The following is a 55846-nucleotide window of genomic DNA, read 5'->3' as shown; positions in this document are numbered from 1 at the left end:
CAGCCGTTGGCCGCAAACATCACGAACACGCCCGCGTGGCCGAGGAGTTGGGTGACGGCGGCGGCCAGCAGCGCGCGCGGCAGCCAGAAGCGCCGGGACAGCGCGGCGACCGCCGCGGCCGTGAGGAGGCAGGAGGCGATGAGGACGTACGTGGTCAGCCAGATCTGGACGGCCCCGTACACGCCGGCGCGTTCCTCGAAGGAGGCGGGCCGGCGGCCGTGGAGCAGGTGACCCACCGTGGCCAGGCCCGCCCAGCAGACCACCCCGCCGGCCACGCCGGCCGGCAGCGACCGGCGGAGCCGCAGCCCCGGCGCCCCGGTCCACGCCCACAGCGCCACCGGGACCAGCCACAGGGCGAGGGCGGCGCAGTCCAGCAGCAGCCCCGCCTTCAGGGCCGTCAACAGGGGCAGCAGCACGGTGATGGCGGACAGTTGCCAGGAGTAGTCCCGCCACGGGCCGGGGTAGCTCCGCACCACCAGGTCGCGGAAGGTCTCCGCCTGGCTGTACACGCCCGCCGCGTAGAACTGGCCCGTCGAGTACCACCAGTGCAGCCCCGCCCACAGCACGACGGTCGTCACCAGCAGGTTCAGCGCCCCCACCGCGAGCCGCGGGCCTCTGCGCCGCAGCGCGAGCGCCGAGTGCGCGCAGTGTGCCGACCACACCGCCGCCAGCACCGCGAAGAGGAGCAGGCTGAGCAGGAACTCCGGGTGGGGACCGAACCACTCGTTGCCGTGCGTGCCGCGCGTCAGTTCCCCGACGACGAGCCCGCCGCCGAGCCACCCGCCCGCCCGGGCGCCGGACTCCGCCGGCCGGGGGGACGGGGAAGCGGCCACCGAGCGGGCCAGCGACAGGCTCAGCCACGGCGCGATCAGCACGGCCGTGCCCCACGCGCCGCCCCGGTCCGTGGACAGCCCGGGCACCACGACGAGCTCGTTGACCAGCAGCGACCCGCCCACCCCGACCAGGAACATCGACAGGGCACCCACCCGCGACAACCGGGTGCGGTCGGCGAGTGCCCGGCGCCGCTCGGCCCAGGTCGGATGGGTCCGCAGCAGGGCGGTGACCCGGCGCACCCGGGCCGCCACCGCGCCCTGCGGATCGCGGTGGCCCCACGCGGCCGGGAGCGCACCGCAGTCGACGGCCCGGGCGTCGGCGTGCAGTTCCCGGCGGCGCAGCAGGTCGGCGCGGGCGAGGTGCACCAGGGCGACCAGGAGCAGACCGGACAGGACGTCGTACACCAGCGTGGAGGCGGCTCCCGGCCAGAACGGCGAGTCGGTCAGGCCGAACAGGCCCTCGGCGAGCAGCCGGCACTCGTGGAACAGGTAGGGCAGCAGCGCCAGCAGGACGAAGACCCGCCACAGGGCCGTACTGGCGGAGGCGAAGTCGACGTCGCGGTTGTGGAGGTGGGCGAGTTCGTGCAGGACGACCGCCCGGAAACCCTCCGGATCCGTGGCGCGCCGCACCAGGAGACCCGCGTGCAGACACACCACGTACTGCCCCGACCGCCCGTACACGACGGCGCCGGCGGTGGTCCGCGTCGGATCCACCCGGAACCGCACCCCGTGGGTGATCCCGGCGCGGGCGCGCAGCGCGGCGAGCTCCGCCGCCAGGGTGCCGTCCGGGTCCATGTCCTCGGCGGGCACCGTACGGTGCCACCGGTCGCGCAGCCGCGGCTGCCACCAGTACACGCACGCCGTGACCGCCAGCAGGACGAGGGTGGCGACCAGGCCCTTCGCGTACTCCACCCTCGGCACCCCGGACATGCACCGCACCAGCGCCGCCGAACTGCGCACGGTCATCAGCAGGTTGTCCAGGTTGCGGCCGTCCGGGTCCAGCCCGCCGGCGAGCAGGCACCCCAGCGCGTCGCCCGGGGTGTCGTTGGGGCGGGGGGCGAGCACCGTGTTGAGCATGCTCACGCTGGACGCGGTCACGACCGCCATCAGCAGCGCGAACCGCGGCCCGGTGTCGGCGAGTCCCCGCCGCCGGCTGCGCCTTCCGGCGGCGGTGACGGCGGCGATGGTGGCGGTGGCGGGCGCGGCGTCGGTGGCGGGCGCGGCGTCGGGGGGTGGGGTCGGCGTGCCCGGGTCGGCCCCGGTCGTCATGACTCGGCCCCGGTGGTTCCGGGGGTCTCGGTGGCTTCTGTGCTTCCGGTGGTCTCTGTGATCCCTGTGGTACGAGTGGCCCTGGTAGTACCGGTGGCCGCGGTGCCGTCGCTTTCCGGTGCCGCGGCGGATCCCCCGTTCGCCGTGTCTGCCGCGTCGGCTGCATCGTCGGCCGCGTCGTCGGCCGCGTCGTCCCGCGCCTCCGTCGCCGCATCGCCCACGGCCAGGTGGGCCACGACCGTGTCCGCGAGCGTCTGCGCCGTACGGTCGTCCAGGCCCTGTTCGGCCGCGCGCCGCAGGATCTGGGCGCGGACCCGGGTCAGCTGGGCCCGGTCCAGTTCCGGCAGGCTGCGCGGCGGCTCCGCCGAGCCGCCGCGCAGTACCCGGCGCAGTCCGGCCCTGGCGCGGCCGACCACGCCGTCGGCGGCCGCGTCGACCGCACGCCGGGCCACCTGGTCCAGGACGAGCCACACCACGGCGGTGACGAGGGCGCCGGCCTCGGCCAGACCGAAGCCGAGCGGTTCGCGGCGTGTGCCCGACCCGGCGAGGACCCGCACGGCCCGTGCGTCGTCCAACCGGAACAGGCCCTCGACGACGGGCAGTTCCTGTGGGGCCCGCTCGGCCACCACCGCTCGTACGACATCGCGGACCCGTTGCGCTCCGACAGCTTCGGCCACCGTGAACTCCCGTACCCCCGAGGAACGTTGAGCTCCCAGTGTGGGCACATGAGCACCGGTGGTCGACACCCGCGCCGCCGTGTCAGGGTGGCGGCGGTCGTACGGACAGTGTCAGCCGCCGTACCCGGGGCGGTCGGCGTGCGGAGCCGTCGGCCCCCGAGCGGCGTTCACCCGCACTGGCAGGGCGCCCCCGACTGGCAGCCGCAGCCGCAGCCCGAACCGCAGCCGCAGGCGGCCACGAGGGGCAGGTGCGTGGGTTCGGGGGCCTGGTCGGTGGGGTGGGCCTGAGTGGGGTCGGGCGTGGTGTCCGGGGATTCGGCCATGGGTTCCTCCTGGACGTTGGGCGTTGTGGGCATTGGACGTTGGACGATCTGGGAATCTCTGCCCGTTGCAGTGCTCGCAGTTGCTCGTCCCTTGCATGCCCGTCCCGCCCGGGCGCATGAACGGCGCATGGAGGCTCGGCCGGCCTGCGCGACCGAGGGAGCGCGCCCCTCGACGACCGGCGCCGGCACCCGGAGCCCGAGGATCGGGAGCCTGGTACTCGGTGCCCGAGGATCGAAAGCCCGGCACCCGGCACCCGGCATCCGGCACCCGGGGCCCGGGGCCCGGGAACCGAGAACCCGGCCCCGGCCCCCGGCGCTCGTTCTCGGCCGACCCCGGCCGCAGATCACCGTGGACCCCGGCCGCGGATCGCCATGAACCCCGGCCGCGGATCACCGTGGACCCCGGCGCAGGGTCCCCGAACTCCGGCCGCAGGCCCCGTCGGCTAAACCCCTTCGACCCCCGTCACCGGCTGCACGTCCGCCTGGAGTTCGTCCGCGTGTTCGCCGGTCACGAGGTATACGACGCGCTTGGCGACGGAGACGGCGTGGTCGGCGAAGCGCTCGTAGTAGCGGCCGAGCAGGGTGACGTCGACGGCGGTCTCAATGCCGTGCTTCCAGCGCTCGTCCATGAGGTGCTGGAAGAGGGTGCGGTGCAGCAGGTCCATCTCGTCGTCGTCCTGCTCCAGTTGCAGCGCCAGGTCGACGTCCTTGGTGATGATGACCTCGGCGGCCTTGGCCATGAGGCGCTGGGCGAGCTGGCCCATCTCCAGGATGGTGGCGTGCAGGTCGTGCGGGACCGCGCGCTCGGGGTAGCGCAGCCGTGCGAGCTTCGCCACGTGCTGGGCGAGGTCGCCGGAGCGCTCCAGGTCGGCCGACATCCGCAGCGACGTGACCACGATCCGCAGGTCGGTGGCGACCGGCTGCTGGCGGGCCAGCAGGGCGATGGCCCGCGCCTCCAGGTCGTGCTGGAGCTGGTCGACCTTCTTGTCGGCCTCGATGACGCTTTCGGCCAGCTTCAGGTCGGTGTCGAGGATCGCCGTGGTGGCGCGTCCGATCGCCGACCCGACCAGCCGGGCCATGTCGACCAGGCTGTCGCTGATCGAGTCCAGTTCCTCGTGGTACGCGTCCCGCATCAGGTTCCCTCTCGTACGTCCGTTCCGGGGCTCGCACCCCACCCAACCAGCCGGGCCGGCGTCCCGCCCGGCCGACCGGGGCCGGTGCCCCGGCCAGTCAGGCCGATGCCCCGCCCAGTCAACCGGGGCGCGTGCCCCGCGGGCCAGGGAGCGCAGGTCCCGTCCGTCAGGGAGCGTAGGCCCCGTGTGCCGGGGGTCTGCGCCCCGTGCGCCGGAACGACGCCCCCATGCCCGGGGCCGACACCCCGCAAACCGGGGCCGGCACCCCGCAAACCGGGGCAAGCGCCCGGAGATCCGAGGGGTCCCGCCCCACGCTTCCACGGTCCGGCCGGAACGCGTCGGTTTCCGGCACCCCGAATGAACCGTTACTGGCCCCCAGGTGAACTCTGGGCGACGAGTGTCCGAGCTCGCCCTCGGACGGCTGTGGCCAGGGGGTATCGCATGCCTAACCTGGACGCATGGACGTGAACGCGGCGGTCGCCGCAGCGGCAGCGATCGCCGGAGTGCTCACCGGCGTCATCGCCATGCTGGCGTTCCGCTGGAGCGAGCGTGAGCAGCAGCGCCCCCTGCGCACCTCCCTGCACACGGACCCGGTGCTGCCGCCGGGAGTGGACACCGTACTGTCCGTGCTGCGCTCCTCCGCAGTCGTCCTCGACGAGGCCGACACCGTCGTCAAGGCCAGCTCCGCGGCGTACGCCCTCGGGCTGGTCCGCGGCGGCCGGCTGGCGGTCGAACCGATGCTGCAGATGGCCCGGGAGACCCGGCGCGACGGAGAGATACGCCAGGTCGAGCTGGACCTGCCCCGGCGCGGCACCGGCCGGGGCGAGCCGCTGGCCGTCTCCGCGCGCGTCGCGCCGCTCGGCTCCCGGCTGGTGCTGCTGCTCGTCGAGGACCTCACCGAGGCCCGCCGTATCGAGGCGGTACGGCGCGACTTCGTCGCGAACGTCAGCCACGAGCTGAAGACCCCCGTCGGCGCGCTCTCCCTGTTGTCCGAGGCCGTGCTGGACGCCGCCGACGACCCGGAGGCGGTGCAGCGCTTCGCCGGCCGGATGCAGATCGAGGCGACCCGGCTGACCAACCTGGTGCAGGAGCTCATCGACCTGTCGCGGGTGCAGAACGACGACCCCCTGGAGGACGCCGAGCCGGTGCGGGTGGACGAGCTGGTCGCCGAGGCCATCGACCGCTGCCGGCACGCGGCGGGCACCAAGCAGATCACCATCGCCTCCGGTGGTACGGCCGACCTGCACGTGTGGGGCAACCGCGGCCAGCTCGCCGCCGCCCTGGGCAACCTCGTGGAGAACGCCGTCAACTACTCCCCGGCCCGCACCCGCGTCGGCATAGCCGCCCGCAGGGTCGCCCAGCCCGGCGGGGACATGATCGAGATAGCCGTGACCGACCAGGGCATCGGCATCTCCGACAAGGACAAGGAGCGCATCTTCGAGCGCTTCTACCGCGTCGACCCGGCGCGTTCCCGGGCCACCGGCGGCACCGGACTCGGGCTCGCCATCGTGAAGCACGTCGTCGCCTCGCACGGCGGCGAGGTCACGGTGTGGAGCGCCGAGGGACAGGGCTCGACCTTCACCCTGCGGCTGCCGGAGGCCGGCGCGGCCCGCGACCGGGCCCAGCAGCACCCGGACCTCGACGAGGACGACGAGGACCGGGACGCCGCGGGAACCCGGCGGACCGGGGAGACGGACGGCCACACGCCACGGCGCGGCGGCACCGGCACGACGTCGGCAACGGCGTCCGGTGCGACGCCCGGCACGGCGTCCGGTACGGCGTCCGGTACGGCGTCAGGCACGACGACGCCGGGTGCCGCGTCCGGTACGGCGCCGGGCACGAAGTCCGCCGCGGCGCCCGACGGCGGCACGCCCGGTGGTACCGGTGCCACCGGCGGTACCGGTGGTGCCGCTGGTACTTCCGCCCGCGGCTCGAGCCCGTACCGCACCTCCCCCCACACTTCCTTCCGCTCTTCCTCCACCCCCCTGTTCTGCTCAGCCCCGTACGAACCGCTTCCCGCCCCGGAGGTCCTTCCGTGACCCGAGTGCTCGTCGTCGAGGACGAGGAGTCCTTCTCCGACGCCCTGTCGTACATGCTCCGCAAGGAGGGCTTCGAGGTCGCCGTGGCGGCCACCGGCCCCGACGGACTCGACGAGTTCGAGCGCAACGGCGCCGACCTCGTCCTCCTCGACCTGATGCTGCCCGGACTGCCGGGCACGGAGGTGTGCCGCCAGCTGCGCAGCCGCTCCAACGTCCCGGTGATCATGGTCACCGCCAAGGACAGTGAGATCGACAAGGTCGTCGGACTCGAGATAGGGGCCGACGACTACGTGACCAAGCCGTTCTCCTCGCGCGAGCTCGTCGCCCGCATCCGCGCCGTGCTGCGCCGCCGCGGGGAGCCGGAGGAGGTCGCGCCGGCCGCCCTGGAGGCCGGCCCGGTCCGCATGGACGTCGACCGGCACGTGGTCACCGTCAACGGCACCAAGGTCGACCTGCCGCTCAAGGAGTTCGACCTGCTGGAGATGCTGCTGCGCAACGCCGGCCGCGTCCTGACCCGCATGCAGCTCATCGACCGCGTCTGGGGCGCGGACTACGTCGGCGACACCAAGACCCTCGACGTCCACGTCAAGCGCCTCCGCGCCAAGATCGAACCCGACCCGGGCGCGCCCCGGTACCTGGTCACGGTCCGCGGCCTGGGCTACAAGTTCGAGCCGTAGACCGCGGCAGGGGCGGTGCGGGAGCGGTAGGGGAGCGGTAGGGAGGGGAGCGGTAGGGGAGCAGTGCGGGAGCGCTCCCGGGCGGGCGGCGCGTCCGGACGAGCGGTCCTGCACCCCCTCGTCCGCCCCCTCGCCTTTACCGCCTCGCCTTCGCCCCCTCGCCTGTGTGCCGTCGTCTCCGCGGTGCTGTGCCGGTGATGTGCCGAAGGGCGGCACCCTGCTCGGGGTGCCGCCCTTCGGCGTGCGTGCCGCGGCCTGCCCGTCCTGTCCTTCGGGCAGGACGCCGCGTGCTGTCGCTGCGTGCTGTCTCAGTCCGTCTCAGTGCCGGGCCGGCGCCGACTGCGAAGCGCTGTCGCTCGGGGTCGCGGACGGCGAGGAGGAGGCGGGGGCCGACGGCTTGCCGGACGGGGAGGTGGACGGGGTCGCCGAGGTGGAGGGGGAGGCGGGGGCGCTCGGGGTCGTGGGGACGGCGCTCGGACCCCAGGAGCTGAAGTAGCTCTCGGCCGGGACGACGAACGCCTGCAGGGTCACCGCGCCGGCCCGGCCGAAGGTGAAGGTGACCTTCTGGGCGTTGCCGTCCTGGACGGCCTGCCGGCCGCTGGGCAGGACGGCGGTGGCGTTGCCCTTGCCGCCGAGGACGATCGAGCCGCCGGCCGGGACGGTCAGCTTGCCCTTGCCGTTCGCGGGCGTGAGCTTCGCGGACGAGCCGCTCACGGAGACGGAGTCCAGCGTCTCGTCGCTGTCGCCGTTGTTGAAGAGGGTCGCCGAGATCACGGCCGGGCCGGTCGACCGGCGGTCCGGCTGGGTGATGACCAGGGCGTTCTGGATCTTGATGTTGCCGACGGTGGTCGCGGCGTTGTCCGGCTTGATCTGGAGCGTCTGGGCGTTGTTGCCGGCGCCGCAGGCGGCGAGCGAGGCGATCGAGAACGCGATGGCGGCGGCGGCGAGGGCGCCGCGTCGAAGGCTGCTGCTCACGGCGGCGGCAACTCCTTGATCGTGGGCTCGGCAGGGCGGTCTCCCTGTTGAACCGCCCCGGGTGTCTGTCAGCGGCCTTAGGGTACCGAGCCGCCCTTCGGGCGCCGCATCCGACCCTCCCCAAGTGACCGCCTTGACCCCAGGAGGGGCATCTGTCCCGGTCACGGCCCCTGTCACCACCGCGCACGCCGCCGTACCCGTCACCACCGTGCACAGCCGCCGCATCCGCCGTCGCCGCGCCCGTCAGTCATCGCACCCGTCACCGCCCTCACTGCGGCAGCCGTCACCGCTCCCGTCGTCGCCTGTGTCTTTCCCGTCGTCGCCCGCGTCGCCGCGCCGGCCCCCGGACGCGAGTCACTGGAGTCACATCAGCAACATCGGCATCATCAGCCTCACGTCCTTCACGGAAATCCCACCAAGGCAGGGGGAGGAAGGCGGAGGGAGGTTATGGGAATGGCGCGGACGGAGGAATGCGCGCCCGCCGCCGGAATTGATCACCGGCCGCCCGGTCCGGTGCCCGCGCACGCTCCGTGATCAATTCCGGATTCGCCGCCGGCCCGCACCCCCGGCAGCCGAACGGAGTAGCGAAACTCGATCGAACTCAGCCACCTGGAACCGTGCAAATGAGGACATTCAGGCGTCTGTACGGGTCATCGGGAGTGTGTGACGTGCGTGTTTCGCCTCGCCCGCAGATGCACTCCGACCTGCGAATACCGTCCTCCGGCGACCCCGCGAAGCACGTCCCGGCCGGTGTTGTCAAGCCCCGAGATATGCCCTGACCTGCGAAAACGCCATTCAGAAGACGCCGTATCCGTGTTACCCTGGATAGCCACGGAAGGGGTACCTGTCACATGACGTTCAAGGTTGGCGACACCGTGGTCTATCCCCATCACGGGGCCGCGCTGATCGAGGCCATCGAAACTCGCCAGATCAAAGGCGTGGACAAGACCTACTTGGTGCTGAAGGTCGCCCAAGGCGACCTGACGGTGCGTGTGCCAGCGGACAATGCGGAGTTCGTCGGCGTGCGTGATGTGGTCGGTCAGGACGGGCTGGACCGGGTCTTCGAGGTGCTGCGCGCGCCGTACGCCGAGGAGCCCACGAACTGGTCGCGTCGGTACAAGGCGAATCTGGAGAAGCTCGCCTCCGGTGACGTCATCAAGGTCGCGGAAGTCGTGCGTGACCTGTGGCGTCGTGAGCGTGAGCGCGGACTCTCCGCCGGTGAGAAGCGCATGCTCGCCAAGGCCCGCCAGATCCTGGTGAGCGAGCTCGCCCTCGCGGAGAACACGAACGAGGACAAGGCCGAGGCCCTGCTCGACGAGGTCCTCGCCTCCTGACGCCGGTGCGGGCGTGACACCGGGTGCGGGCGGCGGATCCGCTCCGTCGGCCCTGCGGTCGGCGGCTCTGCGGTCGGTGGCTCTGCGCTCGGCGTCCAGCGCCCACTCAGGCGCGCAGTCACCGTAGTCACTCACCTGTAGTCACTCACCACAGTCGACACCGACATGCCGTGGTGCCCGATGACCTCCCTCTGTCGCCGGGCGCTGCGGCATGTGCGTGCCCGCACAACGGTCGTACGCTGCTGCCGTACGCTAGGGGATCCGACCCCGTGGCGCACCGCCGGCCTCCGGACGTGCCACGTGCCCGACGGCTCCCGGAAGCGGAACCGGAAACGGAAAGTGAAAAACCCCACCTGGCCGGTGGGGGAAAGACGAATCCCCCGGTACCTCGTGGACCGGGTCCGGGCGGCTGGCTCGACCATGTCACGGAAGGGGCCGGTCAAGGGCGCCGCACCCCGGCCACGCCAATGCCCTACCCACGTAGGCCGCGCACACAAACCTGACAGGAACCGATGTCTGACGTTTCGCGCCCTTCGACCACGGGCGCCCGCCCCGCGGCGCGTACCGCCGCCGTGATTCCGGCCGCCGGCCGGGGCGTACGCCTCGGCCCGGGCGCCCCCAAGGCGCTCCGCGCGCTCGGCGGGGTGCCCATGCTGATCCATGCGGTGCGCGCCATGGCCGCCTCGCGTGCCGTCTCGCTCGTGGTCGTCGTGGCCCCGCCCGACGGCGCGGCAGAGGTCAAGTCGCTGCTCGACGCGCACGCGCTGCCCGGCGCGGGCGCCGGCGGCACCGACTTCCTCGTCGTCCCCGGCGGCGAGAGCCGTCAGGAGTCGGTGCGGCTCGGCCTGGAGGCGCTGCCGCCGGACCACGACATCGTGCTCGTGCACGACGCGGCGCGGCCGCTGGTGCCCGTGGACACCGTGGACGCCGTCATCGAGGCCGTACGGGAGGGAGCCCCCGCCGTCGTGCCGGCGCTGCCGCTCGCCGACACCGTCAAGGAGGTCGAGCCCGCGACGGCCGAGGGGGAGCCGGAGCGGGTGCTCGCCACGCCGGACCGGGCGCGGCTGCGGGCGGTGCAGACACCGCAGGGCTTCGACCGGGCCACGCTGGTGCGCGCCCACGAGACGGTCACCGGCAACGTCACCGACGACGCGAGCATGGTCGAGCAGCTCGGCGTGCCCGTGGTGACGGTGCCGGGCCACCCGGAGGCGTTCAAGGTGACGCGGCCGCTGGACCTGGTGCTGGCGGAGGCGGTGCTGGCGCGGCGGAGGCTCAACGATGTCTTCTGAGGACTCCGAGGACACGGCCTTCCAGGACACCACCGGCCGGGACACCGCCGGCCAGGACACCGCCGGCCGGGACACCACCGGCGGACCCGGGGACGCCGGGGGAGCCCGGGGCGCCGAGGGGGTCGTCCTCCCGCAGGTGGGCATCGGCACCGACATCCACGCCTTCGAAGAGGGCCGGGAGCTGTGGTGCGCCGGCCTGAAGTGGGAGGGCGAGGGGCCGGGACTGGCCGGGCACTCCGACGCGGACGTGGTCGCGCACGCCGCGTGCAACGCGCTGTTCTCCGCCGCCGGGCTCGGCGACCTCGGGCAGCACTTCGGGACCGGGCGGCCGGAGTGGTCCGGCGCGTCCGGGGTGACGCTGCTGACGGAGGCGGCGCGCATCGTGCGCGCGGCCGGCTTCCGGATCGGGAACATCGCGGTGCAGGTCGTCGGACCGAGGCCGAAGATCGGCAAGCGGCGCGCGGAGGCGCAGAAGATCCTGTCCGAGGCCGCCGGGGCGCCGGTGTCGGTGTCCGGCGCGACCACCGACGGGCTCGGCTTCCCCGGGCGCGGCGAGGGGCTGATGGCGGTGGCGACGGCGCTGGTCGTGCGGGCGGAGTGAGCGGCCGGTCGTACGGCCAGGATGACGGCCGCCGGTCGCCGCGTTCGTGCTGCGGGTGAGGCGGGAGCGTGCGAGGGTATCCGCAGAGTCGACCGTGATGCGAGTTCCGGAGGGTTCCATGTCCGCTGCCCTGCCCGACAAGATCAAGGCCATCCTCGACCGCCCCGTCTTCATCGTCGTGGGCACCGTTCAGCCCGACGGGAGCCCGCAGCTCTCCCCGGTCTGGACCAAGCGCGACGGCGACCAGATCCTGTTCTCCACCACCGTCGACCGCCGCAAGTACAAGAACATCGCGCGTGACCCGCGCGTCAGCGTCATCGTCCAGGACCCCGAGAACCCCTACTCCTACGCCGAGATCCGCGGCACCGCCGAGACGACCACCGAGGGCGGCCCCGAACTCATCGACGAGCTCTCCGTCAAGTACAGCGGCAAGAAGTACGCCGAGTTCAACCCGGCGTCCGTGAACGACGCCCAGCGCGTGGTCGTGCGGATCACGGCGCGGAAGGTCGTGGGCATGGGGTACTGAGCGCGCCCCGCGCCGCGGGGTGCCGGCACTCCGCCTCCCCGCCCCGCCCCGCCGCGCCCGGTGCCGCGTGGGCGAGGTCACGAATGAGCGGACAACGAGCGGACTCGGGGCGGGGAGCGCCGGGCACGTCTTTCGGGCCACTACCCTGGAGTGGTGACGATTCGCCTGTACGACACCAGCGCCCGGAAGATCCGTGACTTCATCCCGCTCAAGCCGGGTTGCGTCTCGATCTACCTGTGTGGTGCCACCGTGCAGGCGGCACCGCACATCGGGCACATCCGCTCGGGACTCAACTTCGACGTGCTGCGCCGTTGGTTCGAGTACCGCGGCTACGAGGTGACGTTCGTCCGCAACGTCACCGACATCGACGACAAGATCATCAAGAAGGCGGCGGAGCAGAACCGCCCCTGGTGGGCGATCGGCTACGAGAACGAGCGCGCCTTCAACGACGGCTACCGCGCCCTGGGCTGCCTGCCGCCGACGTACGAGCCGCGCGCCACCGGCCACGTCACCGAGATGGTCGAGATGATGGAGCGGCTCATCGAGCGCGGGCACGCGTACGCGGCCGACGGCAACGTCTACTTCGACGTGCGCTCCCTGCCGGGCTACCTGTCGCTGTCCAAGCAGGACCTGGACGACCTGCGCCAGCCCTCCGAGGAGGGCGAGACCGGCAAGCGGGACCCGCGCGACTTCGCGCTGTGGAAGGCGGCCAAGCCGGGCGAGCCGACCTGGGCCACGCCGTGGGGCCGGGGCCGGCCGGGCTGGCACCTGGAGTGCTCGGCGATGGCGCACAAGTACCTCGGCTCCGTCTTCGACATCCACGGCGGCGGCATCGACCTGATCTTCCCGCACCACGAGAACGAGATCGCGCAGGCCAGGGGCTACGGCGACGAGTTCGCCCGGTACTGGGTGCACAACGCCTGGGTGACCATGAGCGGCGAGAAGATGTCGAAGTCGCTCGGCAACTCGGTGCTGGTGTCGGAGATGATCCGCCGCTGGCGGCCCATCGTGCTGCGCTACTACCTCGCCACCCCGCACTACCGCTCGATGATCGAGTACAGCGAGGAGTCCCTGCGCGAGGCGGAGGCCGCCTTCGCCCGTATCGAGGGCTTCGTGCAGCGGGTCACCGAGAAGTACGGCAAGGACATCGAGCCCGCCGCCGAGGTGCCGCCCGCGTTCGCCGAGGCGATGGACGACGACCTGGGCGTGCCGCAGGCCCTGGCCGTGGTGCACACCGCCGTCCGGCAGGGCAACAGCGCCCTGGCCGCCGACGACAAGGAGGCCGCCGTCGCCCGGCTCGCCGAGGTGCGGGCCATGCTCGGCGTCCTCGGCCTCGACCCGCTCGATGAGCACTGGAGCGGGGAGGGCGAGCGGGGGGAGGACCTGCACGGCGTCGTCGACACCCTGGTGCGCATGGTCCTCGACCAGCGCGAGGCCGCCCGCGCCCGCAAGGACTGGGCCACCGCCGACGCCCTGCGCGACCAGCTCAACCAGGCCGGGCTCGTCATCGAGGACAGCCCGCAGGGCCCCCGCTGGAGCCTCGGCTCCCGCTGAGCGGGCCACCAAAGCCCTGACGGGTGTGCCGCCCGGCCGTCCGGGCGGCACACTGCGACGGGCGGCACCGCACCGACGTACGTACGCGAAGAATTTCAGGAAACCTCAGGAGACGGGTAGCTCATGGCCGCACACAACCGCCGCATGTCCGGCAAGAAGGGCGCGCAGGTCGGCAGCGGCGGCAAGCGACGCCGCAGCCTGGAGGGCAAGGGCCCCACGCCGCCCGCCGAGATGCGCAAAGGACACCCCAAGCAGCGCGCCGCGCAGGCCAAGGCCCGCCGTGCCCAGGGCGGCCGGCGCCGCGGGGCCGGCAAGTCGGCCGCGGAACTCGTCGTGGGCCGCAACCCGGTCGTGGAGGCGCTGCGCGAGGGTGTGCCCGCCACCACCCTGTACGTGCAGCAGTTCATCGACAACGACGAGCGGGTGCGCGAGGCGCTCAAGCTCGCCGCCGACCGCGGCGGCGTCCACCTCATGGAGGCGCCCCGGCCCGAGCTGGACCGCATGACGGGCGGCCTCAACCACCAGGGCCTGGTCCTGCAGGTCCCGCCGTACGAGTACGCCCACCCCGAGGACCTCGTCGAGGCCGCGCACGACGCCGGCGAGGAGCCGCTTGTCGTCGCCCTGGACGGCGTCACCGACCCGCGCAACCTCGGTGCCGTGGTGCGGTCCGTCGCCGCCTTCGGCGGCCACGGCGTCGTCGTGCCCGAGCGGCGCTCGGCCGGCATGACCGCCGGCGCGTGGAAGACGTCCGCCGGCACCGCGGCCCGTACGCCCGTGGCCCGCGCGACCAACCTCACCCGCACCCTGGAGGCGTACCAGAAGGACGGCCTGATGGTCGTCGGCCTGGCCGCGGACGGCGACACCGAGCTCGGCGACCTGGACGTGCTGGAAGGTCCGGTCGTCATCGTCGTCGGCAGCGAGGGCAAGGGCCTGTCCCGGCTGGTGGCGGAGACCTGTGATTTCCGGGTGCGCATCCCGATGCCGGGCGGCGCGGAGTCGCTGAACGCGGGTGTCGCGGCGAGCATCGTGCTGTACGAGGCCGCCCGCCGCCGCGCCTGAACACAGGCGGCGAACGCACGTCCGCACCGTCGCCCGACCGGGTGAATCGGGGCGATCAGGGCAAGGTTGACGGGGCCCGGACAGATCCGGCGGGTCACGGCAGTGTCCTAACACCCCGTCACTCGGTTAGATGAGTGTGGACACCAGAACACCCCGCACACCCACGGGGGACCGCTCGTCGGGACTCGACGACGCTCCCGCGCTGAGCATGGTGAAGGTGCCGAGCGATCCGGCGCAGGTCATCGTCAGTCATGCGAGCTTCCGCGTGGAGCTGGGCAGCTCGACGCGGCGCGTCCGGTCCCCGCGCATCGCCCGGTCCGCGAGCGCCGCCGCGGACACCGCCCGCATCCCCGCCGTCGGCGCGGCGGCCCGCGCGGGCGCGCCCGCCGGGGCCCGCCGCCGCCCGGTCGTCTGGAGCGGGAGCGCCGCCCCCGACGACACCGGCGCCCACCGCCTCCTGCAGGCCGTGCGGGCCGGCAGCGTCGGCCACCGCACCCACCACGGCGCCCTGGGCACTGCCGCGGAGGAGCCCGCCGCGCCCGCCGTCGACGCCGGGGCCACCCAGGTCATCCCCCGCGGCGGGCCGGGCCACGGCGGCACGGGCTACCGCGGCGGCTACGACGACGGCGGCTACGACGGCGGCGGCTACGACGACCTGGACCGGACCGTCGAGACGCCCGTCGTCGGCGCCCAGCGCCCCCCCGGCGACGCCGCCGGCCGGACCCGGCTGCTGCCCGCCATGCGCACCGTCGAGAGCGCCTACGACGAACCCGGCCGGGCCGGCACCACCCACGCCGGACCCGGCTGGAGCGACGGCGCCCACGACGGGCCCGGCTGGGCCGACGAACCCGACTGGGCCGACGAACCCGACTGGGCCGACGAGACCTACGAGATCCACGAGACCTACGACGACGCCGAGGAGCCGCGGCCGGCCGACCGGACCGGCGCCGGCGAGCAGCCCGGCCGGCGCGCCGCCGACGAACGGCACGCCTACTACCCCGGCCGCCGCATGAACCTCGGCGTCGTGCTGCTGCCGCTGCGCGTCCTCCTCGGCTTCATCTCCGTCTACGCCGGCCTGGACAAGCTGTGCGACCCCCTCTACTTCGACGGCGGCAAGCGCGGCTCCATGGTGAAGTGGCTCGACACCCTGCACCCCTGGGAGAGCGCCGAGCCGCTGCGCCAGTTCGCCCTGCAGCACCCCGTCGGCTCCGGCCTGGCCATCGCCTTCCTGCAGGTCATCGTGGGCGTGCTGACCGTCCTCGGCTGCTGGCAGCGCGTCGCCGCCGCCATCGGCGCCCTGCTGTCGGCCGCGCTGCTGGTCACCGTGAGCTGGAAGAGCGTGCCCGCCTACCACACCCCCGACATCATCTACCTCGCCGCCTGGTCGCCGCTGGTCATCGCCGGCGCCCCCGTCTACTCCGTCGACGGCCGCCTCGCCGCCTCCGCCTGGCGCCGGCTCGGCCCCCGCTCCGACATCTGGGAGCTGCGCCGCTACGTGCTGCGCCGCGGCGCCCTGATCACCGCCGTCACGACCGGCCTGACCCTGCTCGTCGGCTCCCTGCTCGGCGGCGCCGTCCGCGACGCCGACCGCGTGGTCGTGCCCGGCCCCGGCCAGGCCCCGCGCAACGAGCTGCCCGGCTCCCCGCTCCCGCAGGACCCCGCCGAGCGGCACCGGCGCGACCCGGCCACCGCCGCCACGCCCAGCCACCGCGGCCCCGGCTCCGCGAGCCCGTCCAGCGGCCCCGCGTCCACCGCCCCCGGCGCCACCCGCGACACCGGCACCGGCGGCCCGGGCGGCGCGCCCAGCCAGACCCGGGGCAGCACCACCGGACGGACCGCGCCCGGCCAGTCCTCCCCCGTCCAGCAGGCGCCCAGCAGCACCAGCTCGGGCTCCGGCGGCGCCGCGACCGGCGGCAGCGGCGGGTCTTCCTCCGGCGGCTCCTCCTCCGGCGGGTCCTCCTCCGGTGGCGCCGACTCCGGTTCCGGCCAGTCGGGACTGGTGGGCGGCCTGCTCGGCTAGACCGCGGGCGCGCCGCCCGTGCTGCGGGCGGCACATACGGACCGCGGGCGGCGCATACGGACCGCGGGCGCGCGTACGGACTGCGGGCACGCACATGGACTGCGGACGCGCATACGGACCGCGGGCGCGCGCACGGCCGTACGACCCGTGCGCGCGCCCGCGCGACACGACCCCGTCCCCCCACCGCATGACGACGGTCCCGCACCTGGAAAGGGTGCGGGACCGTCGTCATGCGGGAAGCGGTGCCGGTCGGGCGGCGGTTCGGCGGCGGTTCGGCGGCTCCGGGCCGCGGGTTCCTCAGCTCTGGGCCGCGAGTTCCTTCGCCGCCTCCGTCAGGTCCTTGGCGGTGTCGATGGCGCGCCAGTAGGCGCCCTGCGGGAGGGAGAAGCCGGCGAGGCGGCGCTCGCGGGCCAGGCGGGGGAACGTGGTGCGCTCGTGGTCGCCGCGCTCGGGCAGCAGGGCGGTGAACTCCGGGGAGAAGACGTACACGCCCGCGTTCACCTCGAACGTCGAGAGCGGGGCCTCGATGAAGTCGGTGATGCGGCCGAAGCCGTCCGTCCGCACCGCGCCCCACGGGATGCGCGGGCGGGCCAGCGCGAGGGTGGCGACCGCGTCGCGCTCGGTGTGGAAGTCGGCCATGTCCCGCAGCGAGAAGCGGGTCCAGATGTCGCCGTTGGTGGCGTACCAGGGCTCGGTGGGGCGCGGGAGGTGGGCCGCGGCGTACTTCAGACCGCCGCCGCGGCCGAGCGGCTCGGTCTCCACCACGGTCGTCACGGACAGCGGCAGATCCGCCGACGCCAGCCACTTCTGCAGGACCTCGGCGAGGTGGCCGCAGGAGACCACCACGTCCGTCACACCCTCCTCGGCGAGCCAGGTCAGTTGGTGGCCGATGATCGGGGTGCCCGTGCCGGGGATCTCGACCATCGGCTTGGGCCGGTCGTCGGTGTAGGGACGCAGCCGGGAGCCCTGGCCGCCGGCCAGGACCACGGCCTGAGTGGGGCGCGACGAGGCGTTCGGATGGGTCATGCCCGAACTGTACGCGGCGCCCCTCTCCGATCACGGCGGCCGGTGCGCTTTCTTGATCTCCCCTTACCGGTTTGACCAGCCCTTACCGGTTTTGATCGACCCTCACCGGTCCTGACCGGCCTTCACCGGTTCGGGCGGCGTCCGCACCCATGCGGGCGGACAGTCGGCGGGCACCCGGGCCCGCGGTGCGGCGGACCGGGTGCCGGTCAGCCCTGGGCGGCCAGGACGCCGGAGGCGAAGGCGGTGTCGCAGACGGGGCGGGCGTAGGACTGGGCGCGCGTCGGGCCGTACCGGCGCACCGCGGCCTCGCCCAGGGCGCGGGCGATGGAGGCGCAGTGCCGGGCCAGCGACGGGCGGCCGTTGACCGCCCGCTGCAGGTGGGTGAGGGCCACGCCCGGGTCCTTCTCCTGCAGTTCCGTCAGCAGCCGGTCGCGCAGCACGTCCTGCGGGGGGCGCGGGCCGGAGCGGACCGCGGAGACCTCGTCGGAGGAGGCGGCGAGTACCGAGTGCGACGGGCCCCCGGTCCAGTTGACGCGAGTCACCGCGAGGGTGCCGGACAGCACCAGCACGACGGGCAGGACGAGGGCGAGGGAGCGGCCGATCCGGTGGGCGGGGCCCCGGCCGCGGCGGGTCTGTTGGGTGGTGGAGTGCTTCACGCGTGTGAGGGTAGCGCCCGGTAGTGATTTGGCGACATTAAGTCACTGATTCGGGCGATGTAAGAGTGCCTTTTCGTGGGTAAGGGGTTGACGCACACCGCTCGAAACGACCGGTGTGCCGGGGTATTTGTCGACAGCGGCCGACAGCGGCCGACAGCGGCCGACAGCGGCCGACAGCAGCCGACGGGGCGGCGGGGCGGCGGGTCCGACGGGGGCGGCGAGGCGGCGGGACGGTGGGGCGGTGGGAAGACGACGGGGAGACGGGGGGAAGACGGCAGGGAGACGGCGGGGAGCTGCGAGGGAGCGACGGGGAAGCGGCGCTCAACCGGCGGGGGCCGCCCCGCGGATCGCGGAACGGCCCCTGGACGGACGGATGTCCTGCCGCCGGGTACGGCGGGTCAGTCGGACAGGCGCTCGCCGGTGGACGTGGAGAACACGTGGGTCTCACCCGCGCGCGGCACGACGTGCAGCTTGGCGCCCTTCTCCGGCACCTGCCGGCCGGGCACGCGCACGACGAGGTCCTTCGGCTCGCCGCCGACCTCGGCGGTGCCGTAGACGTAGCCGTCGGCGCCGAGCTCCTCGACGACGTTGACGGAGACGGGCAGACCGGCCGGGGCGTCCTCGGCGTCCTTGGTCAGGGTGGCGGCGGAACCGTTGAGCTCGACCACGTCGAAGTGCTCGGGGCGCACACCCACGGTGACGGTCTTGTCGCCGCGGTCCACGGCCGCCTTGAGCGCGTCCCGGTTGACCGGCACCACGCTGTTGCCGAACTTCACGCCGCCGTCGGTGATCGGCACCTCCACCAGGTTCATCGCCGGGGAGCCGATGAAGCCGGCGACGAAGAGGTTCGCGGGCTTGTCGTACATGTTGCGCGGGGTGTCGACCTGCTGGAGCACGCCGTCCTTGAGGACCGCCACGCGGTCGCCCATCGTCATGGCCTCGACCTGGTCGTGGGTGACGTAGACGGTGGTGATGCCCAGGCGCCGCTGGAGGGAGGCGATCTGGGTGCGCGTCGACACGCGCAGCTTGGCGTCGAGGTTGGACAGCGGCTCGTCCATGAGGAACACCTGCGGCTCGCGCACGATCGCGCGGCCCATGGCGACACGCTGCCGCTGACCACCGGAGAGGGCCTTCGGCTTGCGGTCCAGGTACGGGGTCAGGTCGAGGATCTTCGCGGCCTCCTCGACCTTCTTGCGGATCTCCGCCTTCGGCACGCCGGCGATCTTCAGGGCGAAGCCCATGTTGTCGGCGACCGTCATGTGCGGGTAGAGCGCGTAGTTCTGGAACACCATGGCGATGTCCCGGTCCTTGGGCGGCAGGTGGGTGACGTCGCGGTCGCCGATGCGGATGGCGCCGGAGTTGACGTCCTCCAGGCCGGCCAGCATGCGCAGGGAGGTGGACTTTCCGCAGCCCGACGGGCCGACCAGGACGAGGAACTCGCCGTCCGCGATCTCGATGTCGAGCGCGTCGACGGCGGGCTTGTCGGAACCCGGGTAGATCCGGGTCGCCTTGTCGAACGTGACAGTGGCCATGGTGAATGGGCCCCCTTCTACCGGCAGGAACGTGCCGGACGATCCGAGTAGGAAGGTGGTCGCCACGAGGGTCGTACGACCCACTGTGGTGTAGTCCACACGAATGGACTGGGAGGACGGTACCCGGCGTTCACCCGGTCTGTCAGCACCTGTACGGCTGTGAACTTCGCGGAAACTTTCGACGGGGCGGCGAGGGGGCTTGGGTACACTGCACGGGCACGTGTGTGCCGCGCCTCCTTAGCTCAGCTGGTCAGAGCAGCTGTCTTGTAAACAGCAGGTCGTCGGTTCGAATCCGACAGGGGGCTCGAAAGCCCAGGTCAGAGTTGTCAGAGTGGTCTCCGGCCTGGGCCTTCTCATATCTGCGTCACGCCTGCGCGCCGAGCGCCGCCAGTGCCTCCCCCCGTCAGCCGGTACACCGTCCACTCGTCCTGCGGTCGGGCGCCGAGTGCCTCGTGGAAGCCGGTCGCGGGGCGGTCGCCGAAGAGCGCGTCGTGGAGCTGGGCGGGGGTGGCCCTGGCCTCGTCGGGGGCCTTCTCGTACGTCGCGAGTTCGCGGATCAGGGTGTGGACGACGGGGACGTCGGCGGGGCCGCGGTGCGGATCACGGGGGCGAGGCCAACCCGAATGGCGGTGCGGGCGGCGGCCGTTCTCCGGGCGGCCCTCGTGGGACGGACGGGACGATACTGGCGGACGTGAATCGCCTCACCAAGAAAGCGGAGAAGGCAGGGAAAGCGGGGAAAGCGGGAAAGGGCCGGGGGTTCGGCCGGGTCGGGGCGTGGGTGCGCAGTGCGCCGGGGACGTACGGGTGGCTGGTGGTGCTGTTCGTCACCACGATCGCCCTGCACCACATGTCACCGGAGTTCGAGCGGGAGTTCCTGCGGCAGCGGTCGACCAACATCCACGAGCTGTCCCGGCATCCGGTGCGGGTGCTGGTGTCGAGCGCGATGTGGATCGAGAGCGCGCACTGGGTGCCGTACGCGGCGTTGTACACGGTGTTCCACGCGCCCGCGGAGCGCTGGCTGGGCACGGTGCGCTGGCTGCTGGTGTGCGCGGCGGCGCACGTGCTGGCGACGCTGATCAGCGAGGGCGCGCTGTTGTGGGCGATCGAGCAGGGCATGGCGCCGAGGTCGGCCGTCGACACGCTCGATGTGGGGGTCAGCTACGCGCTGGCGGGGGTGATGGGGGTGCTCGCCTACCGGATTCCGGCGCCCTGGCGGTACGGGTACGCGGTGGCCGTCGTCGGCGGGTACGCGGTGCCGCTGGTCCTGGGGCGCACCTTCACCGATCTCGGCCACTTCACCGCCGTGTTGATCGGTCTGGCGTGTTTTCCGCTGGTCAGGGGGCGTGGAAAAGCACGGAATCCGAAGGAGACACCGGCCTTGCCCAGGGGTTAACGTCCCGGCCATGGGCAGCTCGGCGAGCGGTGCGGTCAACGGCGGTGTCTCCTTCTGGTTCGCGGACGACGGTCTTCCCCCGGTGCGGGCGCCCCTGCCCGGGGAGGCGTCGGCCGACGTGGTCGTCGTCGGCGGCGGCTACACGGGGCTGTGGACGGCGTACTACCTGAAGCGGGCGGTGCCGTCCCTGCGGGTGGTCGTGCTGGAGCAGCGGTTCTGCGGTTACGGCGCCTCCGGGCGCAACGGGGGCTGGCTCTACAACGGCGTCGCGGGCCGTGACCGGTACGCGCGGTTGCACGGGCGTGAGGCGGCGGTGCGGCTGCAGCGGGCGATGAACGACACCGTGGACGAGGTGATCCGGGTCGCCGCCGCGGAGGGCATCGACGCCGGCCTGCACAAGGGCGGGGTCCTGGAGGTGGCCACCACCCCGGCGCAGTGGGCGCGGCTGGAGGCGTACCACGCGGCGGAGGTGGCGTTCGGGGAGAAGGACCGGGAGCTGTACGGCGCCGAGGAGACCGCCGGGCGCGTCCGCGTCGCGGGCGCGCTGGGGTCGACGTGGACGCCGCACGGGGCCCGGGTGCATCCGGCGAGGCTGGTGAAGGGGCTCGCGGCGGCCGTGGAGCGGCTCGGGGTGGTGATCCACGAGGGGACGCCGGTGACCGACATCCGGCCGGGGCGGGCGGTGACGCCGTACGGCACCGTGCGGGCGCCGTACGTGCTGCGCTGCACGGAGGGTTTCACGGCCGCGCTGCGGGGTCAGCGGCGGACCTGGCTGCCGATGAACTCCTCCATGATCGTGACCGAGCCGCTGACCGAAGAACAGTGGGCGGAGATCGGCTGGGCGGGCCGGGAGACGCTGGGCGACCTGGCGCACGCCTACATGTACGCGCAGCGCACCGTCGACGGGCGGATCGCGCTCGGCGGGCGCGGGGTGCCGTACCGTTTCGGCTCCCGTACGGATTACGACGGGCGCACCCGGGCGGCGACCGTCGGGGCGTTGCGGGAGATCCTCGTGCGGTTCTTCCCGGTGCTGGCCGGGGTGCGGGTCGCGCACGCCTGGTCGGGGGTGCTGGGGGTGCCGCGCGACTGGTGCACGACCGTCGCCCTGGACCGTGCGACGGGCCTGGGCTGGGCGGGCGGGTACGTCGGTTCCGGCGTCGCCACCAGCAACCTCGCCGCCCGCACGCTGGGCGACCTGGTGTGCCTGGACTCCGGGCAGGGCGGCCCCACGGAGTTGACCGGGCTGCCGTGGGTGAACCACCGGGTGCGGCGCTGGGAGCCCGAGCCGCTGCGCTGGCTGGGTGTGCGGGGCCTCTACGTCGCCTACCGTGCCGCCGACCGGCGGGAGCGGGTCACGGGCCGCGCGCGGTCCTCGTGGCCGGCGCGGGCGGCGGACCGGGTGGCGGGGCGGCACTGACGGGGCGGCACTGACGGGGCGGCACGGGTGGTACGGGCGGGGCCGGGGCACTGGCGAAAACGCGGCGCCGGCGGGATCGCGGCGCCGGCGCGGACGCACGCGGGCGCGGCGGCGCGCGGCCGGTGGCCGTACGCCGGGCCGGTGGCCGTACGCCGGTGTGGCCGTCGGCGGGTCCCGGTCGGCGCCGTGGCCGCCGGTGCGGCCCGGTCAGCCCACCGACTCCGCGACCGGTTCCCGGGCCGGTGCGCCGTGCTTGGGGGCCCGGGCGGTGACCATCAGGCCCGCGACCAGGCCGGCCAGGAGCATCACGGCGGCCGCCCACCACAGGGCGACGGTGTAGCCGTGCACCACGCCCGCCGGGACGACCGCGGCCCGCTGGGCCGGGCTGTGCAGGCGGGCGGCGATATAGGCGGCGCTGCTGGTGGTGGCGATGGTGTTCAGCAGCGCGGTGCCGACGGAACCGCCGACCTGCTGGGCGGTGTTGACGGTCGCGGAGGTCACGCCGGCGTCCTGCGGGGCGACCCCGGCGGTGGCCGTGGAGAACACCGGCATGAAGGTCAGGCCCATGCCGAGGCCCATCAGGATCAGTGAGGGCAGGATCTCGCCGGCGTAGGAGGAGTGCACGGTCATCCGGGTCAGCAGCACCATGCCGGCGGCGGCCAGCACCATGCCCGGCACCATCAGGGCGCGCGGCGGCACGTGGTGCAGCAGCCGGGCGGAGATCTGGGTGGAGCCGGTGACGATGGCCGCGGTCAGCGGCAGGAAGGCCAGGCCGGTGCGGACCGGCGAGTAGCCGAGGACGACCTGCAGGTAGTAGGTCATGAACAGGAACAGCCCGAACATGCCGACGGTGGCGAGCGCCATGGTCAGGAAGCAGCCGGCGCGGTTGCGGTCCCGGATCACGTGCAGCGGCAGCAGGGGGTGGGGCGCGCGGGTCTGCCAGGCCACGAACGCGGCGAGCAGCGCGGTCCCCAGGGCGAACAGGGCGAGCACCAGGGGGTCGCTCCAGCCGCGCGGCTCGGCCTCGCTGAAGCCGTACACGATCGCGACGAGCCCGCCGCAGCCCAGCAGCACGCCCGGCACGTCCAGGCGGGCCTCGGTGTGCCCGGGGCGGTCGTGCAGCAGGGCGAGCGCGCCGAGGACGGCGACGGCGGCGATCGGCACGTTGACGTACAGGCACCAGCGCCAGTTCAGGTACTGGGTGAGCAGGCCGCCGACGATGAACCCGATCGCCGAGCCGCTGCCCGCGAGCGCGCCGTAGACGCCGAACGCCTTGCCGCGCTCGCGCGGGTCGGTGAACGTCGTGGTCAGCAGGCTCAGCGCGGACGGGGCGAGGACGGCGGCGAAGGCGCCCTGCAGCGCGCGGGCGCCGAACAGCATCCCGGCGGTGGTGGCGGCGCCGCCGAGCGCGGAGGCGGCGGCGAAGCCGGTCAGGCCGATGACGAAGGTGCGTTTGCGGCCCGCCAGGTCGGCGATGCGGCCGCCCAGCAGGAGCAGGCCGCCGAAGGCGAGCGTGTAGGCGGTGATCACCCACTGCCGGTGCGCGTCGGAGATGCCCAGGGCGTGCTGCGCGGAGGGCAGCGCGATGTTCACGATGGTGGCGTCCAGCACCACCATCAGCTGGGCGAGGGCGATGACGACCAGGCCCCACCAGCGGTGGGGGTCGGACCCCGGGGCCGGCGTCGTGTCGGCTGTTCGGGTGAAGTCCATCCGGTCAGAAGACCACGGATCGGGGTGGTGCGCATCCGCAGGGAGGGAGCGCAGTCCGCCGGCCCAGGTGCGGCCGGCGTACCGGCGGCAGGAGCGTCCGGTCATGGTTCCAGGACCGCCTTTCCGGCGCGGGCCTGGCCGGGGCCGGCCGCGCCGGTGCGGCCGTGCGGGGTGACCCTGGCCCCGGCCTCGGCGATGGCGAGCGCGGCGGCGATCGTGGTGGTGAGGCCGGCGAACCCGCCGCCGACGGCGGTGATGCGGTGCACGGATCGCATGGATCGCATGGATCGCGTGGATGGCATGGATGGCATGGATGGGGTCTCCCTCCGGTCGGGCCCGGCCCGGCGTGGGGCCTTGTGTGGAATACGACCGAGCGGGTGGCCGAAATGTGACATCGGCGGGGTTCCGGCTGGTCGGAGGAGGTGTCGGTGGCGGGGTTCCAACTGGTCGGGGGAGGTGTCGGTGGCGGGGTGCAGGATGGCGGCGGTGAGCGGCGGACCGGTGCGGAAGGCGGGTGGCGAGGCGTGACGGGCGGCAGGGGAGCGATGGGCGGCAGGGGAGCGATGAGCGGGAGGGGAGCGAGGGGCGGCGGCAGGGGCGTGACGGGCGGCAGGGGCGTGCGGGAGCCGCGGCGGCCGCAGACGCGGTTGCCGGCGCTGGAGCCGTACGGCGGCGGGGAGCTGACACCGGACGGGGACTACGACGGGCTGGACTTCCGCGGGACGGACCTCGCCGGGCAGGACGCGTCCGGCGCGCGCTTCCTGGAGTGCGCGCTGACCGGGTGCGCCCTGGACGGCACGCGGCTGCGGCGCGCCCGCGTCCTGGACTCCCGGCTCACCGGCGTACGCGGCGTCGGCACCGACCTCGCCGAGGCCGGGCTGCGCGACACCGAGCTGCTCGACGCCCGCCTCGGCGGCACCCAGCTCCACGGCGCCGTGCTGGAACGCGTCCTGGTCCGCGGCGGCAAGCTGGACTACGTCAACCTGCGCTCGGCGAGACTCACCGACGTCGTCTTCCAGGACTGCGTCCTGATCGAACCGGATTTCGCCGGCGCCCGCCTGAACCGGGTCGCGTTCGTCGGCAGCCGCCTGACGGGGGCGGACCTCACCGCGGCCACCCTCACGGACGTGGACCTGCGGCAGGCCGCCGCGCTGGACGTCGCGCGCGGCCTCGACCGGCTGGCGGGCGCGGTGATCGGCACGGCCCAACTGCTGGACCTGGCACCGGTGCTGGCGGCGCGGCTGGGAATCCGGGTGGAGGACTGAGAGGACTGGCGGGCTGAGCGGACTGGCGGACTGAGCGGCCCGCCGCCGCGAGCCCGGCCTCACCGGGCCCGGTCCCACCGGTCCTGGCCTCACCGGGCCCGGTCCCACCGGTCCCGGCCTCACCGGGCCCGGTTCGTCCGGCCCCGGGCTACCGTAGCCGGGTGATCCTCACCCCGCTGACCGTCGTGCCCGGCGAGGGCGTACCGGACCCGCTGCCGGCCGAGCTCACCGCCCTGTACGCCACCAACCGCGCCTACCACGCGCTCAGCGGCGACTTCCCGGACCCGGACGACATCCGGCCCGAGCAGGTGATGGCGGAGCTGGCGGGGGAGTGGGCGAACCCGGACACGGAGGTGCTGCTCGCCCGCGACGGCGGCCGGCTCGTGGGTGTCGTGATCACTCTCGCCCACCACCCCGACCCCGACGACCCGGACCCGTGGATCGGCCTGCTGATGGTCGACGGGCGCCTGCACCGCCGGGGGTACGGCCGCCGGATCGCCGGCCTCGTCGAGGACCGCTTCCGCGCGGCCGGGCGCACCGCCGTCCGCCTCGCCGTCCTGGACGCCAACCCCGGCGCCCTCGCCTTCTGGACGCGCCTGGGCTACGTCCCCCTCGCCCACCGCGCCGACCGTGAGCGGGGGCGTCCCTGCACGGTGCTGCGCAAGGAGCTCACCGTCCGGGAACCGTCCGGCGCGGGCCGCCCCCGGCCGGCGTGACACCATCCCCTACGTGCTCGACATCGGCTACGCCCTCTCCCGTCGTTTTCCCGACCCGCCGCAGACCGACTACCGGCGGGCGGACGTCCGTGCCCTGCGCCACGACCTGTTCTGCGGGGACGTCTACCTCGCCGACACCGAGACGGACCGGGAACTGTCCACAGCCTGGGGATGGGTGCCGGTGCTGGACTTCGCGTGGGCGCTGTGCGACATCGTGGAGCGGCTGGACCGCGACCCGCTGGGCTCCCGCGCCGCCCGTGCGCAGCGCGCGGAGCTGGACTTCACCGAGTCCACCGACCGGCTGCTGTTCGAGCGGCGCTTCGGCTGGGTCGACATCGAGGCGGAGTGGCTGCCGCCGTCGGAGCCGCCGCTGACCTTCTCCCACGCCGAACTGCGCCGTGAGGCACGGGACTTCCTGCACGACCTGATCGCCGACCTGGTGGACCTGCACGAGGACCTGGGCGAGAACCCGGTGATCTGGGACCTGCAGGCGAGGTTCCCGCGGGTGCCCTGACCCGGCCGCCGTGTCTCTCCGCGCTGCCGTGCCTCTCCGCGCCGCACCTTTCTGCCCGCGCCGTACCTTTCTGCGCCGTGGCCCCGGTGCCCGTGCCCGGCGTCCTGTCCGCGGCGGCCCGGTCGGCGGGGCCCCGGTCGCCGGGGCCCCGTCCGGCCGTGAACGTGTACGTGCGGGTGTCTCAGACGTTGACGCCGAAGTCCTGGGCGATGCCCGCCAGGCCCGAGGCGTAGCCCTGGCCGACCGCGCGGAACTTCCACTCCGCGCCGTTGCGGTACAGCTCGCCGAAGATCATGGCGGTCTCGGTGGCGGCGTCCTCGGACAGGTCGTAGCGCGCGATCTCGGTGCCGCCGGCCTGGTTGACGATGCGGATGTAGGCGTTGCGGACCTGGCCGAAGTTCTGCCCGCGGTTCTCCGCGTCGTAGATGGAGACGGGGAAGACGACCTTGTCGATGTCGGCCGGGAGGGCGGAGAGGTTGACGTTGATCTGCTCGTCGTCGCCGGCGCCCTCGCCGGTGCGGTTGTCACCGGTGTGGACGATGGTGCCGTCCGGGCTCTGGCGGTTGTTGAAGAACACGAAGTGCTGGTCGGAGTAGACCTTGCCCTGCGCGTTCACCGCGATCGCGGACGCGTCGAGGTCGAAGTCCGTGCCGGTGGTGGTGCGGACGTCCCAGCCGAGGCCCACGGTGACGGCGGTCAGGCCCGGAGCTTCCTTGGTGAGCGAGACGTTGCCGCCCTTGGACAGGCTTACAGCCATGGTGTCGGGAGTCCCTTCCCTCGTTTCCTACGACGGACGTGCGGGCTTCGCACTGGGTCGAAGCTACCGTCACCCTCATGAACGCCGGGCGACGTCGCCATGGTTCCTGTTCGCTTTACCTTTTTTACCGAGCCCTGCCGCTGCCCGCCGAGCCCTGCCGCAGCCCGCCCCGCCGCGCCCGCTCCACCGGGGCCATTCCACCGGGTCCGCCCCGCCGGGCCGAAAAACGAGTGACGTGGACCTGGCGGGGCCGGGAACATGGACGGCATGTCCGGTCCCTACGTCATCCGCGGTTCCGTCACCCTGCCCGAGTCGGAGCTGACGTGGCGCTTCTCGCGGTCCTCGGGACCCGGCGGGCAGCACGTCAACACCACCGACTCGCAGGTCGAGGTGCGCTTCGACCTCGCCCGCACCGAGGCGCTGCCCGAGGTGTGGAAGCGGCGCGCCCTGCAGCGGCTGGCCGGCCGGCTCGTCGACGGCGGGGTCGTCGCCGTGCGCGCCTGCGAGCACCGTTCCCAGTGGCGCAACCGGGAGGCCGCGGTCGTACGCCTGGCCGCCCTCCTCGCCGAGGCCACCGCGCCCCCGCCCAAGCCCCGCAGGCCGACCCGCGTCCCGCGCGGCGTCAACGAGCGCCGGCTGCGGGAGAAGAAGCGGCGCGCGGAAACCAAACGGGGGCGCTCCGCGCGCGACTGGACGTAGACCGCGACCGCTACGTAGAGCGCGGTCGGATGCAGACCGCGGTCGGATGCAGACCGCGATCGAGCACAGACTACGACCGGGCGCAGACCGCGATCGGGCGCGGACCGTGGCCGCACGCAAAGTCCGGGCGGCCGTCGGCCGGGCGGCCGCCCGGGGGCCTCACCCCAACTGCCGGTAGCGGCCCCGGAAGTACAGCAGCGGCTCCCCGTCCGCGCTCGGCAGCGATGTGGTGAGGACCCGGCCGATGACGAGGGTGTGGTCGCCGGCCGGCACCCGCTGCTCGGTGCGGCACTCCAGTGTGGCGAGGGCGCCGCCCACCAGGGGCGCGCCGGTGACCTCGCCGCGGACGTGGGGGATCTCCTCGAACAGCAGGCGGTCGCTGACGCGGCCCTTCATGGCGAAACGGCCGGCGATGTGGCGCTGGCTCTCGGAGAGGACGGACACCGCCCACAGGGGCTGTTCGGCGAGCAGGTCGTCCATGCGGGAGCCCGCCCGCAGGCTGACCAGGACCAGCGGCGGGTCCAGGGAGACGGACAGGAACGCGGTGGCGGTCATGCCGGCGTCCTCGCCGCTCGGCGCCGTCGGGTCGTCCGGGTCGAGCGGCGGCTCCTGCGCGGTCACCAGGACCACGCCGGCGGCCAGGCGGGACAGGGCGGCGCGGAACTCGTCGTGGCTCACCCCCTCAGCATGCCCACGAGCGGCGGAAGGGAGTGTCTGGATCGAAGCGGGAGCGGAGTCGAACACGGGGAAACGCTAATCTCCGGGTCACGGCCGCCGCATCGGGCCCCGGTCCCGGGCAGGACCTAGGACCAGAGGCGTACCGTACGGCACACACCGGGCGCACCGGGCGTGGAACGGTGCGCGCTGGGCGTGGAACGGTGCGCGCCGGGCGTGGAGCGGTGCGTGCCGTGCCACGGGACACACCATTTGTGTTCAGGAAACACACAGGAAAAACGCAGAAACTCCGCCCAATTGCTCACGTTTGGCTGTGACTTGAGTCACAAGGGGCGAGAATTGTTGACCCTGTGTACCGAGTGGGCTTCGCGCTGTGATTCAGTGGCGGAGAACCCTTGATTCGCTGCGAGGTCTCGGGGGGAGGGCGAACATGGAGACCGAGTCGGAGCCGTACGTCCGGCTGGCGGCCCTGAGACAGTTGCATCAGGCCGTGGCGGAGATGAACACCGCCCGCAGCCTGGCCGACACCCTGCAGCGCGTGGCCGACGGCGTGGTGAGCGGTCTCGGGTACGAGCTGGCCTGCGTCAACCTGGTCCGCCCGGACGGCGACCTGGTCGTCGCCGCCGTCGCCGGGAACCCCGCCGCCGAAGCCCTCATCACCGGCCGGGTCGGCTCCCGCGAGTCCTGGGAGCGCCGGCTGAACATGGGCGAGGCCTGGGGCGACCTGCGGTTCATCCCGCACACCGAGGGCTGGGTGCTGGACGACGACGACGTCCCGCAGTGGTACACCGAGGGGCCCCTGCCGCGCTACGAGGACGAGTGGCACCCCGCCGACCGCCTCTACGCCCCCATGTACTCGCAGGGCGCCGCCGACGGGCAGCACCGCGAGCTGATCGGCGTGATCAGCGTCGACCGCCCGCGCAGCGGGCGCCGCCCCGGCGCGTGGGGCCGCGAGGCGCTGCAGATGTACGCCTTCCAGGCCGCCATCGCCATCTCCAACGCCCGGCTGCGGGCCAACATGCAGCGCGCCCTGGTCCGCCTGGAGCGCGAGCAGCAGGCGCTGCGCGCCAGCGAGGAGAGCTTCCGGCAGGCCTTCGAGTACGCGCCCTCCGGCATGGCCATCGCCGAGATGGGCGGCGAGCAGCACGGCCGCATCCTGCGCAGCAACGACGCCCTGTGCCGCCTGCTGGGCCGCCCCGCCTCCGCGATACGCCGCTACTCCTTCGCCGACCTCGTCCACCCCGAGGACATAGGCACCTTGCTGCGCACCTCCGCCGAGGGCGGTCGCGCCGAGCTGCGCCTGGGCCGCCGCGACGGCACCTACGTCTGGGTCTCCCTGCGCAACTCCGTCGTCGCCGACGCCGCCGACGGCCCCCGCTTCCTCCTCACCCACGTCGAGGACATAGAGGAACGCAAGCGCCGCGAGCTGCAGCTCGCCCACCGCGCCTCGCACGACTCCCTCACCGGGCTGCCGAACTCCGCCGAGCTGCGCGCCCGCCTCTCCGCCCGCCTCTGCAAGCGCCCCCAGACCTCCCCCTACCCGGACGAGCCGGCCGCCCTGGACGCCGCCCACGGCCACCCCGGGTCCGGGGCCGACGGCCACCCCTTCGACTTCGCCGACCTCACCGCGGGCGGGCCGGGCGGCGGGGAGCCGTACGACGCCTACGACCACCACGTGCACACCGTCGCCCCCTCCCTGGACCGCGACGACGGCACCAAGGGGCTCGCGGTGCTCTTCTGCGACCTCGACGGATTCAAGTCGATCAACGACCGGTTCGGGCACAACGCCGGCGACGCCGTCCTGATCGAGGTGGCCCGCCGCCTGAGCAACGCCGTGCGCGAGGGCGACACCGTGGCCCGGCTCGGCGGCGACGAGTTCGTCATCCTCGCCGACGGGCTCGGCTGGGCCGACGCGCAGGACCTCGCCGTGCGCCTGCGCAACGAGATCATCCAGCCCATCCGCGCCGAGGGACGCGCCGTCCGCGTCGGCGCCAGCTTCGGCATCGGGTGGGCACACTGTGGAATGACCGCGGACGAAGTGTTGAAGTCGGCTGACGAACGGATGTACGTCGAGAAACGATCTCGTCCCAGGCAGCACCGGCGTGCCGGATAACACCCGGGTCGGGGGGTTGGTGCGATCCGGGTCACCCGTTCGGGGCAGTCGGAGCGGGTAGGCTCGCCTTTCTACGAACCGACCGCATCCGACCCCGCACCTGTTGAGGAGCACCTAGGGATGACGCCCGGCAACAACGGCGCGAGCACGCCCGAGGACGACGACCCGTTCGGCTACCTGTACGCCGACGGGCAGGCGAAGGGCGCCCAGCCGCCGTCCGGCGGCTACGGCTACCCGCACTCGGTCAGCAGGGTCCGCACGGTCGGCGAGCGCCAGTACGGGCAGCCGCAGCAGGCGCCGTACGGGCAGCAGGCCGCGCCGCCCCAGCAGGGCCCGTACGGCCGTCAGAACGCCTCCAGCGCCCACTACGCGGCACCCGAGACGCTCCCCGGCGGCGCCCCCACCGCCCGCACCCCCATGCCGTCCGGCCACGGCGGCGGCCGGGGCCGCGGCCCCAACACCAAGGGCCTCCTCATCGGCGCCATCGCCGTCGTCGCCGCCGTCGTCGTCGGCATCGCCGTCGCCATGGCCGGCAGCGACTCCGACGACGGCAAGGACACCGCCTCCGGCGGCACGACCCCGCGCACGTCCCAGAGCGCCTCCCCCGGCTCGACCGCGAGCAGCGGCCCGGGCGCCCAGGAGGAACTGCCGAAGATCGACGCGAAGGCGCTGCGACTGGAAGGGGGCGCGACCGCCGCCTCCGACGTCAAGGGCGCCAAGGCCGACGGCGGGGTGTACGTGACCGGGTTCAACCAGGTGGGCGCCTCGGTGACCTGGAACGTCAATGGCATCCCCGAGGACGGCGACTACACGCTGTTCCTCACCTACGGCGTGCCGGGCAAGGACGGCACGGCCACCCTCACGGTCAACGGCACGCCCTCCACCACGCCGGTGAAGCTGAAGAACTGGGCGAACGCCCCCGAGGGCGACTACGAGAAGGGCTGGACGAAGACCTTCAACTGGATCCGGCTCAACAAGGGGACGAACACCATCAAGATCTCTTGTGAGCAGGGCAACCAGTGCGACGCCAACCTCGACCAGTTGTGGCTGGTCAAGGGCTGGGTCAGGTCGAGCGGCTGAGCCCGGCGCCCGGCCCCCGCGCCGAGGCGCGGGGGCCGGAGACACCGCACTCCGGCGACCGCGCGGAGAGCTTCACGAAGGCCCGCGGAGGCCGTGGAGGCTCACAAGGGGAGGCTCACAAGGGGAGGGTGCGCAAAGGGGGAGGGTGCGCGAAGGCCCGAGGAGGCCGTGCGGGAAGCGGCCGCCCGCCCGTCTCACGCCGCGCTCGCCAGTTCCGTCACCGACACCCGGCCCAGCAGTTCCTCGTACGTCCGCCGGTCGAACTCGCCCGCCGCCGGGGCCGCCACGGTCGCGGCGGACAGGGCGGTGGCGCGGACCAGGCGGTCCGGCCAGGGCAGGTGGTCGGCCAGGCCGGACAGCAGGCCCGCGACGACGGAGTCGCCCGCGCCGGTCGGATGGCCCGCCAGGGGCGCCGGCGGGGTGGCGCGCCACCGGCCCTCGGAGGTGGTGGCGAGGAGGCCCTCGGGGCCGAGGGAGGCGACGACCGCGCGGGCGCCGCGGCGGCGGGCGTCCTGGGCGGCCCGGACCGGCTCGTGGGCGCCGGTCAGCTCGGCGAGCTCGTCGGCGTTGGGTTTGATCACGTCGGGGCGGGCGGCGACCGCGCGGCGCAGCGGCTCGCCGCCGGTGTCCAGCAGGACGGGGACGTCCGCGGCGCGGGCGGCGCGGACCAGGCCCGCGTAGGCGTTGACCGGAACCCCGGGCGGGAGGCTGCCGCACAGGGCCACCGCCGCGGCCGAGCCCAGCAGGTGCTCGTACCGCTCCTGGAAGGCGGCCCACTCGTCCGGGGCGATGAGCGGGCCGGGCTCGTTGAAGCAGGTGACCTGGCCGGTGCGGTCCTCGACGACGGTGACCGTGCGGCGGGTGGCGCCGGTGACCTCGACGAGCGCGTCCACCAGGCCCGGCGTGCCGGCCAGCCGGTCGCGCAGGACGCGGCCGGTGGCGCCGCCCGCGAAACCGGTGACCGTCACCTCGTGACCGAGGGCGACGAGCACGCGGGCGACGTTGACGCCCTTGCCGCCGGGCCGCTCGATCACCTCCGTCACCCGGTGCGAGGCGTGGGGGCGCAGGGCCGGGACGCGGTGGGTGATGTCGAGAGCGGTGTTCAGCGTGACCGTGAGGATCACCTGGGCCGACCTCCCCCGAGTGCATGCGCTTGCCGAGAGTCACGAGACGTACCGGTGCCGCCGCCCCGGTGGCTCGATCATGCCAAAGACACCGGGGTACGGCCCAGTCCACGCCTCGGCCACTGCTCCCGACGGGCGGACGGATCAACCCAGTTGGGGATCGACCACCCATTCACCCCGCCGCATCACGCCCGTCACCCGGAAGTCGCCGTCCAGGACCACGAGGTCGGCGTCCTTGCCCGGCTCCAGGGAGCCGATGCGGTCCGCCAGGCCGAGCAGCCGGGCCGGGGTGGCCGACAGGGCCGCGACGACGTCCTCGACGGGCAGCCGGTCGACGGTCACCGCCCGCCGGAAGACGCGGTCCAGGGTGAGGGTGGAGCCGGCGATCGACCCGCCCTGAACCAGCCGGGCCACGCCGTCGGCGACCTCGACCTCCAGCGGGCCGAGCATGTAGCGGCCGTCGCCGAAGCCGGCCGCGTCCATCGCGTCCGTGATGAACGCCACCCGGCCGGCCCCCGCGTGGTGGAAGGCGAGCTGGAGGGCGGCCGGGTGCAGGTGGGTGCCGTCGTTGATCAGCTCGACGGTGACCCGCTCGTCCTCCAGGAGGGCGGCGATCGGGCCGGGGGAGCGGTGGCCGAGCGGCGGCATGGCGTTGAAGAGGTGGGTGGCGACGGTGGCGCCCGCGTCGATGGCGCGCACCGTCTGCTCGTACGTCGCGTCGGTGTGCCCGATCGCCGCGATCACCCCGTGGTCGGCCAGCAGCCGCACGGAGTCGGTGCCGCCCGGCAGTTCGGCGGCCAGCGTCATCATCCGCGCCTGCCCGCGCGCGGCGTCGATCAGTTTGCGCACCTCCGCCGGGTCCGGGTCGCGCAGCAGCTCCGCGGCGTGCGCGCCCTTGCGGCACGGGGAGATGAACGGCCCCTCGAAGTGGATCCCGGCGATCTCGCCCTGCTCGGCCAGCTCGCTCAGCAGCCCGGCCCGCCGCACCAGGAAGTCCATGTCGCCGGTGACAGTGGAGGCGACGAGGGTGGTGGTGCCGTGGGTGCGGTGGGTGTGGATGCCGCGCAGGACGTCCTCGACCGCGCCGGAGGTGAAGGAGGCGCCGCCGCCGCCGTGGTTGTGCAGGTCGACGAAGCCGGGCACCACCCAGTGGCCGCTCACGTCGAGGACCTCGGCGTGAGCGGGCGCGGCGGCGGCGATGCGGCTGCCGTCGACCACGACGCGCCCGCCGTCCACGACCCCGGTGGGCAGCACCACCCGGGCGCCGGTCAGCACCGTGCCCGCCGCCGGGCGGGAGGCGCGGGCCCGCGGCCGCGCGGCGCCCGGCGCCGGGGACGAGGGCGCGGGGTGCGGCGCCGGGCTCTGCCTCTGCGGCCCATTCGGCTCACTGGCCATCAGGCGGTTACCTCCGGGGAGTCGTGGGAGTGGGGGCGGTCGTGGGGGAGGCGGCGGTGTCCGCCGAGGGAGAGGCGGCGGTGTCCGTCGCGGGGGCGGGGGTGGTGTCCGTCGCGGGAGCGGGAGCAGGAGCGGGCGCGGCGTCCGCCGAGGGAGCGGCGGCGGTCGTGACGTCCGCCGCCGGGGCGGCCGTGGTGCCCGCCGCCGGGGTGGGCGCCGCGCCCGCCGTGTCCAGCAGGTCCCGGGCCAGCAGCGCGGCGCCGAGGCAGCCGGCGGCGTCGCCGAGGGCGGCGGGGACCACGGGGGGCAGTTTCTGGAAGGTGACGCGGTCGCGCACGGCGGCACGCAGCGGGGACAGCAGGACGTCCCCCGCCTCGGCGAGTCCCCCGCCGACGACGATCACGGCCGGGTCCAGCAGGGTGAGGGCGGTGACCAGCCCGTCGGCGAGCGCGTCGACGGCCGTGCGCCACACCGCCCGCGCCCGCGCGTCCCCGGCGGCCACCGCCCGGGCGCAGCCGGCGGCGTCCGCGTCCGGGTCCCCGCCGGCCTCGGCCCACGCCCGGCCGACGGCGGCGGCGGAGGCGTACCGTTCCAGGCAGCCGTGCTGCCCGCACGGGCAGGCCAGGCCCCGCGGCCGTACGACGATGTGGCCGATCTCCCCGGCGAAGCCGTGGGCGCCGGCCTCCACCCGGCCGTCGAGCCCGATCGCGCCGGCGACGCCGGTGCCGAGCGCGACGAACAGGAACCGCCGTGCGCCCCGGCCCGCGCCGAGCCGGCCCTCGGCGAGGCCGCCGGTGCGCACGTCGTGGCCGAGGGCCACCGGTACCCCGCCCAGCCGCGCGCTCAGCAGGTCCCGCAGGGGCACGTCCCGCCAGCCCAGGTTGGCGGCGTAGGCGGCGATGCCGCGGGTCTCGTCCACGATGCCGGGGACGGCGATCCCGGCCGCGGCGGCGGGGACGCCGAAGCGGCGTTCGCCGTGGGCGCGCAGGTCGGCCGCGAAGCCGAGGACGGCCTCGACGACGGCGTCCGGGCCGTGTTCGCGTCCGGTGGCCCGGCGCTCCCGGTGCAGCACGGCGCCGTCCACCCCCACCAGGGCGGCCTTCATCCCCGTGCCGCCCACATCGAGGGCGATGACGTGTTCCACGGGGACAGTGTGGCCCGGAGACCCGGAAGAGGTCTAGTCCACTTACGTGGTGTAGACCTTATGTGTTCAGAAGTTGAACGGATGGTGTCCTGGGCCCTGTGTGGTGCCCGGGATGCGAAGAATCGATTCGGCAGCAGAGTTGGGCAGACAGGCAGTGCAGCAGCGGCGACGCAGGACGGGCACAGGCGTGATCGCGGCGGCGGCCGCACTCGGAATGACGGCGGTCCTAGGCGGCTGCGGGAGCACCGGCTCCCCGGACGTGACGTTGAAGCTGGTCGCCGCCGACTACGGCGACTCCGCCGCCAACAGCTCCAAGAAGTACTGGGACGCCCTGGTCAAGGCGTACGAGGCCAAGCACCCGGACGTGCGGATCGACGTCAGCGTGTACTCCTGGAACGACGTCGACCGCAAGGTGAAGGAGATGGTCGACGCGGGCGACCCGCCGGACATGGCACAGATCGGCGCGTACGCCGACTACGCGGCCAAGGGACAGCTCTACAAAGTCAGCGACCTGCTCTCGATCCAGACGCAGGCGGACTTCATCGGCCAGCTCGCGGACGCCGGCGAGGTCGACCACCAGCAGTACGGCATCCCCTTCGCGGCCTCCACGCGCGTGCTGTTCTACAACAAGACCCTCTTCGCCAAGGCCGGCATCACCCCGCCCAGGACGTGGGACGAACTCGCCGCCGACGCCAGGACGCTCAAGGCGCAGGGCGTGAAGTACCCCTTCGCGCTCCCCCTCGGACCGGAGGAGGCGCAGGCCGAGACCATGCAGTGGCTGCTGAGCGGCGGCTCCGGCTACACCAACGACATCGGCACCTACACCCTCGACTCGGCGGAGAACGTCGCGACCTTCGGCTGGCTCAAGGACGAACTCGTGGCCAAGGGCCTCACCGGCCCGGTGGCCCCGGCGAAGCTGAACCGCGCCGACGCGTTCGCCGCCTTCGCCGACGGCCAGGTGGGCATGCTCAACGGGCATCCCACGCTCATCCAGCAGGCCGCCCGGAAGGGCGTGAAGTTCGGCACCGTCGCCTTCCCCGGGCGCACCGGGCCGGCCAAGGCCGTCATGGGCGTCGCCGACTGGATGATGGGCTTCAAGAAGAACGGCCACCGCGAGCAGATCGGTGACTTCCTCGACTTCGTCTACCAGGACAAGAACGTCCTGGACTTCTCCCGGCGCTACGACCTGCTGCCGGTGACCACCTCGGCGTCCGAGGCGATGTCCGCCTCCCCCCAGGACCAGGCCCTGCGCCCCTTCCTGCGGGAGCTTCCGCTCGCCCAGCTCTACCCGGTCGGCAAGACCTCCTGGGCCACGGTCAGCGCCGAGATCAAGAAGCGCATCGGCCAGGCCGTCGCCCCCGGCTCCAGCCCCGCGGCCGTCCTCGGCGAGCTGCAGTCGTCGGCGACGACGGCGGACGGCTCCCAGTGACCGCGCGCGGGCGCCGCCGGCGCCGCCGCGCCACGGGCGTTGTCGGCGCCGGGAGGTACCGTGCCGGACATGGACGAACCCCGGCAGCGTGAACTCGGCGAGCGGGAGCGCGGCATCCTCGCACTGGAGCGGCGCGGGTTCTCCGGACCCGGCGCGAAGGAGCGCGCCATACGCGAGGAACTCGGCCTGGCGCCCGTGCGCTACTACCAGCTCCTCAACGCCCTCCTCGACGACGAGCGCGCCCTGGCGCACGACCCGGTGACGGTCAACCGGCTGCGCCGGATGCGCCAGGCGCGGCGGGACGAGCGGTGAGACGGCGGGCGCGACGCAGCCGGGCGGTGACCGGGCGGTGGGCGTGAGGGACGTCACCGCGGGGTGATCGGGCGGTGGCCGGGAGGTGACCGGACAGCGGCCGGGCGGTGACCGGGCGGTGGGCGTGAGGGACGTCACCGCGGGGGGCGGCCGGTGGTTCGCCGTCGTACGACTGGCCGGGGCCGTGCTGGATAAGGTCCCGGTATGGGTAGCGAAACCAGCTCGACGAACCCCGCACGTCCCTCCGACGTCCTGCCGACGCCGGCCACCCGGGCCGGGCGGGACGGGCTCGACGCCCTTCTCGCCCGCCCGGACCGGGCCGTGATCGCCCTCGACTTCGACGGCACCCTCGCGCCGATCGTGGCCGACCCCGAGCAGGCCCGCGCACACCCCGACGCCGTACCGGCCCTGGCCGCGCTCGCGCCGAAGGTGGCCGCGGTCACCGTCGTCACCGGCCGCCCGGCCGGGGTCGCCGTCCGCTACGGCGGCTTCGCGGGCGTCCCCGGGCTGGAGCACCTCGTCGTCCTCGGCCACTACGGCGCCGAGCGCTGGGACGCCGTCACCGGCACCGTCAGCGCTCCCGCCCCGCACCCCGGCGTCGCCGCCGCGCGGGCCGAACTGCCCGGCGTGCTGGACCGGGCCGGGGCCTGGCACGGCACGTGGGTGGAGGAGAAGGGGCGCGCGGTCGCCGTGCACACCCGGCGGGCCACCGATCCGCAGGCCGCGTTCGAGGCCCTGCGCGCCCCCCTGGCCGAGCTCGCCGCCCGCCACGGCCTCGTCGTGGAACCCGGCCGGTTCGTCCTCGAACTGCGCCCGCCCGGCATGGACAAGGGCGTCGCCCTCCTCGACCACGTCCGCGGCATCGGCGCCACCTCGGTCCTCTACGCCGGCGACGACCTCGGCGACCTGCCCGCCTACGCCGCCGTCGACCGGCTGCGCGCCGAGGGCGTCCCCGGCCTGCTGGTGTGCAGCGGCAGCACGGAGGTGACGGAGCTGTCGAAGCGGGCGGACGTGGTGGTGGACGGCCCGGAGGGGGTCGTGCGCCTGCTGAAGGGGCTGGCGGCGCGGCTGGCGTAGGGGCTGGCGGCGCGGCCGGCGTAGGGTCCGGCGGCCGGGTCCGGGCACCGGGCCGGCCCGGCCGCCGGCCGGTCAGGAGGTCAGCGCCGCCAACTGATCCGTGAACCACCGCGCCGGCGGCAGCGCGGTGGCCGCCGCGACCAGGCGCTTGCAGCGCTCGGCCCGCTCCCCGGGCGACAGGCTCAGCGCCTCGTGCAGGGCCCGGGCCGTCTCCAGGACGTCGTAGGGGTTGACGCAGAGCGCGTCCTCGCCCAGCTCCTCGTACGCCCCGGCCTCCCGGGACAGCACGAGGGCGCAGCCCTCGTCGGAGACGACGGGCACCTCCTTGGCGACCAGGTTCATGCCGTCGCGGACGGGGTTGACCAGGGCCACGTCGGCCAGCCGGTAGGCGGCCAGCGAGCGCGCGAAGTCGTCCTTGACGTGCAGCACGACCGGGCGCCAGGTGTCCGTGCCGTACTCCTCGTTGATCCGCTCGGCGACCCGCCGCACCTCGGCGGTGTAGTCGCGGTACACGGCGAGGTCCTGCCGGGAGGGGTAGGCGAAGGCGACGTGGACGACGCGTTCGCGCCACTCGGGGTGGTCCGCCAGGAGCTGCCGGTACGCCAGCAGGCCGCGCACGATGTTCTTGGACAGCTCGGTGCGGTCGACGCGCACGATGGTGCGGCGGGCCCGGCCGTCCGGCGCCGTGCCGATCTCCTCGCGCAGGGCGGCCATCCGCTCGTCGACGTCCGGCTCGTGCGCCCGGCGGCGCAGGAAGTCGGCGTCGGCGCCCAGCCCGTGCACGCCGATCTCGGTGCTTCCCGGGCCGCCGACGAGCGCGTCGCAGCAGGAGACGAAGGCGTCCGCCCAGCGCCGGGTGAGGAAGCCCAGCCGGTCGGCGCCGAGCATGCCGCGCAGGATCTGCTCGGCGACGTCGCCGGGCAGCAGGCGGAAGTAGTCGGCGGGCGCCCACGGCGTGTGCGAGAAGTGGCCGATGCGCAGGTCGGGCCGCAGCGCGCGGAGCATGCCCGGCACCAGCGTCAGGTGGTAGTCCTGCACCAGCACGGCCGCCCCCGGCGCCGCCTCCTGCGCCAGCGCCTCGGCGAAGGCGCGGTTGTAGCGCTCGTAGGAGGCCCACTGGCGGCGGAACTCCGCGTCGAACACGGGCTCCAGCGGGGTCTGGTACAGCATGTGGTGGACGAACCACAGCACCGAGTTGGCGATGCCGTTGTACGCGTCGGCGTGCACGTCGGCCGGAATGTCCAGCATCCGCACCCCGCGCTCGCCGATCCCGCGCCGCACCGCCTCGCGGTCGCCGTCGTTGAGCGCGGAGCACACCCACAGCGCCCCGGCGTCGGGCCCGATCGCCGACAGACCCGACACCAGCCCGCCCCCGCCGCGCCTGGCGTGCAGCGAACCGTCCTCACGCACCTCGTACGACACCGGGCCGCGGTTCGACGCGACCAGCACCCGGGCACCCTGAACAGCCTGCGTTGAAGCCATGAGACTCAACCTAGCCCGGCCCCGAAACGCTCAAACGTTCGGCGGCGTTTTCGAGACCTTCCGGACAGGGCGGCCCTCCGGAAGACCTCCCGGACAGGCCGCCCCCGCCGGAAGACCTTCCGGACCGGGCGACCGGTCCGGAAGGGCCCCGGGCGGCGCCTACGCCACCTTCCGCTCCGCGTACTCCGCGATCTCGATCATCGGGGGGCGCTCCTCGGTGTCGACGGAGTAGGTGCGCGGCACGAAACCGGACGCGCCGCGCTCGAACTGGGTGAGGCGGGGGCGGATCAGGTGGCCGCGGGCCAGCCGGAGCTGGGCGGTGCGGTAGATCGCGGCGGCCATCCGGCCGAGGGCCTGGCCGTCCTGGTGGCGGTGCCTGCGCACGCCCACGTCGACCTGGGCGAGGGCGTCGAGGCCCACCAGGTGCAGGGCGTCGACGAGCATGCCGAGCTCGACGCCGTAGCCGACGGGGAAGGGCAGCCGCTCCAGCAGGGAGCGGCGGGCGGCGTACTCGCCGCCGAGGGGCTGGACGAAGCCGGCGAGCTGCGGCCAGTGCATGTTGAGCAGCGGGCGCGCCATCAGCTCGGTGACCCGGCCGCCCTGCCCGGCCGCGCCGCCGAGCGGGCGGTCGTACATGGCCTTGACCAGGTCGACGCCGGGCTCGGTGAGCAGCGGTCCGACGATGCCGGTGACGAAGTCGGAGGAGAACTCCCGCAGGTCGGCGTCGACGAAGCAGACGATGTCCCCGGTGGTGGCCAGCAGGGAGCGCCACAGCACCTCGCCCTTGCCGGGGACGGCGGGGATGCGGGGCAGTATCTCGTCGCGGTGCACGACCCGCGCGCCCGCGGCCGCGGCGACCTCGGCGGTGCGGTCGGTGGAGCCGGAGTCGACGACGACGAGCTCGTCGACGAGCGGTGCCCGCTGCACGAGGTCGCGGCGGATGGCCGCCACGATGTCGCCGACGGTCTCCTCCTCGTTCAGCGCGGGCAGCACCACGCTGACGGTGGAGCCGGCGGCCCGTTTCGCGGCCAGGACCTGGTGGAGCGGGCGATCGGTCACGGACCAGGAACGTGTCCTCAGCCAGCGCTCGACTTCTTCCAGCACGGTCGGCGGCTCCTCACATGGATGGACATGGGTGGACATGATGGGTGGACATGGGGTGAACGGGTGGGCACCGCGGGACGGGGCCGTGGTCCGTCTCGCGGTTCGGACGGCTGTCTCAACTGTCCTGGCCTTCGGTTACAGTCTTGAACAACGCGGGTGACCATCGCATGTCCGGGGTCACCGGTGTCCACAACCGCATACCGCTCATCCAGAGGGGCAGAGGGACACGGCCCGATGAAGCCCCGGCAACCCCCCTTCGCCGGTTCTCGTCATGATCCACCGCGAGGCTCCCGGCCAGGGAAGGTGCCAATTCCGTCTCACGGCGAGGTACGCCGTGAGGAAGATGAGGAGAAAGGGCCTCGCCTGACATGGCTGTGCAGACCACTGCAAGCTCCGCCGCCGCCTCCACCGTTACCGCCGTCACCGCTTCTTCGGCCTCGCCTTCCGTCGATCTCGGTCCCGCCGCCGCGCTGTCCTGCCGCGAGTGCGGCCACCGCGTCCCGCTCGGCCCGGTCTTCGCCTGCGAGGAGTGTTTCGGCCCGCTGGAGGTGGCGTACGACTTCTCCGGTTACGACGCCGAGGAGCTCCGCAGGCGCATCGAGGCGGGCCCCGCGAACATCTGGCGCTACGCGCCGCTGCTGCCCGTCCCCGCGGACGTGGCCGGCAAGCCGAACCTGAACCCGGGCTGGACCCAGTTGGTCAAGGCCGACAACCTCGCCCGCGAACTCGGCGTGACCGGCGGGCTGTACGTGAAGGACGACTCCGGCAACCCGACGCACTCCTTCAAGGACCGGGTGGTGGCCCAGGCGCTGGAGGCGGCCCGGGCCTTCGGGTTCACGACGCTGTCGTGCTCGTCGACGGGCAACCTGGCCGGCGCCGTCGGCGCCGCGGCGGCCCGCGCCGGCCTGCGCTCCTGCGTGTTCATCCCGCACGACCTGGAGCAGGGCAAGGTCGTCATGGCCGCGGTCTACGGCGGCGACCTGGTCGGCATCGAGGGCACCTACGACGACGTCAACCGCTTCTGCTCCGAACTGATCGGCGACCCGGCGGGCGAGGGCTGGGGCTTCGTCAACGTCAACCTGCGGCCGTACTACGCGGAGGGCTCCAAGACCCTGGCGTACGAGATCTGCGAGCAGCTCGGCTGGCGGCTGCCCGACCAGATCGTGGTGCCCATCGCCTCCGGCTCCCAGCTCACGAAGATCGACAAGGGGCTGCGGGAGCTGATCGCGCTCGGGCTGGTCGAGGACCGGCCGTACAAGATCTTCGGCGCGCAGGCGGAGGGCTGCTCGCCGGTGTCCGCCGCCTTCAAGGCCGGGCACGACGTCGTGCGCCCCCAGAAGCCGGACACCATCGCCAAGTCCCTCGCCATCGGCAACCCGGCCGACGGGCCCTACGTCCTGGACATCGCGCGCCGCACCGGCGGTGCGGTGGAGGACGTGACCGACGCGCAGATCGTGGACGCGATCCGGCTGCTGGCCCGCACCGAGGGCATCTTCGCGGAGACGGCGGGCGGCGTGACGGTCGGCGTCACGCGCAAGCTGATCGAGAACGGGGTGCTCGACCCGACGCTGACGACGGTCGTCCTCAACACCGGTGACGGCCTGAAGACCCTCGACGCGGTGGCCGGCACCGGCCCGACCGCCGTCATCCGCCCGACCCTGGACTCCTTCCGAGAGGCTGGCCTCGCATGAGCGTGACCGTTCGCATCCCGACCATCCTGCGCACCTACACCGGCGGCCGGGCCGAGGTGAGCGCCGAGGGCGCGACCCTCGCCGAGGTCATCGAGGACCTGGAGAAGAACCACACCGGCATCGCCGCGCGCATCCTCGACGACCAGGGCAGGCTGCGGCGCTTCGTCAACGTCTACGTCAACGACGACGACGTGCGCTTCGAGCAGGGGCTGGACACCGCGACGCCGGACGGCGCCGGCGTGTCGATCATTCCCGCGGTCGCCGGCGGCTGATTCCGGCTCCCGGCCCTTCCATACCGTCGGTAACTTCTGTTACCGAGAGTTTCTTCACTTGCCCCCTCCGTAAGAGAAGCGGAGGGGGCAATTCCATGTGATTGAGCGCGGTAGAGTTGGGGTACCCGCCCCAGTTCCGCGGGTCGGGAGCCCTGGAAATCCTGCTGCGCGGCCGTCAAGAAACAGCCAAAGTGTGCAGGTTTTTTGTGTCTTTTGTTCCTTTTGTGTGGCCCGACTTGCCCGGACGTCTGCGGAATTCTCGGCATATTCCGGATGTCGCGCAGCCGGAATTCTCGTCCGACTGACCTGTTGCAGACGGCAGCGGGACAGATACATTCAGCCGCGGTCGACGCGTTCCGGCGCACGCCCCCACTCATGGGGGGTGAGGTCTGACCCGGATCCGCGAAGTGTGGATCTGTGCAAGGGCCAGTAATAGGGGAGTTAGGCATGGCTCAGGGCACCGTCAAGTGGTTCAACGCGGAGAAGGGCTACGGCTTCATCGCGGTCGACGGTGGTGCGGACGTCTTCGTCCACTACAGCGCGATCCAGATGGACGGCTACCGCACCCTGGAAGAGGGCCAGCGGGTCGAGTTCGAGATCTCGCAGGGCCAGAAGGGCCCGCAGGCCGACATGGTTCGCGTCACCGCCTGAACGCATCCGCCGCACATCCGCCGCGCATCTGCGGTGAAGGGCCCGTACCCGGCGGGGTACGGGCCCTTCCGCGTGCGCGCCGGGCGGCGGGATGCGGACCTTTCCGCGTGCGTGCCGGGCGGCGGGATGCGGACCTTTGTGCGGGCGCGCCGGGCCCGCGCCGCCCGGCACCCCGGGGCGGGGCGCGGGGGCCTGTTCGCGGGCGGCTGAGAGGGCCCGTCGTCGGGGGGAGGCGCTTGCACTCGACCAGGGCGAGTGCTAATCATTGGCGTTAGCACTCTGAAGGTGAGAGTGACAAGCGAAGGACCGGGTCGGTGAGGTCCGCAGGCCGGTTGGGGCAAGGAACCGCCGGTCGGGGGCCGTCCGTCGCGGGCGCGGGCGCGGTCCGAAGTCATCACCCCCAGTCCTGGAGGGACCACTTCACATGGCCAAGATCATCGCGTTCGACGAGGAGGCGCGGCGCGGCCTCGAGCGCGGCATGAACCAGCTCGCGGACGCCGTCAAGGTGACCCTCGGCCCCAAGGGCCGCAACGTCGTCCTCGAGAAGAAGTGGGGCGCCCCCACGATCACCAACGACGGTGTCTCCATCGCCAAGGAGATCGAGCTCGAGGACCCGTACGAGAAGATCGGCGCCGAGCTCGTCAAGGAAGTCGCCAAGAAGACCGACGACGTCGCCGGTGACGGTACGACCACCGCCACGGTCCTCGCCCAGGCGCTGGTCCGCGAGGGCCTGCGCAACGTCGCCGCCGGCGCCAACCCGATGGCCCTGAAGCGCGGCATCGAGAAGGCCGTCGAGGCCGTCTCCGGCGCCCTGCTCGACCAGGCCAAGGAGGTCGAGACCAAGGAGCAGATCGCCTCCACCGCCTCCATCTCCGCCGCCGACACCCAGATCGGTGAGCTCATCGCCGAGGCGATGGACAAGGTCGGCAAGGAAGGCGTCATCACCGTCGAGGAGTCGCAGACCTTCGGCCTGGAGCTCGAGCTCACCGAGGGCATGCGCTTCGACAAGGGCTACATCTCCGCCTACTTCGCGACCGACATGGAGCGCATGGAGGCGGTGCTCGAGGACCCGTACATCCTCATCGCCAACCAGAAGGTCTCCGCCGTCAAGGACCTCCTCCCGCTGCTGGAGAAGGTCATGCAGGCCGGCAAGCCGCTGCTGATCATCGCCGAGGACGTCGAGGGCGAGGCCCTGTCCACCCTGGTCGTCAACAAGATCCGCGGCACCTTCAAGTCCGTCGCCGTCAAGGCCCCGGGCTTCGGCGACCGCCGCAAGGCGATGCTGCAGGACATCGCCATCCTCACGGGCGGCGAGGTCATCTCCGAGGAGGTCGGCCTCAAGCTGGAGAACGCGACCCTGGACCTCCTGGGCCGCGCCCGCAAGGTCGTCATCACCAAGGACGAGACCACGATCGTGGACGGTGCCGGCTCCGCCGAGCAGGTCCAGGGCCGGGTCAACCAGATCCGCGCCGAGATCGAGCAGTCCGACTCCGACTACGACCGCGAGAAGCTGCAGGAGCGCCTGGCCAAGCTGGCCGGCGGTGTGGCCGTCATCAAGGCCGGTGCCGCCACCGAGGTCGAGCTCAAGGAGCGCAAGCACCGCATCGAGGACGCCGTCCGCAACGCGAAGGCGGCCGTCGAGGAGGGCATCGTCGCCGGTGGTGGCGTGGCCCTGGTCCAGGCCGCGCAGACCTCCTTCGAGAAGCTGGACCTGGAGGGCGACGAGGCCGTCGGTGCCGAGATCGTCCGCAAGGCCCTGACCGCTCCGCTGGCCCAGATCGCCGTCAACGCCGGCCTCGAGGGCGGCGTCGTGGTGGAGAAGGTCCGCAACCTCACCCCGGGCCACGGCCTGAACGCCGCGACCGGCGAGTACGTGGACATGATCGCCGAGGGCATCATCGACCCGGCCAAGGTGACCCGTTCCGCCCTGCAGAACGCGGCCTCCATCGCCGGTCTGTTCCTCACCACCGAGGCCGTCGTCGCCGACAAGCCCGAGAAGGAGAAGGCGGGCGCCGGCGCCGGCATGCCGGGCGGTGACATGGACTTCTGATCGACCGGTTCCGGTTGATCGACCGTCCGACCGAGGGCGGCACTCCCTGGCAGCAGGGGGTGCCGCCCTCCGGCGTTTGCCGGGGCCAGGTATTCCGTCCACGGAGATGGGTGACAGCGATCACTGAGGTGTGATCTTGACATGGGTGAGGGCCCTCTGGCCTGGTGTGGATTGCGAGATCTGCACCGGCGACCAGAAAGGCCCTCGTGCCCCACCGTAACGCACCCCTGACCCAGACCGGCCGTCTGCGTCTGGCCCGCTGCGTCGTGGACGACGACTGGTCCCTGCGACGAGCCGCGGAACGCTTCCAGATCTCCGCCTGGCCGATCAGGTCCAGCAGCTTGCGACAGCCCTCGTCGACCGGCACCCGCCCGGCCCGAGCCGGGCGCCCTCCCGCAGGATGCTGTAGTTGATCAGGACGCCGCCGGCTGCGATCTTCGCCCGCAGCGGCGGGGTGCACATTCGGGCGACGTGGCGGTAGTCGCGGCCCGAGCGCACGCCGAGCCCGATCTCGTCGCAGAACTGTTCCAGCACTCCCTCTCCGCTCGCGGCGGTCACGGCCAGCAGCTTGTCGCCGAGCTCCAGCCGGTTGGTGCGGCCGCGGACCACCAGGGTCCAACCTTCCTGCATGTCCTGCTCCGAGTAGCCCATGAGATCCCTTACGCAAGGCAATCTGGTTACCACGAAAGGTAGTTGCGCGGAGGTGGGGGCCGGTTGCCGCCCCTATCGTTTCTACGGACGGCGGCTGACGCAGTGGCGTCGTGAGCTGGACGGGAGCGGGGCCTGTGCGGAACAGGTACACCCAAACGGGTGAGGCCGCACAACGGGATCGAGCGTCTACTTCAGGCGGCAGGCCGCGACTGGCTGCGGGCGGCGGCCTGCATCTGCTCGGCGAGGGCCTGGGGCCCGAGGCGCATCAGTGCGTGGATCGCGCTGATGCGCCTGCCCGCGTCCCAGGGCATCCCCGCGGGGGGATGGAAGGGGACGACGGTGATGTCCCGGGCGGTGAACACGCTGGTGTCCAGGTATGTCATGCCGCCGGTCCCGCACAGATAGCCGCGGGCGCCGGTGGCCTGGGCGAGGTCGGCGAGCCGCTGGGAGCGGCTGGGCCGGGCGGGCAGGTGGCTGCTGCGGAGGATGGGTCCTTTCCAGCCGAGGAGTTCCAGCAGGATGCGGGTGGATGCCTCGGCGACGTCGGCGGTCTTGCCGGTGGCGGTGAACTGGTCGAGGACGCAGGGCAGTTCGCGGGCGAGGGCCGGCCAGTGCGGGCTGGCGCGGTAGTAGTGCGGCAGCATGTGGGCCACGCGCCGCCGGGAGCGGTCCAGGTCGGCGATCACAGCGTCGCGGATGGCCGTCTGGCGGCCTTGGGGCAGGTGGGTGGGGACGGTGAGCCACTGCCGCCGGTGCGGGTCGTCCAGGGCCGCGAGGCGGGCGCGGTGCTGGTAGTCGCGGCGGTTGAACTGGACGTCGTCCAGGACGATCCAGTAGTTCGCCGCGAACAGCTTGGCCAGCGTGGTCAGTCGCGGGAAGAGGTTGGGCTGGTGGATCGCGCACAGCCCGCCGGGGGGCGGGAGGTCAGGAGGGGATGAGGCGGCTGGTGAACCCGGCTTCGATGAGTGATCGGTAGGCGGCATGCACGTCCTCCGGGACGGTCTGCTCGATGGCGAACCCGAGCTTGGGGTACTCGATCACCCGCTGCAGGTCGCCGACGAGCATGTCGACGACGAGGGCTTCGTCGCCGATGCTCTTGAGGTAGTCGTCGAACTCCAGGGGCTCGGAGGCGCAGACCACCTCGACTTCGGGCCACAGCTTGCGGGCGGTGGCGAAGGAGCGTCGTTCCATATACGGCTTGGAGATCAGCAGCACCGAGGCGGGGGTGATCCCGGCGGCGGCCAGAACCTCGCGGGAGAAGATGATGTTCTGCCCGGTGTTGCCGGCCTTGGGCTCCAGCAGGATCGCGGAGTCGGGCACCCCGAGTTCGATGGCGTGCTCGCGGTAGTGCACCGCCTCGCCGCGGGGGAAGCGGGCGGCGGTGGTGGGGCTGTTGCCGCCAGTGAACACCAGGGTCGGGAAGAGCCCGGCCAGATACAGGCGGGCGGCGAAGGCGGCGACGCCGAGGTCGTGGCTGCCCAGGCCGATCGCCGCGTCGCACGGCCGGACCTGGTGGTGCATCTGGTGGTAGTCCCAGATCAGCATGGCCTGCCGCCGCTGCTCGTCGGTGATGGCCCGCTGGTTGTCCGTCACTGGCTTCTCCCTGGTCACCGTCGCCGGGGGCCGGCTGCCCCTTCGGTCGTCATCCGGATGCCCTCGATGCTGCTGAGCTGGTGGCTCAGGCCGACCTTGGCGGCCAGCTTCGCGGCGTTCTCCAGCACCCGCAGCCCATCATCCCGGGTTGCCGGGTCGGACAGCAGGATGTGACCGTGAGCGGTGTCCAACCGCACTTTCTGCATGGGCGAGTCGGTCGTGGCGGTGCTGCGGGCGATGTCGATGAAGTGCAGGGCCTGGTCCAGATGGCCGGCGCCGCGGTGGGCGAGGGCAAGCTTCTGGTGGGCGACGGACCAGTCCTCGGGCTCGCAGAGGTCTTCGAACTCGCGGGTCGCGGCGAGCATGACGCGGGCGGCGTAGTCGTGGTTGCCGTCCTTGCTCAGCGCGGTGCCCACCCACAGCCGGGCCCGGGCCCGGTCGCGGCGGGAGAGCCGGTCGTCGACGGCGAGGGTTTCGTAGTGGCGGGCGGCGGCCGCCAGGTTGCCGGACATCTCCGCGACCACTGCCAGGGACAGGTCGAGCTGGGCGACGCGGCGGGGGATGTCGAGCTGGGTGAACACCGAGCGGGCGCCGGCATAGGAGCGCTGGGCCGACATCGGGCCGATCACCGCCCCTTGGTCGCGTCGCAGGTCGCCGAGCAGGGCGGTGGAGCGGGCGAACAGATACAGGCCCTTGTCGTCCAGTTCGGCCGGGGTGAAGCGGACCAGCCAGCGGCCCAGCAGGTTGTCGGCGAAGGCGAAGTTCTGCCGGGCCAGGGCGACCACGGCCCGGTCCAGGTCGTCGGTCCACGACTCGTACTCCCAGGCCCGCGGGCCGGTCACCGTCACCCGTCGGCTCAGCCCCGCAGCGGGGCGGCCGGCCTCGGACAGGTTCGTCTCGAACCGCAGGTGGACCGCGGGGTCCGCGCGGGCCAGCGCGGTGTCCAAGATCGCCTGGGTGTCCGGGCGGGGCTCGGTGCCGGTGAGGAGCTTCTCCCATTTGGAGACGGTGCGGACCCCGACGCCGAGGTGTTCGGCGAACGCGCGGACGCTCATCCGCAGGGCCAGACGCAGGGCCCGGGCCTCCAGACCGGTCCAGTGATGCACGGTCGCCACGCGTCGCTCCCTTCCGCTCGCCATGGAAGCACCACCCGCGCGGCCGGGGGGACGAAAGTGCCACGGAAGTGCAACAGCGGGTCATTTCCCCGCCGGTGAGCTGGGATCAGGCTCGAAGGGACTCCCCTCCCCGACCCACCCTTTTGGACGGTCCGCAGTGGAACCCCTCACCGAGCACCGCCCCGTCGCCGGCCCGGTCGTCTACGGCTACCTGCGGCCGGTGCGGGCCTCGACGGCCCGCCAGCAGGCCCTGGCCACATCGCTGGAGGAGTACTGCCGCCAGCACGAGCTGCTGCTGGCCGGGGTGTTCACCGAACGCTCCCCCGCGGCGGCGGTCGCGTTCACCGGGCTGCTGGACGTCCTCGCGCTGCCCGACACCTACGGCGTGGTGCTGCCGGCCGCCTCCCATCTCGGGCCCAAGGCGATAGCCGCCGAGCGCACCCGGCGGATCGAGTCGGCCGGAGCCCGGCTGCTGCTGGTCCGCGGCCGCCGCCGGCCCCGGCCGGCAGGTCACCGCGCGGCCGGCCAGCCCAGCACCGGCCGGGCCTGCCGCCGCAGCCCGGCCCTGGACGCGGAGACCTGAAGGACCGCCATGACCGAGGTGACGCAGCACTACTTCGAACCGAAAGCCGAGTCCGTGGGACTGGCCCGGGACTTCGCGACGGCGACCTTGACGGCCTGGGGACTGGCCGGACCCGCGGAGGACATCCGGCTGTGTGTCTCCGAGCTGGCTTCCCACGCGCTCCTGCACGGCGCCGAACCCGGGCTCGGATTCCTGGTTCGGCTCACGGCCGAGGACGACTTCGTCCTTCTCGAAGTGCACGACAGCCGCCGCGGCGGGCAGCGGCCGCACGTCCGGCACACCGACCCGTCGGACGCCTCCGGGCGGGGGCTGCTGATCGTCGAGCAGCTCGCCGACGAGTGGGGCGTCTGCGACCGGCAGCCCTCGGGGAAGATCGTCTGGACGCGGTTCAAGACCGCGACCGTCCGGGAGGCGGCATGCTGACCCGCACCCTGCCGCCGGGCACCGGACCGAGACCGGGACTGCTGGCCTCGCTCGGTGCCTGGACCTGGCCCGGCACGGCGCCCGACGGCCGGGACCTCGCCCACGTCCTGCTCGCCCACCCGCCCGGCCGCACCGGCCGCGACACCCCGGAAGCGATCGAGGCCCGGATGCGGCTGATCGCCGACGCGCTCGGCGGCCTGGCCCAAGCCCGCGACCGCCTGCCTCTCCTGCCCGAGCGGCTCCAGGTCGTCGGCGACTGGGTGCTGATGCGCTTTCACGGCGCCCGCTACGGGCTGCGGCTGCCCACCCACCCCCGCTGGACCGCCCTGGTCACCGCCTCCGGCGAGGCCGCGGTGACGGTCGGCCTGGACCCCCTGCCCAGATCCGCCGACGCCGCCCGCGTCGACGCTTACCTGGACACCGCCCTCGCCGCCGGCCGCCTGCTGTTCGGCCTCGCCCGCACCACCTGACCACCCCAGCCTCAGCCTCCCCTGCACGGTCCGCGCTGACGGATGAGAGGGAACAGCCATGGAATCCTTCGAACGCGCCCGGCTGGACGCCTACTTCGCCAAGATCGCAGCCCGGTTCGCCCCCGACGAGCAGGCCACCTCCTTCCTGGTCACCCACCTGCTGCCGGAGCGGCCCGCCTTCATCCGCGCGGTCGCGGCCATGAGCCGGCTGCGGGCGGTGCTGCCCAAGCCCAAGTCGATCAGCCCCGCCGCGCGGCGCGAAGTCGAGCACACCGTCCCCGTCGACACGCTCTCCCGCGACCTGTTCGCCGACCCCGACGCGGCGCTGGACTACCTGGAGTCCCGGGCGGCCGGGGAGGACCTGGTGCTGCTGGACGTCGGCGGCTACTTCGCCCCCAGCCTCGCCGAGGTGCACGCGCGCTTCTCCGGCCGGCTCCTCGGAGTGGTCGAGGACACCGAGAACGGCCACCGCCGCTACCAGGACCTGGACAAGCTGCCCTGCCCGGTGATCTCGGTCGCCCGCTCGCCGCTGAAGGACCCCGAGGACTTCCTCGTCGGCCAGTCCGTGGTCTTCTCCACCGAGGCCGTCATGCGCGGACGCGGCGACATCCTCCACGGCCGCCCCGCCCTGGTCATCGGCTTCGGCAAGCTCGGCTCCTCCATCGCCCGGCTGCTGCACGCCAAGGGCGTCCAGGTCACCGTCTTCGACATCGACCCCGTCCGCCGCACCCAGGCCCTGGCCCAGGGCTTCACCGTCGCCCGCGACCGCGAGAGCGCGCTCACCGGGGCCGGGCTCGTGCTCTGCGCGACCGGCGCGGTCTCCTTGCGCGGCGAGGACTTCCCCCACCTGCGCAACGGTGCCTACGTCGCCACCGTCACCTCCAGCGAGGACGAACTGGAGCTGGCCGGGCTCCCGGAGGTCTACACCCGCGCGATGGCCGGCGAGCACGTCACCCGCTACCAGACCACCGGCCACTACTTCTACCTGGCCAACGGCGGGAACGCTGTCAACTTCCTGCACGGCGCCAGCGTCGGGCCGTTCATCTTCCTGGTCCAGGCCGAGATACTCGCCTCGATCAGGATGCTCACCCGCGGTGACCTCGCCCCCGGCATCCACGAGGTCCCCGCGGCCGACCGAGCCGCCATCGCGGCAACCTGGCTCTCCTACTTCAACAGGTGATCGATTTGGCCATCACGGCAGACCACACCCGCGCCACCGTCAACGACTACCTCGACGCTCACCCGGGCGAGAAGACCATCCTCGCCCCCGTCATCGCCCTGCTGGACGCCGGAGCCGACCTCACCAGCCGAACCGAGTTCCGCGGACACGCCACCGCCGGCGCGATCCTCGCCGACCCGGAGGGGCGCATCCTGCACATCCACCACCTCGCCCTGGACAAGTGGCTCCTGCCCGGCGGACACCTCGAACCCGGCGACGCCACCCTGCTGGACGCCGCCCGGCGCGAGCTGACCGAGGAGACCGGCATCCCCGCCGAGAGCGTCGCCCCGGCCGGCGACGGCCCTCTCCACCTCGACGTCCACCCCATCCCCGCCAACGACGCCAAAGGCGAGCCCGACCACCAGCACATCGACTTCCGCTACCTGTTCCGCACCACCGCCGACATCGGGCAGCTCCAGACCGAAGAGGTCATCGACGCCGCCTGGCGAGACCTCGACACCCTCAGCGACGAACGCCTCCGGCACCGCATCGCCGCAGCCCTCCGCTGACCCCCAACCGGCCGCCCCTTCCGCTGCCCCGAGCGTGCAAGGGGCGGCCTCCTGCCACACTGGAAGGGCCGCACCCCCTGGGGCGCTGGAAGTGGAGCCGGGAACCCCCGCCGGATGACGGGAGCCCGGCTTTCGCGTTTTCGCCGTTTCAGCCGGCGTCGATGTCCAGCAGCGTGACCAGCGGTTCCAGCGACTCCCACAACCTGCCGTCGCCGTCGAGCCACCAGAACACCGCGCCGGCCACCACGTCGGCCGCCTACAGCTTCGGGTCAGCGCTCGCCCTCAGCCAGGTGACCACCATGTCCGTGCTGACCGCTTCGGCCCTGTCGGAGTCCAGCGCCACCATGGGCTCATGACCGACAGCCTCGCGTTGCGCCCCCTGCAGATCCCGGACTGCCTCGCCTCGGTCGGCCTCGGATGGCACCCCCTCCTCATGCGGCTCCACAAGCAGCTCACGGCCCTGGCCAGCGACTACCGCGTCGAGAGCATCAAGGAGAAGTTCGGCGGACTGCGTGTCAGCGTCGCCGACCGCTTCGACGCCGACGGCGAGTTCGACGGCGACTGGGCCGACGCTGCCAGCCCGCTCATCCAAGCAGCCGAAACCATGTCCCGGACCATCTGCGAATACTGCGGAGCCCCCGGCCAACCCCGCACTCGCGCAGACCGCGACGGCGGATGGATCAAGACCGTCTGCGAGCAGTGCCATCCCGTCCGCCGACCAGGAACCCTCCCGCTCCGGCTCACTACTGAAGAGCAGGCCGCCATCGCCGACCACGCCGACGAGCTCGGCCTCTCCACCAGCGACTACATCGCCCAGGCGGCAGCACGCCAGGCCACGCAGTGGCAGCACGAACGCAACGATCTCCACAAGATCGCAGAACGACGCGGAACCACCCTCAAGCAGATGCTGCAGCGCGGCATCCTCACCGACGGCACCCCCTGAATGCCACCACAACCCGGGGCCTGCCGCTGAGAGCGTCCGCCCTGCGTGCCTCACTTGCCTCACAAGAGAGTGCGGCATCCACCTGCGCAAAGGCTTGACAGCACTAGATGTTCTGTCCACGGAGGTTGGTGACAGCGATCACTGACGTGTGATCTTGAAATGGGTGAGGGCCCTCTGGCCTGGCGTGGATGGCGAGATCCGCGTCGGCGACCGGAAAGGCCCCCCATGCCTCGCCGTAACGGACCCTGCCGGAATGTGGACATGATCGCCGAGGGCATCATCGACCCGGCCAAGGTGACCCGTTCCGCCCTGCAGAACGCGGCCTCCATCGCCGGTCTGTTCCTCACCACCGAGGCCGTCGTCGCCGACAAGCCCGAGAAGGAGAAGGCGGGCGCCGGCGCCGGCATGCCGGGCGGTGACATGGACTTCTGATCGACCGGTTCCGGTTGATCGACCGTCCGACCGAGGGCGGCACTCCCTGGCAACAGGGGGTGCCGCCCTCCGGCGTTTTCCCCGGGGCGTTTGCCGGCGCCAGGCGTCAGGCGCTCGGCGTGACCGCCACCGACAGCGTGTCGCCCGGCCGCAGCCTGTGGTAGAGCCACACGGCGTTCTTCGCGTCGAGGCCGATCCAGGCGCCGGCTCGGGGGGCGCAGGTGAGGGAGCCGACGTAGAGGCTGGAGTTGTCGGTGCCGCGGAGTTCGACCACGTACGGTGCGGCCACCTTGCAGGTGGACTTGGCGAGTTCGTCGACGGTGTCCCGGGTGAGGTCGAGTGTGGCGGCGACGGTCAGCAGGCCGGCGGCGGGGCGGACCGGGTAGCCCGAGGTGATGGGCATGACCCGGCCGTCGACGGTCAGGGCCCGCTTGCCGAAGTCCACCGTGCCGGTGACCGGGGTCGAGAGAGGGGTGGTGGGGGTGGGGGACGCCGGGAACCGGGGAGTGGGGGACGCCGGGAGCCGGGGCGCGGTGACCGCCGGGGCCTCACGGCGGACCGGGGCGTCGCCCGAGCCCAGCGTCAGCGCGAACGCCGCCAGAGCGAGGGCCGCGGCACCCGCGCCGAGGGTGAGGGCCGTGCGACGACGGCGGCCCCGGCGAACGGCCCGGCGCCGGATCTCGGGGGCGGCGACGGACGGGGGCGTCTCGTTCGCCGTCGCCAATCCGCGAAGCGCGGCGGTCAGTTCATCCGCGGTGAGATCGTCCGACACGGCCGCCCTCCTTCCGTACCGGCTCCTCGGCCTCGTCCGTGCCCAATTGCTTCGCCAGGGCCGCCCGGCCCCGGGACAGCCGGGCCTTGACCGTGCCCACGGGCGCGCCGGTCTCGGAGGCTACCTGCTCGACACTCAAGTCGCACAGATGGTGCAGGACGATCGCCAACCGCTGCGCCTGGGGCAATTGGCGCAACGCGGCCACCAGCGCGGCGTGTTCGGGACCCGGGCCGGGAACCGGCTCGGGCGGCGGGTGCCGTCGCATCAGCTCCAGCCGGCGTTTGGCGCGCCGCCAGCGGCTGACCGCCAGCCGTACCGCGACCGTGCGGATCCAGGCCTCGGGGGCGCTGTCGGCCAGGAACGACTTCCGCCGGTCCCAGGCGCGTACGAACGCCTCCTGCACCACGTCCTGGGCCTCGCCGTGGTCTCCGGTGAAGGCATACAACTGCCCGGTCAGGCGGGGGAAGGCCGCCGCGTAGAAAGCGTCGAACTCGTCCTCGGTCATGCCCTCCGCCGGAGTCTTGCCGCGTCTTGCTGAGTCTTGCTGCGTCTCTCTGGGTCCCTCTGGGTCCCTCTGCGTCTGCGTCCTTCTGCGTCTCTCTGGATCTTTCGTCTCCCGTGCAACCCGCCCGCCCCGCCCGTGCGTACAGGTCCCGTGGGCCGCTGCGCGGCGTACATCGAAACACATGTGACCCAAGGAGAAGACGATGCGGACGGGCGCCCGGATCCATGACGACTTCGCCGCCTACGCGCGCACCTGCTGGCCTCGACTCCTCGTCACCGCGATGTTGCTCACCGAGAACCGGCCCGAGGCGGAGGAACTGGCGAGAAGGACGCTGACCTGGACGTACGCGCGCTGGCGTCGCGTTCCGCGCAACGACATCGACTTCCACGTACGGCGTCACCTCGTGCGGAGCTGGCTGCGGCGCCCGTGGCCGCTCGTGCGGCGCGCCGCCCGGCAACGGGCCGTGCTGGTGCTGCGGTACGGGGAGGGACTGCCGGACGCGCAGATCGGTCAGTTGCTCGGCGTTTCCAAGGGCGCGGTGCGCCACCTCGCCAAGCGGGGGACGAAGGCGGCCGGGGGCGATGCGCGGCGGCTGCGCGAGGCCTGCGCCACCGTGGCCGGGGACGTGACCCCCGGCCCGCTTCCGCTGGATGAGGTGACCGCGCGGGGACGGGCGTGGCGGCGGCGCCGGGCCGCGGTGGCCGCCGGAACCTGTGCGGTGGTGCTGGTGGCCGGGGGCTTCCTCGCCGCCGGCCGGGTCGCCGGGAGCGGCCGGGGTGACTCCGCCGGTACGGCGGCCGGCCGGGCGGTGGATTCCGTACGGATCGTGGCGCCCGGGGAGCGGGTGCGGGCGGCGCCCGGCGTGGAGATGTGGCTGACCGCGGACGGCAGTCACTGGTCGACGCCGCAACAGGCCGACCAGTTCCGCGGGTTGGACGCCTACCCGCGTCACGAGCCGGGGGTGTCCCTGCAGGCGGAGCCGGTGAAGGGCGGGTACTTCCTGTCCGGCCTGTACTACGGCGTCTCCGGTGACCCGGG

Annotated in this window: 54 protein-coding genes, 1 tRNA gene, 3 pseudogenes and 1 riboswitch (2 of these 59 only partly in view); of the genes and pseudogenes, 35 read left to right on the top strand and 23 right to left on the bottom strand. The window is 73.1% G+C overall.

What is annotated here, in order from left to right:
- The 4 genes from IE225_RS18815 to phoU form a co-directional block, all read right to left on the bottom strand.
- On the bottom strand, positions 1–2102 hold the 5' portion of the coding sequence (locus tag IE225_RS18815; protein WP_190058711.1) for a M48 family metalloprotease. 1015 nt of this gene lie to the left of the window's left edge; 2102 of the gene's 3117 nt are visible here — the first part of the coding sequence; its start codon is at positions 2100–2102; the stop codon falls past the left edge of the window.
- Complete coding sequence (locus tag IE225_RS18810; RefSeq protein ID WP_190058710.1) at positions 2099–2779, bottom strand: hypothetical protein; 681 nt, start codon at positions 2777–2779, stop codon at positions 2099–2101. The genes IE225_RS18815 and IE225_RS18810 overlap by 4 nt, the downstream gene beginning before the upstream one ends.
- A 167-nt stretch (positions 2780–2946) precedes the next feature.
- On the bottom strand, positions 2947–3102 hold the full coding sequence (locus IE225_RS18805; RefSeq protein WP_190058709.1) for a hypothetical protein: 156 nt from the start codon (positions 3100–3102) through the stop codon (positions 2947–2949).
- 443 nt (positions 3103–3545) lie between these two features.
- Positions 3546–4235: a phosphate signaling complex protein PhoU gene (gene phoU, locus IE225_RS18800; RefSeq protein WP_190058708.1), complete on the bottom strand. Its 690-nt coding sequence runs from the start codon at positions 4233–4235 to the stop codon at positions 3546–3548.
- Positions 4236–4693: 458 nt separating this feature from the next.
- Here phoU and IE225_RS18795 point away from each other — a divergent pair, with 458 nt between their 5' ends.
- Together IE225_RS18795 and phoP are read left to right on the top strand one after the other, a co-directional pair.
- The gene (locus tag IE225_RS18795; protein WP_190058707.1) at positions 4694–6274 is read left to right on the top strand and encodes a sensor histidine kinase; all 1581 of its coding nucleotides are present in this window, start codon (positions 4694–4696) and stop codon (positions 6272–6274) included.
- Between the two features lie 5 nt (positions 6275–6279).
- Entirely contained in the window at positions 6280–6951 is a 672-nt protein-coding gene (gene phoP, locus IE225_RS18790) for a two-component system response regulator PhoP (protein ID WP_506004983.1), read from the top strand.
- A 318-nt stretch (positions 6952–7269) separates the two neighbouring features.
- On the opposite strand, the gene IE225_RS18785 is transcribed toward phoP, so the two are convergent.
- The gene (locus IE225_RS18785; RefSeq protein ID WP_190058705.1) at positions 7270–7926 is read right to left on the bottom strand and encodes a copper chaperone PCu(A)C domain-containing protein; all 657 of its coding nucleotides are present in this window, start codon (positions 7924–7926) and stop codon (positions 7270–7272) included.
- 851 nt (positions 7927–8777) lie between these two features.
- Here IE225_RS18785 and IE225_RS18780 point away from each other — a divergent pair.
- From IE225_RS18780 to IE225_RS18750, 7 genes are all read left to right on the top strand, one after another.
- Positions 8778–9260, top strand: coding sequence for a CarD family transcriptional regulator (locus IE225_RS18780; RefSeq protein ID WP_003953493.1), 483 nt, complete (start codon positions 8778–8780; stop codon positions 9258–9260).
- A 512-nt stretch (positions 9261–9772) separates the two neighbouring features.
- Positions 9773–10549, top strand: coding sequence for a 2-C-methyl-D-erythritol 4-phosphate cytidylyltransferase (gene ispD, locus IE225_RS18775; RefSeq protein ID WP_190058704.1), 777 nt, complete (start codon positions 9773–9775; stop codon positions 10547–10549).
- Positions 10539–11150, top strand: a complete 612-nt coding sequence (gene ispF, locus IE225_RS18770; RefSeq protein WP_229879679.1) for a 2-C-methyl-D-erythritol 2,4-cyclodiphosphate synthase — start codon at positions 10539–10541, stop codon at positions 11148–11150. Before ispD ends, ispF begins: the two co-directional genes overlap by 11 nt.
- Positions 11151–11268: 118 nt before the next feature.
- The gene (locus tag IE225_RS18765; RefSeq protein ID WP_190058703.1) at positions 11269–11676 is read left to right on the top strand and encodes a PPOX class F420-dependent oxidoreductase; all 408 of its coding nucleotides are present in this window, start codon (positions 11269–11271) and stop codon (positions 11674–11676) included.
- A gap of 153 nt (positions 11677–11829) precedes the next feature.
- Positions 11830–13230 (top strand): cysteine--tRNA ligase, encoded by a 1401-nt coding sequence (gene cysS / locus IE225_RS18760; protein ID WP_190058702.1) that lies wholly within the window; start codon positions 11830–11832, stop codon positions 13228–13230.
- 123 nt (positions 13231–13353) lie between these two features.
- Positions 13354–14289, top strand: coding sequence for a 23S rRNA (guanosine(2251)-2'-O)-methyltransferase RlmB (gene rlmB, locus IE225_RS18755; protein ID WP_190058701.1), 936 nt, complete (start codon positions 13354–13356; stop codon positions 14287–14289).
- Between the two features lie 130 nt (positions 14290–14419).
- Positions 14420–16309, top strand: coding sequence for a DoxX family protein (locus IE225_RS18750; RefSeq protein WP_190058700.1), 1890 nt, complete (start codon positions 14420–14422; stop codon positions 16307–16309).
- A gap of 297 nt (positions 16310–16606) precedes the next feature.
- Here the strand turns inward: IE225_RS18750 and IE225_RS18745 are convergent, their stop codons facing one another.
- The 3 genes from IE225_RS18745 to IE225_RS18735 all read right to left on the bottom strand — a co-directional run bounded on the left by IE225_RS18745 (position 16607) and on the right by IE225_RS18735 (position 19523).
- Entirely contained in the window at positions 16607–17335 is a 729-nt protein-coding gene (locus IE225_RS18745; RefSeq protein ID WP_190058699.1) for a nucleotidyltransferase family protein, read from the bottom strand.
- Between the two features lie 206 nt (positions 17336–17541).
- Positions 17542–17991, bottom strand: coding sequence for a hypothetical protein (locus IE225_RS18740; RefSeq protein ID WP_190058698.1), 450 nt, complete (start codon positions 17989–17991; stop codon positions 17542–17544).
- Between the two features lie 398 nt (positions 17992–18389).
- Positions 18390–19523: an ABC transporter ATP-binding protein gene (locus tag IE225_RS18735; RefSeq protein ID WP_190058697.1), complete on the bottom strand. Its 1134-nt coding sequence runs from the start codon at positions 19521–19523 to the stop codon at positions 18390–18392.
- 231 nt (positions 19524–19754) lie between these two features.
- On the opposite strand from IE225_RS18735, the gene IE225_RS18730 reads away from it, so the two are divergent.
- The 3 genes from IE225_RS18730 (at position 19755) to IE225_RS18720 (ending at position 22333) form a co-directional block, all read left to right on the top strand.
- Positions 19755–19828: transfer RNA gene (locus IE225_RS18730), tRNA-Thr, on the top strand.
- A 386-nt stretch (positions 19829–20214) separates the two neighbouring features.
- Entirely contained in the window at positions 20215–20916 is a 702-nt protein-coding gene (locus IE225_RS18725; RefSeq protein WP_373303226.1) for a rhomboid-like protein, read from the top strand.
- 10 nt (positions 20917–20926) lie between these two features.
- Complete coding sequence (locus IE225_RS18720; RefSeq protein ID WP_190058696.1) at positions 20927–22333, top strand: NAD(P)/FAD-dependent oxidoreductase; 1407 nt, start codon at positions 20927–20929, stop codon at positions 22331–22333.
- 207 nt (positions 22334–22540) lie between these two features.
- Here IE225_RS18720 and IE225_RS18715 read toward each other — a convergent pair whose 3' ends face one another.
- Both IE225_RS18715 and IE225_RS18710 read right to left on the bottom strand, forming a co-directional pair.
- The gene (locus tag IE225_RS18715; RefSeq protein WP_190058695.1) at positions 22541–24043 is read right to left on the bottom strand and encodes an MFS transporter; all 1503 of its coding nucleotides are present in this window, start codon (positions 24041–24043) and stop codon (positions 22541–22543) included.
- Between the two features lie 101 nt (positions 24044–24144).
- Positions 24145–24318, bottom strand: coding sequence for a hypothetical protein (locus IE225_RS18710; RefSeq protein WP_190058694.1), 174 nt, complete (start codon positions 24316–24318; stop codon positions 24145–24147).
- 288 nt (positions 24319–24606) lie between these two features.
- On the opposite strand from IE225_RS18710, the gene IE225_RS18705 reads away from it, so the two are divergent.
- The 3 genes from IE225_RS18705 (at position 24607) to IE225_RS18695 (ending at position 26538) form a co-directional block, all read left to right on the top strand.
- Positions 24607–25308, top strand: a complete 702-nt coding sequence (locus tag IE225_RS18705; protein WP_190058693.1) for a pentapeptide repeat-containing protein — start codon at positions 24607–24609, stop codon at positions 25306–25308.
- Positions 25309–25469: 161 nt separating this feature from the next.
- The gene (locus IE225_RS18700; RefSeq protein ID WP_190058692.1) at positions 25470–26024 is read left to right on the top strand and encodes a GNAT family N-acetyltransferase; all 555 of its coding nucleotides are present in this window, start codon (positions 25470–25472) and stop codon (positions 26022–26024) included.
- Between the two features lie 13 nt (positions 26025–26037).
- Positions 26038–26538: a hypothetical protein gene (locus IE225_RS18695; protein ID WP_190058691.1), complete on the top strand. Its 501-nt coding sequence runs from the start codon at positions 26038–26040 to the stop codon at positions 26536–26538.
- Between the two features lie 181 nt (positions 26539–26719).
- Here the strand turns inward: IE225_RS18695 and IE225_RS18690 are convergent, their stop codons facing one another.
- Positions 26720–27295, bottom strand: coding sequence for a TerD family protein (locus tag IE225_RS18690; RefSeq protein WP_190058690.1), 576 nt, complete (start codon positions 27293–27295; stop codon positions 26720–26722).
- A gap of 258 nt (positions 27296–27553) precedes the next feature.
- Here IE225_RS18690 and arfB point away from each other — a divergent pair, with 258 nt between their 5' ends.
- Positions 27554–27994: an alternative ribosome rescue aminoacyl-tRNA hydrolase ArfB gene (arfB, locus tag IE225_RS18685; RefSeq protein WP_190058689.1), complete on the top strand. Its 441-nt coding sequence runs from the start codon at positions 27554–27556 to the stop codon at positions 27992–27994.
- A gap of 159 nt (positions 27995–28153) precedes the next feature.
- On the opposite strand, the gene IE225_RS18680 is transcribed toward arfB, so the two are convergent.
- Positions 28154–28672, bottom strand: a complete 519-nt coding sequence (locus tag IE225_RS18680) for a flavin reductase family protein (RefSeq protein WP_229879678.1) — start codon at positions 28670–28672, stop codon at positions 28154–28156.
- A gap of 427 nt (positions 28673–29099) precedes the next feature.
- Between IE225_RS18680 and cdgB the strand changes: the two genes are divergently transcribed.
- Positions 29100–30782 carry a diguanylate cyclase CdgB gene (gene cdgB, locus IE225_RS18675; RefSeq protein WP_190058688.1) on the top strand — a complete coding sequence of 561 codons (1683 nt, stop codon included), beginning with the start codon at positions 29100–29102 and terminating at the stop codon, positions 30780–30782.
- Between the two features lie 120 nt (positions 30783–30902).
- On the top strand, positions 30903–31862 hold the full coding sequence (locus IE225_RS18670; RefSeq protein ID WP_190058687.1) for a CBM35 domain-containing protein: 960 nt from the start codon (positions 30903–30905) through the stop codon (positions 31860–31862).
- A gap of 194 nt (positions 31863–32056) precedes the next feature.
- Here IE225_RS18670 and IE225_RS18665 read toward each other — a convergent pair whose 3' ends face one another.
- From IE225_RS18665 to IE225_RS18655, 3 genes and pseudogenes are all read right to left on the bottom strand, one after another.
- Positions 32057–32986 (bottom strand): 1-phosphofructokinase family hexose kinase, encoded by a 930-nt coding sequence (locus IE225_RS18665; protein ID WP_190058686.1) that lies wholly within the window; start codon positions 32984–32986, stop codon positions 32057–32059.
- Positions 32987–33130: 144 nt separating this feature from the next.
- Positions 33131–34261, bottom strand: a complete 1131-nt coding sequence (gene nagA, locus IE225_RS18660) for an N-acetylglucosamine-6-phosphate deacetylase (RefSeq protein ID WP_229879699.1) — start codon at positions 34259–34261, stop codon at positions 33131–33133.
- A 334-nt stretch (positions 34262–34595) separates the two neighbouring features.
- Positions 34596–35486 (bottom strand): annotated as a pseudogene (locus IE225_RS18655) (ROK family protein); the annotation flags it as partial.
- A gap of 151 nt (positions 35487–35637) precedes the next feature.
- Here IE225_RS18655 and IE225_RS18650 point away from each other — a divergent pair.
- The 3 genes from IE225_RS18650 (at position 35638) to otsB (ending at position 38343) form a co-directional block, all read left to right on the top strand.
- Complete coding sequence (locus tag IE225_RS18650) at positions 35638–36954, top strand: ABC transporter substrate-binding protein (protein WP_190058684.1); 1317 nt, start codon at positions 35638–35640, stop codon at positions 36952–36954.
- 69 nt (positions 36955–37023) lie between these two features.
- Positions 37024–37266: a DUF3263 domain-containing protein gene (locus IE225_RS18645; RefSeq protein WP_190058683.1), complete on the top strand. Its 243-nt coding sequence runs from the start codon at positions 37024–37026 to the stop codon at positions 37264–37266.
- 204 nt (positions 37267–37470) lie between these two features.
- The gene (gene otsB, locus IE225_RS18640; RefSeq protein WP_190058682.1) at positions 37471–38343 is read left to right on the top strand and encodes a trehalose-phosphatase; all 873 of its coding nucleotides are present in this window, start codon (positions 37471–37473) and stop codon (positions 38341–38343) included.
- A 72-nt stretch (positions 38344–38415) separates the two neighbouring features.
- On the opposite strand, the gene IE225_RS18635 is transcribed toward otsB, so the two are convergent.
- Both IE225_RS18635 and IE225_RS18630 read right to left on the bottom strand, forming a co-directional pair.
- Positions 38416–39825 carry an alpha,alpha-trehalose-phosphate synthase (UDP-forming) gene (locus IE225_RS18635; RefSeq protein ID WP_190058681.1) on the bottom strand — a complete coding sequence of 470 codons (1410 nt, stop codon included), beginning with the start codon at positions 39823–39825 and terminating at the stop codon, positions 38416–38418.
- A gap of 159 nt (positions 39826–39984) precedes the next feature.
- On the bottom strand, positions 39985–40929 hold the full coding sequence (locus IE225_RS18630) for a glucosyl-3-phosphoglycerate synthase (RefSeq protein WP_190058680.1): 945 nt from the start codon (positions 40927–40929) through the stop codon (positions 39985–39987).
- 201 nt (positions 40930–41130) lie between these two features.
- Positions 41131–41279, top strand: a riboswitch (SAM riboswitch).
- Positions 41280–41297: 18 nt separating this feature from the next.
- Between IE225_RS18630 and thrC the strand changes: the two genes are divergently transcribed.
- The 5 genes and pseudogenes from thrC to IE225_RS18605 all read left to right on the top strand — a co-directional run.
- The gene (gene thrC, locus IE225_RS18625) at positions 41298–42620 is read left to right on the top strand and encodes a threonine synthase (protein WP_190058679.1); all 1323 of its coding nucleotides are present in this window, start codon (positions 41298–41300) and stop codon (positions 42618–42620) included.
- Positions 42617–42892 (top strand): MoaD/ThiS family protein, encoded by a 276-nt coding sequence (locus IE225_RS18620; protein WP_190058678.1) that lies wholly within the window; start codon positions 42617–42619, stop codon positions 42890–42892. The genes thrC and IE225_RS18620 overlap by 4 nt, the downstream gene beginning before the upstream one ends.
- 447 nt (positions 42893–43339) lie before the next feature.
- Entirely contained in the window at positions 43340–43543 is a 204-nt protein-coding gene (locus IE225_RS18615; protein ID WP_004986573.1) for a cold-shock protein, read from the top strand.
- 424 nt (positions 43544–43967) lie between these two features.
- On the top strand, positions 43968–45593 hold the full coding sequence (groL, locus tag IE225_RS18610; protein ID WP_190058677.1) for a chaperonin GroEL: 1626 nt from the start codon (positions 43968–43970) through the stop codon (positions 45591–45593).
- A 206-nt stretch (positions 45594–45799) separates the two neighbouring features.
- Positions 45800–45910: pseudogene (locus IE225_RS18605) on the top strand (IS481 family transposase); the annotation flags it as partial.
- A gap of 10 nt (positions 45911–45920) precedes the next feature.
- Here IE225_RS18605 and IE225_RS18600 read toward each other — a convergent pair.
- The 4 genes from IE225_RS18600 to IE225_RS18585 form a co-directional block, all read right to left on the bottom strand.
- On the bottom strand, positions 45921–46223 hold the full coding sequence (locus IE225_RS18600; protein ID WP_190058676.1) for a hypothetical protein: 303 nt from the start codon (positions 46221–46223) through the stop codon (positions 45921–45923).
- Between the two features lie 212 nt (positions 46224–46435).
- Positions 46436–47227: a WbqC family protein gene (locus IE225_RS18595; RefSeq protein WP_190058675.1), complete on the bottom strand. Its 792-nt coding sequence runs from the start codon at positions 47225–47227 to the stop codon at positions 46436–46438.
- Positions 47169–47837 (bottom strand): YdcF family protein, encoded by a 669-nt coding sequence (locus IE225_RS18590; protein ID WP_190058674.1) that lies wholly within the window; start codon positions 47835–47837, stop codon positions 47169–47171. Before IE225_RS18590 ends, IE225_RS18595 begins: the two co-directional genes overlap by 59 nt.
- Before the next feature lie 14 nt (positions 47838–47851).
- Positions 47852–48952: a helix-turn-helix domain-containing protein gene (locus tag IE225_RS18585; RefSeq protein WP_190058673.1), complete on the bottom strand. Its 1101-nt coding sequence runs from the start codon at positions 48950–48952 to the stop codon at positions 47852–47854.
- A 157-nt stretch (positions 48953–49109) separates the two neighbouring features.
- Here IE225_RS18585 and IE225_RS18580 point away from each other — a divergent pair, with 157 nt between their 5' ends.
- The 8 genes and pseudogenes from IE225_RS18580 to groEL all read left to right on the top strand — a co-directional run.
- Positions 49110–49535: a hypothetical protein gene (locus IE225_RS18580; protein WP_229879676.1), complete on the top strand. Its 426-nt coding sequence runs from the start codon at positions 49110–49112 to the stop codon at positions 49533–49535.
- A 9-nt stretch (positions 49536–49544) separates the two neighbouring features.
- Positions 49545–49958, top strand: a complete 414-nt coding sequence (locus tag IE225_RS18575) for an ATP-binding protein (RefSeq protein ID WP_190058672.1) — start codon at positions 49545–49547, stop codon at positions 49956–49958.
- Positions 49952–50428 carry a hypothetical protein gene (locus IE225_RS18570; RefSeq protein WP_190058671.1) on the top strand — a complete coding sequence of 159 codons (477 nt, stop codon included), beginning with the start codon at positions 49952–49954 and terminating at the stop codon, positions 50426–50428. The genes IE225_RS18575 and IE225_RS18570 overlap by 7 nt, the downstream gene beginning before the upstream one ends.
- Before the next feature lie 58 nt (positions 50429–50486).
- Entirely contained in the window at positions 50487–51608 is a 1122-nt protein-coding gene (locus IE225_RS18565) for an adenosylhomocysteinase (protein WP_190058670.1), read from the top strand.
- The gene (locus IE225_RS18560; protein WP_373303224.1) at positions 51605–52156 is read left to right on the top strand and encodes an NUDIX hydrolase; all 552 of its coding nucleotides are present in this window, start codon (positions 51605–51607) and stop codon (positions 52154–52156) included. The genes IE225_RS18565 and IE225_RS18560 overlap by 4 nt, the downstream gene beginning before the upstream one ends.
- Positions 52157–52317: 161 nt before the next feature.
- Positions 52318–52512 (top strand): hypothetical protein, encoded by a 195-nt coding sequence (locus IE225_RS18555; protein ID WP_190058668.1) that lies wholly within the window; start codon positions 52318–52320, stop codon positions 52510–52512.
- Entirely contained in the window at positions 52509–53099 is a 591-nt protein-coding gene (locus IE225_RS18550) for a plasmid mobilization protein (RefSeq protein ID WP_190058667.1), read from the top strand. Before IE225_RS18555 ends, IE225_RS18550 begins: the two co-directional genes overlap by 4 nt.
- Before the next feature lie 255 nt (positions 53100–53354).
- Positions 53355–53531 (top strand): annotated as a pseudogene (gene groEL / locus IE225_RS18545) (chaperonin GroEL); the annotation flags it as partial.
- A gap of 106 nt (positions 53532–53637) precedes the next feature.
- Here the strand turns inward: groEL and IE225_RS18540 are convergent.
- Positions 53638–54303 (bottom strand): hypothetical protein, encoded by a 666-nt coding sequence (locus IE225_RS18540; protein WP_190058666.1) that lies wholly within the window; start codon positions 54301–54303, stop codon positions 53638–53640.
- On the bottom strand, positions 54278–54808 hold the full coding sequence (locus IE225_RS18535; protein ID WP_190058665.1) for a SigE family RNA polymerase sigma factor: 531 nt from the start codon (positions 54806–54808) through the stop codon (positions 54278–54280). The genes IE225_RS18540 and IE225_RS18535 overlap by 26 nt, the downstream gene beginning before the upstream one ends.
- A gap of 202 nt (positions 54809–55010) precedes the next feature.
- Here IE225_RS18535 and IE225_RS33785 point away from each other — a divergent pair, with 202 nt between their 5' ends.
- Positions 55011–55846 carry the 5' portion of a sigma factor-like helix-turn-helix DNA-binding protein gene (locus IE225_RS33785; protein WP_190058664.1) on the top strand. The gene runs 319 nt beyond the window's last position, so only the first 836 of its 1155 coding nucleotides appear in the window; the start codon lies at positions 55011–55013; its stop codon lies off the right edge, out of view.

Origin of the sequence: Streptomyces echinoruber, from assembly GCF_014651135.1 — a bacterium.
GTDB lineage: Bacteria > Actinomycetota > Actinomycetes > Streptomycetales > Streptomycetaceae > Streptomyces > Streptomyces echinoruber.
This window is presented reverse-complemented; position numbering and strand designations above follow the sequence as displayed.

What these genes read in the sequence shown, in the direction of transcription:
- IE225_RS18805 (WP_190058709.1), bottom strand. Translation starts at nt 3,102, where the DNA reads ATGGCCGAATCCCCGGACACCACGCCCGACCCCACTCAGGCCCACCCC.
- phoU (WP_190058708.1), bottom strand. Translation starts at nt 4,235, where the DNA reads ATGCGGGACGCGTACCACGAGGAACTGGACTCGATCAGCGACAGCCTG.
- IE225_RS18795 (WP_190058707.1), top strand. Translation starts at nt 4,694, where the DNA reads ATGGACGTGAACGCGGCGGTCGCCGCAGCGGCAGCGATCGCCGGAGTG.
- IE225_RS18780 (WP_003953493.1), top strand. Translation starts at nt 8,778, where the DNA reads ATGACGTTCAAGGTTGGCGACACCGTGGTCTATCCCCATCACGGGGCC.
- ispD (WP_190058704.1), top strand. Translation starts at nt 9,773, where the DNA reads ATGTCTGACGTTTCGCGCCCTTCGACCACGGGCGCCCGCCCCGCGGCG.
- ispF (WP_229879679.1), top strand. Translation starts at nt 10,539, where the DNA reads ATGTCTTCTGAGGACTCCGAGGACACGGCCTTCCAGGACACCACCGGC.
- IE225_RS18765 (WP_190058703.1), top strand. Translation starts at nt 11,269, where the DNA reads ATGTCCGCTGCCCTGCCCGACAAGATCAAGGCCATCCTCGACCGCCCC.
- rlmB (WP_190058701.1), top strand. Translation starts at nt 13,354, where the DNA reads ATGGCCGCACACAACCGCCGCATGTCCGGCAAGAAGGGCGCGCAGGTC.
- IE225_RS18750 (WP_190058700.1), top strand. Translation starts at nt 14,420, where the DNA reads ATGAGTGTGGACACCAGAACACCCCGCACACCCACGGGGGACCGCTCG.
- IE225_RS18745 (WP_190058699.1), bottom strand. Translation starts at nt 17,335, where the DNA reads ATGACCCATCCGAACGCCTCGTCGCGCCCCACTCAGGCCGTGGTCCTG.
- IE225_RS18735 (WP_190058697.1), bottom strand. Translation starts at nt 19,523, where the DNA reads ATGGCCACTGTCACGTTCGACAAGGCGACCCGGATCTACCCGGGTTCC.
- IE225_RS18720 (WP_190058696.1), top strand. Translation starts at nt 20,927, where the DNA reads ATGGGCAGCTCGGCGAGCGGTGCGGTCAACGGCGGTGTCTCCTTCTGG.
- IE225_RS18715 (WP_190058695.1), bottom strand. Translation starts at nt 24,043, where the DNA reads ATGGACTTCACCCGAACAGCCGACACGACGCCGGCCCCGGGGTCCGAC.
- IE225_RS18710 (WP_190058694.1), bottom strand. Translation starts at nt 24,318, where the DNA reads ATGCGATCCGTGCACCGCATCACCGCCGTCGGCGGCGGGTTCGCCGGC.
- IE225_RS18705 (WP_190058693.1), top strand. Translation starts at nt 24,607, where the DNA reads ATGAGCGGGAGGGGAGCGAGGGGCGGCGGCAGGGGCGTGACGGGCGGC.
- IE225_RS18690 (WP_190058690.1), bottom strand. Translation starts at nt 27,295, where the DNA reads ATGGCTGTAAGCCTGTCCAAGGGCGGCAACGTCTCGCTCACCAAGGAA.
- arfB (WP_190058689.1), top strand. Translation starts at nt 27,554, where the DNA reads ATGGACGGCATGTCCGGTCCCTACGTCATCCGCGGTTCCGTCACCCTG.
- cdgB (WP_190058688.1), top strand. Translation starts at nt 29,100, where the DNA reads ATGGAGACCGAGTCGGAGCCGTACGTCCGGCTGGCGGCCCTGAGACAG.
- IE225_RS18670 (WP_190058687.1), top strand. Translation starts at nt 30,903, where the DNA reads ATGACGCCCGGCAACAACGGCGCGAGCACGCCCGAGGACGACGACCCG.
- IE225_RS18650 (WP_190058684.1), top strand. Translation starts at nt 35,638, where the DNA reads ATGCGAAGAATCGATTCGGCAGCAGAGTTGGGCAGACAGGCAGTGCAG.
- IE225_RS18645 (WP_190058683.1), top strand. Translation starts at nt 37,024, where the DNA reads ATGGACGAACCCCGGCAGCGTGAACTCGGCGAGCGGGAGCGCGGCATC.
- otsB (WP_190058682.1), top strand. Translation starts at nt 37,471, where the DNA reads ATGGGTAGCGAAACCAGCTCGACGAACCCCGCACGTCCCTCCGACGTC.
- IE225_RS18635 (WP_190058681.1), bottom strand. Translation starts at nt 39,825, where the DNA reads ATGGCTTCAACGCAGGCTGTTCAGGGTGCCCGGGTGCTGGTCGCGTCG.
- thrC (WP_190058679.1), top strand. Translation starts at nt 41,298, where the DNA reads ATGGCTGTGCAGACCACTGCAAGCTCCGCCGCCGCCTCCACCGTTACC.
- IE225_RS18620 (WP_190058678.1), top strand. Translation starts at nt 42,617, where the DNA reads ATGAGCGTGACCGTTCGCATCCCGACCATCCTGCGCACCTACACCGGC.
- IE225_RS18615 (WP_004986573.1), top strand. Translation starts at nt 43,340, where the DNA reads ATGGCTCAGGGCACCGTCAAGTGGTTCAACGCGGAGAAGGGCTACGGC.
- groL (WP_190058677.1), top strand. Translation starts at nt 43,968, where the DNA reads ATGGCCAAGATCATCGCGTTCGACGAGGAGGCGCGGCGCGGCCTCGAG.
- IE225_RS18600 (WP_190058676.1), bottom strand. Translation starts at nt 46,223, where the DNA reads ATGCAGGAAGGTTGGACCCTGGTGGTCCGCGGCCGCACCAACCGGCTG.
- IE225_RS18595 (WP_190058675.1), bottom strand. Translation starts at nt 47,227, where the DNA reads ATGCCGCCTACCGATCACTCATCGAAGCCGGGTTCACCAGCCGCCTCA.
- IE225_RS18575 (WP_190058672.1), top strand. Translation starts at nt 49,545, where the DNA reads ATGACCGAGGTGACGCAGCACTACTTCGAACCGAAAGCCGAGTCCGTG.
- IE225_RS18570 (WP_190058671.1), top strand. Translation starts at nt 49,952, where the DNA reads ATGCTGACCCGCACCCTGCCGCCGGGCACCGGACCGAGACCGGGACTG.
- IE225_RS18565 (WP_190058670.1), top strand. Translation starts at nt 50,487, where the DNA reads ATGGAATCCTTCGAACGCGCCCGGCTGGACGCCTACTTCGCCAAGATC.
- IE225_RS18555 (WP_190058668.1), top strand. Translation starts at nt 52,318, where the DNA reads ATGTCCAGCAGCGTGACCAGCGGTTCCAGCGACTCCCACAACCTGCCG.
- IE225_RS18550 (WP_190058667.1), top strand. Translation starts at nt 52,509, where the DNA reads ATGACCGACAGCCTCGCGTTGCGCCCCCTGCAGATCCCGGACTGCCTC.
- IE225_RS18535 (WP_190058665.1), bottom strand. Translation starts at nt 54,808, where the DNA reads ATGACCGAGGACGAGTTCGACGCTTTCTACGCGGCGGCCTTCCCCCGC.